Annotated in this window: 45 protein-coding genes (2 of these 45 cut by a window edge); 12 read left to right on the top strand and 33 right to left on the bottom strand. The window is 69.9% G+C overall.

Translation table 11 applies throughout. The annotated features are described in order from the left end of the window. From ACFYVR_RS12940 to ACFYVR_RS12875, 14 genes are all read right to left on the bottom strand, one after another. A protein-coding gene (locus ACFYVR_RS12940) for an acyl-CoA dehydrogenase family protein (protein WP_387473457.1) crosses the window boundary here: on the bottom strand, positions 1–1,052 show its 5' portion. It extends 181 nt beyond the left edge of the window; only the first 1,052 of its 1,233 coding nucleotides appear in the window; it begins with the start codon at positions 1,050–1,052; its stop codon lies beyond the left edge, outside the window. A gap of 24 nt (positions 1,053–1,076) precedes the next feature. Next, a complete protein-coding gene (locus ACFYVR_RS12935) occupies positions 1,077–2,048 on the bottom strand; it encodes an LLM class flavin-dependent oxidoreductase (protein WP_387473455.1) in 972 nt (323 codons plus the stop codon). Positions 2,049–2,176: 128 nt separating this feature from the next. After that, the gene (locus tag ACFYVR_RS12930) at positions 2,177–3,961 is read right to left on the bottom strand and encodes an ABC transporter ATP-binding protein (protein WP_387473453.1); all 1,785 of its coding nucleotides are present in this window, start codon (positions 3,959–3,961) and stop codon (positions 2,177–2,179) included. Then, on the bottom strand, positions 3,958–5,859 hold the full coding sequence (locus tag ACFYVR_RS12925) for an ABC transporter ATP-binding protein (protein ID WP_387473450.1): 1,902 nt from the start codon (positions 5,857–5,859) through the stop codon (positions 3,958–3,960). Before ACFYVR_RS12925 ends, ACFYVR_RS12930 begins: the two co-directional genes overlap by 4 nt. Positions 5,860–5,877: 18 nt before the next feature. Continuing rightward, positions 5,878–7,206: an NtaA/DmoA family FMN-dependent monooxygenase gene (locus ACFYVR_RS12920; protein WP_387473448.1), complete on the bottom strand. Its 1,329-nt coding sequence runs from the start codon at positions 7,204–7,206 to the stop codon at positions 5,878–5,880. Further along, positions 7,206–8,375: an NtaA/DmoA family FMN-dependent monooxygenase gene (locus ACFYVR_RS12915; RefSeq protein WP_387473446.1), complete on the bottom strand. Its 1,170-nt coding sequence runs from the start codon at positions 8,373–8,375 to the stop codon at positions 7,206–7,208. Before ACFYVR_RS12915 ends, ACFYVR_RS12920 begins: the two co-directional genes overlap by 1 nt. Further along, entirely contained in the window at positions 8,372–9,547 is a 1,176-nt protein-coding gene (locus ACFYVR_RS12910) for an acyl-CoA dehydrogenase family protein (RefSeq protein ID WP_387473443.1), read from the bottom strand. The genes ACFYVR_RS12915 and ACFYVR_RS12910 overlap by 4 nt, the downstream gene beginning before the upstream one ends. Before the next feature lie 27 nt (positions 9,548–9,574). Beyond that, the gene (locus ACFYVR_RS12905) at positions 9,575–10,921 is read right to left on the bottom strand and encodes an NtaA/DmoA family FMN-dependent monooxygenase (protein WP_387473691.1); all 1,347 of its coding nucleotides are present in this window, start codon (positions 10,919–10,921) and stop codon (positions 9,575–9,577) included. Positions 10,922–11,104: 183 nt separating this feature from the next. Further along, positions 11,105–12,010, bottom strand: coding sequence for a LysR family transcriptional regulator (locus ACFYVR_RS12900; RefSeq protein WP_387473441.1), 906 nt, complete (start codon positions 12,008–12,010; stop codon positions 11,105–11,107). A gap of 153 nt (positions 12,011–12,163) precedes the next feature. Beyond that, on the bottom strand, positions 12,164–13,834 hold the full coding sequence (locus tag ACFYVR_RS12895) for a dipeptide ABC transporter ATP-binding protein (RefSeq protein ID WP_387473439.1): 1,671 nt from the start codon (positions 13,832–13,834) through the stop codon (positions 12,164–12,166). A gap of 2 nt (positions 13,835–13,836) precedes the next feature. Continuing rightward, complete coding sequence (locus ACFYVR_RS12890; protein WP_387473437.1) at positions 13,837–14,706, bottom strand: ABC transporter permease; 870 nt, start codon at positions 14,704–14,706, stop codon at positions 13,837–13,839. An 11-nt stretch (positions 14,707–14,717) separates the two neighbouring features. After that, the gene (locus tag ACFYVR_RS12885; RefSeq protein ID WP_387473434.1) at positions 14,718–15,662 is read right to left on the bottom strand and encodes an ABC transporter permease; all 945 of its coding nucleotides are present in this window, start codon (positions 15,660–15,662) and stop codon (positions 14,718–14,720) included. A gap of 4 nt (positions 15,663–15,666) precedes the next feature. Further along, positions 15,667–17,319, bottom strand: coding sequence for an ABC transporter substrate-binding protein (locus ACFYVR_RS12880; RefSeq protein WP_387473432.1), 1,653 nt, complete (start codon positions 17,317–17,319; stop codon positions 15,667–15,669). A gap of 342 nt (positions 17,320–17,661) precedes the next feature. Beyond that, the gene (locus ACFYVR_RS12875; protein WP_387473430.1) at positions 17,662–19,293 is read right to left on the bottom strand and encodes a fatty acyl-AMP ligase; all 1,632 of its coding nucleotides are present in this window, start codon (positions 19,291–19,293) and stop codon (positions 17,662–17,664) included. A gap of 219 nt (positions 19,294–19,512) precedes the next feature. On the opposite strand from ACFYVR_RS12875, the gene ACFYVR_RS12870 reads away from it, so the two are divergent. Further along, a complete protein-coding gene (locus ACFYVR_RS12870) occupies positions 19,513–21,195 on the top strand; it encodes a peptide chain release factor 3 (RefSeq protein ID WP_387473428.1) in 1,683 nt (560 codons plus the stop codon). Between the two features lie 78 nt (positions 21,196–21,273). On the opposite strand, the gene ACFYVR_RS12865 is transcribed toward ACFYVR_RS12870, so the two are convergent. The 7 genes from ACFYVR_RS12865 to ACFYVR_RS12835 all read right to left on the bottom strand — a co-directional run bounded on the left by ACFYVR_RS12865 (position 21,274) and on the right by ACFYVR_RS12835 (position 27,411). After that, positions 21,274–22,116 carry an SDR family oxidoreductase gene (locus ACFYVR_RS12865; protein ID WP_387473425.1) on the bottom strand — a complete coding sequence of 281 codons (843 nt, stop codon included), beginning with the start codon at positions 22,114–22,116 and terminating at the stop codon, positions 21,274–21,276. A gap of 12 nt (positions 22,117–22,128) precedes the next feature. Continuing rightward, entirely contained in the window at positions 22,129–22,608 is a 480-nt protein-coding gene (locus ACFYVR_RS12860) for a nuclear transport factor 2 family protein (protein ID WP_387473423.1), read from the bottom strand. Positions 22,609–22,730: 122 nt separating this feature from the next. Continuing rightward, a complete protein-coding gene (locus ACFYVR_RS12855; protein WP_387473420.1) occupies positions 22,731–24,518 on the bottom strand; it encodes an ABC-F family ATP-binding cassette domain-containing protein in 1,788 nt (595 codons plus the stop codon). Further along, positions 24,518–25,462 carry a 4-(cytidine 5'-diphospho)-2-C-methyl-D-erythritol kinase gene (locus tag ACFYVR_RS12850; RefSeq protein WP_387473417.1) on the bottom strand — a complete coding sequence of 315 codons (945 nt, stop codon included), beginning with the start codon at positions 25,460–25,462 and terminating at the stop codon, positions 24,518–24,520. The genes ACFYVR_RS12855 and ACFYVR_RS12850 overlap by 1 nt, the downstream gene beginning before the upstream one ends. Before the next feature lie 56 nt (positions 25,463–25,518). Further along, a complete protein-coding gene (locus ACFYVR_RS12845; protein ID WP_387473414.1) occupies positions 25,519–25,689 on the bottom strand; it encodes a hypothetical protein in 171 nt (56 codons plus the stop codon). 32 nt (positions 25,690–25,721) lie between these two features. Further along, entirely contained in the window at positions 25,722–25,922 is a 201-nt protein-coding gene (locus ACFYVR_RS12840) for a hypothetical protein (protein WP_387473411.1), read from the bottom strand. An 85-nt stretch (positions 25,923–26,007) separates the two neighbouring features. Further along, positions 26,008–27,411 carry a wax ester/triacylglycerol synthase family O-acyltransferase gene (locus tag ACFYVR_RS12835; RefSeq protein ID WP_387473409.1) on the bottom strand — a complete coding sequence of 468 codons (1,404 nt, stop codon included), beginning with the start codon at positions 27,409–27,411 and terminating at the stop codon, positions 26,008–26,010. Positions 27,412–28,100: 689 nt separating this feature from the next. Here ACFYVR_RS12835 and ACFYVR_RS12830 point away from each other — a divergent pair. The 4 genes from ACFYVR_RS12830 to ACFYVR_RS12815 all read left to right on the top strand — a co-directional run bounded on the left by ACFYVR_RS12830 (position 28,101) and on the right by ACFYVR_RS12815 (position 36,291). Next, positions 28,101–33,566, top strand: coding sequence for a carboxyl transferase domain-containing protein (locus tag ACFYVR_RS12830; protein WP_387473407.1), 5,466 nt, complete (start codon positions 28,101–28,103; stop codon positions 33,564–33,566). A gap of 147 nt (positions 33,567–33,713) precedes the next feature. Further along, a complete protein-coding gene (locus ACFYVR_RS12825) occupies positions 33,714–33,920 on the top strand; it encodes a heavy-metal-associated domain-containing protein (RefSeq protein ID WP_387473405.1) in 207 nt (68 codons plus the stop codon). Further along, complete coding sequence (locus tag ACFYVR_RS12820) at positions 33,917–34,069, top strand: hypothetical protein (RefSeq protein ID WP_387473402.1); 153 nt, start codon at positions 33,917–33,919, stop codon at positions 34,067–34,069. Before ACFYVR_RS12825 ends, ACFYVR_RS12820 begins: the two co-directional genes overlap by 4 nt. Then, complete coding sequence (locus ACFYVR_RS12815; protein ID WP_387473400.1) at positions 34,066–36,291, top strand: heavy metal translocating P-type ATPase; 2,226 nt, start codon at positions 34,066–34,068, stop codon at positions 36,289–36,291. The genes ACFYVR_RS12820 and ACFYVR_RS12815 overlap by 4 nt, the downstream gene beginning before the upstream one ends. 58 nt (positions 36,292–36,349) lie before the next feature. Here the strand turns inward: ACFYVR_RS12815 and ACFYVR_RS12810 are convergent, their stop codons facing one another. The 3 genes from ACFYVR_RS12810 to ACFYVR_RS12800 are packed head-to-tail and all read right to left on the bottom strand — an operon-like array spanning position 36,350 to position 39,137. After that, the gene (locus tag ACFYVR_RS12810) at positions 36,350–37,036 is read right to left on the bottom strand and encodes an NUDIX hydrolase (protein ID WP_387473398.1); all 687 of its coding nucleotides are present in this window, start codon (positions 37,034–37,036) and stop codon (positions 36,350–36,352) included. A 40-nt stretch (positions 37,037–37,076) separates the two neighbouring features. Beyond that, positions 37,077–37,949 carry a 16S rRNA (adenine(1518)-N(6)/adenine(1519)-N(6))-dimethyltransferase RsmA gene (gene rsmA / locus ACFYVR_RS12805; protein ID WP_387473396.1) on the bottom strand — a complete coding sequence of 291 codons (873 nt, stop codon included), beginning with the start codon at positions 37,947–37,949 and terminating at the stop codon, positions 37,077–37,079. Positions 37,950–38,009: 60 nt separating this feature from the next. Beyond that, positions 38,010–39,137 carry a transglycosylase family protein gene (locus ACFYVR_RS12800; protein ID WP_387473393.1) on the bottom strand — a complete coding sequence of 376 codons (1,128 nt, stop codon included), beginning with the start codon at positions 39,135–39,137 and terminating at the stop codon, positions 38,010–38,012. Between the two features lie 181 nt (positions 39,138–39,318). On the opposite strand from ACFYVR_RS12800, the gene ACFYVR_RS12795 reads away from it, so the two are divergent. Further along, positions 39,319–40,809 (top strand): amino acid ABC transporter substrate-binding protein/permease, encoded by a 1,491-nt coding sequence (locus tag ACFYVR_RS12795; RefSeq protein ID WP_387473391.1) that lies wholly within the window; start codon positions 39,319–39,321, stop codon positions 40,807–40,809. Then, positions 40,806–41,570, top strand: coding sequence for an amino acid ABC transporter ATP-binding protein (locus tag ACFYVR_RS12790; protein WP_387473389.1), 765 nt, complete (start codon positions 40,806–40,808; stop codon positions 41,568–41,570). Before ACFYVR_RS12795 ends, ACFYVR_RS12790 begins: the two co-directional genes overlap by 4 nt. Before the next feature lie 76 nt (positions 41,571–41,646). Here the strand turns inward: ACFYVR_RS12790 and ACFYVR_RS12785 are convergent, their stop codons facing one another. Further along, positions 41,647–42,474: a TatD family hydrolase gene (locus ACFYVR_RS12785; RefSeq protein WP_387473386.1), complete on the bottom strand. Its 828-nt coding sequence runs from the start codon at positions 42,472–42,474 to the stop codon at positions 41,647–41,649. A gap of 20 nt (positions 42,475–42,494) precedes the next feature. Here ACFYVR_RS12785 and metG point away from each other — a divergent pair, with 20 nt between their 5' ends. The 3 genes from metG to ACFYVR_RS12770 all read left to right on the top strand — a co-directional run bounded on the left by metG (position 42,495) and on the right by ACFYVR_RS12770 (position 46,557). After that, positions 42,495–44,051, top strand: coding sequence for a methionine--tRNA ligase (gene metG, locus ACFYVR_RS12780; protein WP_387473383.1), 1,557 nt, complete (start codon positions 42,495–42,497; stop codon positions 44,049–44,051). A 65-nt stretch (positions 44,052–44,116) separates the two neighbouring features. Then, a complete protein-coding gene (locus ACFYVR_RS12775) occupies positions 44,117–45,226 on the top strand; it encodes a DUF2786 domain-containing protein (protein WP_387473381.1) in 1,110 nt (369 codons plus the stop codon). Between the two features lie 65 nt (positions 45,227–45,291). Further along, on the top strand, positions 45,292–46,557 hold the full coding sequence (locus tag ACFYVR_RS12770; RefSeq protein WP_387473379.1) for an aminodeoxychorismate synthase component I: 1,266 nt from the start codon (positions 45,292–45,294) through the stop codon (positions 46,555–46,557). On the opposite strand, the gene ACFYVR_RS12765 is transcribed toward ACFYVR_RS12770, so the two are convergent. Then, a complete protein-coding gene (locus tag ACFYVR_RS12765) occupies positions 46,554–50,636 on the bottom strand; it encodes a WD40 repeat domain-containing protein (RefSeq protein ID WP_387473376.1) in 4,083 nt (1,360 codons plus the stop codon). The genes ACFYVR_RS12770 and ACFYVR_RS12765 overlap by 4 nt on opposite strands. Before the next feature lie 420 nt (positions 50,637–51,056). After that, a complete protein-coding gene (rsmI, locus tag ACFYVR_RS12760) occupies positions 51,057–51,887 on the bottom strand; it encodes a 16S rRNA (cytidine(1402)-2'-O)-methyltransferase (protein WP_387473374.1) in 831 nt (276 codons plus the stop codon). 23 nt (positions 51,888–51,910) lie between these two features. On the opposite strand from rsmI, the gene ACFYVR_RS12755 reads away from it, so the two are divergent. Continuing rightward, positions 51,911–53,479: a dolichyl-phosphate-mannose--protein mannosyltransferase gene (locus tag ACFYVR_RS12755; RefSeq protein ID WP_387473372.1), complete on the top strand. Its 1,569-nt coding sequence runs from the start codon at positions 51,911–51,913 to the stop codon at positions 53,477–53,479. A gap of 3 nt (positions 53,480–53,482) precedes the next feature. Here ACFYVR_RS12755 and ACFYVR_RS12750 read toward each other — a convergent pair whose 3' ends face one another. From ACFYVR_RS12750 to ACFYVR_RS12730, 5 genes are all read right to left on the bottom strand, one after another. Continuing rightward, positions 53,483–55,057 carry a BCCT family transporter gene (locus ACFYVR_RS12750; RefSeq protein ID WP_387473688.1) on the bottom strand — a complete coding sequence of 525 codons (1,575 nt, stop codon included), beginning with the start codon at positions 55,055–55,057 and terminating at the stop codon, positions 53,483–53,485. 193 nt (positions 55,058–55,250) lie between these two features. Continuing rightward, entirely contained in the window at positions 55,251–55,679 is a 429-nt protein-coding gene (locus ACFYVR_RS12745; RefSeq protein WP_387473370.1) for a DoxX family protein, read from the bottom strand. An 83-nt stretch (positions 55,680–55,762) separates the two neighbouring features. Continuing rightward, complete coding sequence (locus ACFYVR_RS12740) at positions 55,763–56,143, bottom strand: DUF2784 domain-containing protein (protein WP_387473368.1); 381 nt, start codon at positions 56,141–56,143, stop codon at positions 55,763–55,765. Between the two features lie 56 nt (positions 56,144–56,199). Continuing rightward, complete coding sequence (locus ACFYVR_RS12735; RefSeq protein WP_387473366.1) at positions 56,200–56,559, bottom strand: GntR family transcriptional regulator; 360 nt, start codon at positions 56,557–56,559, stop codon at positions 56,200–56,202. Positions 56,560–56,599: 40 nt separating this feature from the next. Next, positions 56,600–57,043, bottom strand: coding sequence for a nuclear transport factor 2 family protein (locus ACFYVR_RS12730; RefSeq protein WP_387473685.1), 444 nt, complete (start codon positions 57,041–57,043; stop codon positions 56,600–56,602). A gap of 67 nt (positions 57,044–57,110) precedes the next feature. Here ACFYVR_RS12730 and arsC point away from each other — a divergent pair, with 67 nt between their 5' ends. Continuing rightward, positions 57,111–57,479 (top strand): arsenate reductase (glutaredoxin), encoded by a 369-nt coding sequence (arsC, locus tag ACFYVR_RS12725; RefSeq protein ID WP_387473364.1) that lies wholly within the window; start codon positions 57,111–57,113, stop codon positions 57,477–57,479. Between the two features lie 168 nt (positions 57,480–57,647). On the opposite strand, the gene ACFYVR_RS12720 is transcribed toward arsC, so the two are convergent. Beyond that, on the bottom strand, positions 57,648–57,671 hold the end of the coding sequence (locus ACFYVR_RS12720) for an arginine deiminase (RefSeq protein WP_387473362.1). 1,188 nt of this gene lie beyond the right edge of the window; only the last 24 of its 1,212 coding nucleotides appear in the window; the start codon falls outside the window, past its right edge; its stop codon occupies positions 57,648–57,650.

Below are 57,671 nucleotides of genomic sequence, written 5' to 3'. Positions count from 1 at the left end.
CGCAGCGCCACCTCCTCGATCGCGATCTTCACCTTGGCGGCCGCCACCGCGGCGTCCTGCTCGAGCGCGGCGTCCACACCGGTCGTGCGGGCCGCGTCGGTCGCGACGTCCTGGGCTGCGGACGCGACACGGACCAGCGCTTCCGCGGCGTAGGCTGCGGCGGACAGGGTTCCGACGACCTCGAGCAGCTGCGGATCGTGCCGCGGCTCCTCCGCGCTCGCGAACACGAAGCTCCGCTTGCGCGAGCGCACCAACTCGGACGCGTCGGTCGTCACCGAACGCAGGACACCCGCCGCGATCGCGTGCAGGAACAGCTGTGGGAGCGCCTGCCGGGCACGGGTCCCGACGTCGGCGCCCCGGAAGAACGGGAGCGTCTCCTGCGGCCCGACCCGCACGTTGTGGAACACGGTGGTGCCGCTGCCGGTGTGCCGCTGCCCGATTCCGTCCCAGTCGTCCTTGTGCTCGACGCCCGCCCGGTCCACCGGGACGACCGCACTGAGCTGCTTGCCGTCCGGAAGATCGGCCGTGACCCGGACGTAGTCGGAGTAGAGCGAACCCGTGCTGTAGAACTTGACGCCGTTCAGCCGGTACCCGTCCCCCTCGGGGACGAGTGTCGTCTCGTAGCTGTAGGTCCCCACGGCGCGAGTGCCCAACTCCGAGTTCGCGCCACCGAACAGCTTGCCCGCCAGGATCTCCGGTAGCCATGCGGACTTCTGATCGGTCCGCGGCAGCCGGAACACCTCCTCGACGAATCCGTAGTGGACGCGCACGATGTGCGGGACGTCCGGGTCGGCCTCGGCGAGATCGATCACGAGATCGAACAACTGCTGGAGGGTGTAGCCACCACCGCCCAGCTCCCGGGGCACCCGGACCGCGCCGAGCCGGTGTCGGCGCACCAACTCGACCGCACGGTGCGGCCCTTCGGTACCGCCGGCGGCGCGGCGTGCCACCGCATCGACACGAATCTCCTCGATGATCGCGGCCAGCTCCGCCGAACCGGGCTGCGGTACGGCGGTGTCGGTCGGACGGATCTCGGGGGCAACTGTTGTCATTGTTCACTCCTGTCTTCGAATGGGTCAGGAAACCGAAAAGGCAAACCGAACACCGGGACTCGCCAGGTCGGGACTGGGCAGGCCCACGAGGTCGCGCAGGGTCACCCCGGGGCCCTCGGCTGCCGGACGCGCGATCGACGCGAGGACGTCCGGCCAGGTGTCGGAGGTGGCGCCGTGGACGAGGACGCCGTCGGACGACGTCAGGGTGCGGCGGTCGCCGATCCCGGTCTCCCACTGCACGTCGACGAGCAGCGCCTGCTCGCGTACCGGATCCGGGGCCGCCGCCCGGTAACGGCCGGCAGCGTCCTCGTCTCGGACCACCACCACGTCCGCGACGCGACGCGCCGCCTGCAGTTCCCGTTCGCCGCGCGGCGCCCAGAACACCGGCAACTGCGACTGCGGCGGCTCGACCACGTTCAACGGACCCGACACCCGGTAGGCGCCGTCGTGGTCGATGTAGGCGATGCGGTCGGATCGCGCGAACACACCGCGCTGCCGGTCGTCGACGATGCTGTCCGCCGGCCAGCTCCGCCACAGCGACCGTGCCACCGCGACGGCGTCCACGGCGGCCTCGAGCGGGTCTGCGCCGGTCCACACCGCCGCCGAGTGTGGGACGGCATCGTCGGCCGTTCCGACCAGCCAGCCCACCCGACCCCTCGATCCGTGGTCCAGCGACGCCAGCCGGCGCGCAACGTTGTAGGGGTGGTCCCGACCCGGGGCCGCGGTCACGACGAGGCCCGTGCGTCGCGTGTGCCGGGCCAGCACGGTGGCCGCGACGGTGGGATCGAGCGTCGACTCATCGGAGCCTTCGGCCACCAGTCGATCGCGTCCGATCAGCAGGAAGTCGATCCCCGCCGCGTCGACGCCACGACCGAACTCGGTGGCCGTCCCGGGCGTCCGCGGGTCGAGCAGGTCGGCGGCGAAGGCAGAATCCATTGCCAGGCCGACGATCGGATGTGGTGCCCTCGGATCGTTGTGGGCCGCATGTGCGTTCATGTCTGCTCCGTCCAGATGTCGGGCGAGGAACGTCTTCACGCTAGGTCGGCCCACCTCCTTGGTGAAGCGTTCCACTCGACTTGATTCCAAGGTGACGCCGACACCCGCCGCCGGACCGCGCACCCGGATCACAGGCTGTTCATCGACTCCCAGGCTGCGTGCAGCGCCGCATACCGGCCGCCTCGGGCGACGAGGTCGGCGTGCGAACCGCGCTCGACGAGTCTGCCCTCGTGGAACAGGACGACGGTGTCCGCCGTCTCCGCGGTGATCATCCGGTGGGCGATCGTGACGGTGGTGCGTCCCTTGGTCAGGCGCGTGAGGGCCTGCTGCACCCGGACGTCGGTGGCCGGGTCCACCCCGCTGGTGGCTTCGTCCAGCACCAGCAGATCCGGGTCGACCAGCGCCGTCCGCGCCAGCGCGACCAGCTGCCGCTCCCCGGCGGAGAGCGCCTCACCGCGGCTTCCTGCGAGAGTGTCGAGACCGTCGGGGAGGCCGTCCACCCATCCGCGCAGACCGAGGTCCGTGAGGACGTCCTCCACGTCGCGTCGGGTCGCGCCCGGACGTCCGAGCGCGATGTTGTCGGCGACGCTGCGATCGAACAGGAACGCGTCCTGGGGCACGATCGCGATCCGGCGCGCGAGCGAGGTGTCGGTGACGATCCGGGAGTCGACACCCCCGATCTCGATCACCCCGCCCGTCGGCGTCAACTGGCGTGTGACGAGTTTGGCGAACGTGGACTTGCCCGAACCGGTTTCGCCGACCACGGCGACGTGCTCGTGCGGCGCGATGGTCAGATCGAGGGGATGCAGCGCGAGAGTGCCCTGTGTGTACCCGAACTCGACGCCGCGCAGCCGGACCGAGATTCCGCCCTCGGGCAGCGGGATCCCGGCATCGTCCGTCACCACCGCCGCCGGCTCGGCGAGCAGGCCGAGCACCCGCCGCAGACCGGCCACCGCACTCTGAGACTCCCCGAGGATCGACACGGTGAACTGCAAGGGACGCACGAAGAACGTGATGAGGAACAGGAAGGCGACGAGTTGCCCGGCCGTCAGGTCGAGCCAGCCGATGTGTCCGGCTCCGGCGGCCGCGCCGACGAGCACCACGGTGGCCGTGATCAGGCCGCTCGCCGTCTCTCCGAGGGACATGTTGACGCTCAGGGGCCGCTGCGCGCGCAGCAGGGCGCGCTCGGTGTCGGTGATCAACGCGTCCACCCGGGCGTGGACGCGGTCCGTCGCTCCGTATGCGCGCGTGACCTCCACACCGTGCAGCATCTCCGAGACGCCGTCGTAGAGGTCCCCGACCGCGACCCGCACCTCACCGAAGCGCCGCGCGATCACCCGCTGCGCCACCCTCATCACGACCGCGGCCAGCAGCGACACCCCGATGACGACGAGGGCGAGCGGCCAGCTGTAGACGAGCATCACCGTCGCAGCCATCAGCATCTGCGCGAGGTTCGTGACGATGGTGACGCCGCCCGACTGGGTGAACTGCGAGACGGTGTCGACGTCACTGGTCACCCGCGCCACCAGCGAACCCCGCTTCGAGTCGTCCAGCGAGCCCGGTTCCAGGGCGAACACGTGCGCGAACGCTCGTTCCCGCAGATTCGCCAGTGCGGTCTCGGTGGTGCGGATCAACCGGCGGCAGACGAGCCACGACGACACCCCCGCGACGGCGACGGCGGCGGCACCGACCGTCACCGCCGTCGGCAGCACGTGTCCGGAGTCCCCGGACCGGTCGGCCAGGCCCCGGTCGAGCGCGAACTGAACCGTCAACGGGACCACGATGCGGCCACCCGCGCCCGCGACGGCCAGCAGGGCTGTCAGCCAGATTCCCGCGAACAGTCCTGGCGTGTAGGCGAATCCCGCACGCAGGGAGGCCGCCGAGGCCCGGACCCTGCCGACGGCGCCGGTCATCGCCCGCTCCCGGCCACGGGGTCCGGCAGCACCTCGTCGAGTGCCTCGGCGTAGGCCTCGACGATCGCGCTGTACCCGGCATTCCGCTCGACGAGATCGGCGTGGGTGCCGGTGTCCGCCACGGTCCCTCCGTCCAGGAGGATCACCTGGTCGGCGAGTACCACCGACGACTTCCGTGCCGCGGTCATCACGACGGTGCAGCGGCGTGCGGGCCCGCGTTCGGTGACGACATGCGCCCGGATGTTGTCGAGGACGTCCCGTTCGACTGCGGGATCGAGCGCACTGGTCGCGTCGTCGAGCACCAGGAGCAGGGGGTCCCCGGCGAGAGCGCGGGCGAGCGCGATCCGCTGCCGTTGCCCACCGCTGAGTGAGGCACCCAGCTTTCCGGCCCGGGCGTCCAGTCCGGCCGGGTCGCGGCGGACGAACCCGTCCGCCTCCGCGAGGCGGAGGGCGCGCCACACCGATTCGTCGTCGATGTCGCGTCCGACGGTGACGTTCTCGCGGATGGTGTCGTCAAACAGGAAGGCCTGCTGCGGCACCACGGCGACTCGCGACTCGACCTGCCCGGGAGCCAGTGTCCGCACATCCGTGCCGTCGTAACTCACGGTTCCGCTGTCCGGGTCGACGGTTCGCGCGAGGAGCCGTACGAGGGTCGACTTGCCCGACCCCGTCGCGCCCACGATCGCGACGACGGCGCCGGCGTCGACGGTCAGATCGACGGGACCGATCACCGACACCGACTCGGACGTGTCACCGTGGCGATAGGTCACGTCGTCCAGCCGCACCGCGATCGGTCTCCGTCCCGTGAGTTCGGCGGTGCCGGACCGCGCGTACTGCGTCGCCTCGATCACCCGCCCGGTGCGATGGTCGCCGACCACCGCGAGTGGAACGACGCCGAGGAATCGGCCGATGATGCTCAGCGGCATCGCCATCGTCAGGAACAGGTAGACCGTCTCGACCAGGGTGCCGACCGACAGTGCTCCCGACGACACCCGGCCCACACCCACCACGAGGACCACGAGAACCGTCGCGGTCGGCGCCAGCTCCACGAGTGGATCGAAAACGGCTCGGGCATCACCCATCCGCGTATTGCTGTCGCGGGATCGCCGAGACGCCCGCCGGAAACGTGCCGACTCGTCCGCGGCGACACCGAGTGTCCGGACCACCTGCTCGCCCTCGATCGCTTCGAACGCCACCGAGCTGACGTCGGCCCTCGCCCGCTGCGCCGCCCGGGCCCGAGGCGACATCACCCGCTGGAAACCCAGGTTCGCGGCGAGGATCACCACGACCAGCAGCGCCGCCACCAGCGCGAGGTACCGGTCGATCCGGACGATGTTCACCAGTGCCACGGCCAGCATGAAGACGCTGCCCGCCGCGAATGCGAAGAACTGCATCGGGAACCACTGCGCCTCGACGTCGGACACCGCATTGGACAGCAACTGTCCCGACGAGTGCCGGCGGTGCCAGCGGACGTCCAGTCGCGCGAACTGGCGCACCAGGGCACGGCGGGTGTTCGACTGCGCACCGAACTGCACCACGGCGGCCGCCAGCGAACGGGTGACGATCGTTGCGACCCGGAGCAGCGACACGCCGAGGATCAGGGCTGCGGCGGTCACCCAGACACCGACCGGGACGTCCTGTCCGTCGAACACCGGGAGGACGAGATGGTCTGTCGCCCAGCCGATCGCGACGGCGCTGAGCACCATCGTGGCCCCGTTCACCATCCCGGCCGCGAACGACAGCGGCGTCGCGACCGGGTGGGCCCGGCTGCCGCGCGCCATCACCCGGAGGCCGTCGCGCAGCACCGAGCGCGACCCCGCCGAATCGAGGTTGTCGCGGTCGTCAGGATCGTCGGGGTCGTCACGGTCGGGGGGACGGGGAACTGTGCGGAAAGTCATCGGCAACTCGTCGCGAGATCAGGTGCGGGCGAACGAGTTGACGGGCTCGCGGAGCCCGAGATGCCCCCGCAGGGTCTCGGTCTCGTAGGCGCACCGGAACAGTCCGCGTGCCTGGAGGACCGGGACGACATGGTCGACGAAGTCCTCGAGGTGACTCGGCAGCACGGCCGGAATGATGGTGAATCCGTCCACCACCCCGGCCCGCCACCACGACTCGATGTGGTCGGCCACCTGCTCCGGTGTCCCGACGAGAACACGGTGCCCGCCGAGGAACTCGGACAGCAGGGCCCGCACCGTGTGACCGGTGTCGGCGGCGTACCGGCTGAGGGAGGCGAAGAAGCCCTCCGGCCCGATCCGATCCGCGGGAAGGACCCGCAGTTGATCGGGCAGCGGCGCGTCGAGGTCGAGGACGGCGTCGGGATACCCGAGCCACCGGGCGAGCGTCCGGACCGGCGCGCTGTCGGGATGCAGGCGCCCCTGCAGCGCGTCGAACCGCGCCTGTGCCTCCGCGGTCGTGCTGCCCACCACGGGAACCAGCCCCGGCAGGATCCGGATCGCCCGGGGATCGCGGCCGAGCCGGACAGCAGTACCGCGCACGTCGCGGGCGAAGTCCCGTGCCGCGTCGAGCCCGAACTGCGTCGCGTACACCACCTCCGCATGAGCGGCGGCGAACGCACGGCCCTGCGCAGACGCACCGGCCTGCACGAGGACCGGCCGCCCCTGCGGCGAACGGGTGACGTTCAGCGGTCCGTCGACGGCGTAGAACTCCCCGCGGTGGCGGACGGCGTGCACCTTGTCGGGGTCGGCGAATCGCGCCGACTCCTGGTCGCCGATGACCGCGCCCTCCTCCCAGCTGTCCCACAGTCGCTTCGTGAGTTCGACGAATTCACCGGCACGCCGGTAACGCTCGTCCCGTGCGGGAAGGTACTCGACACCGAAGTTGCGGGCGGCGTTCGGTTCGAACGTGGTCACCACGTTCCAGCCGGAGCGGCCCCCACTGACGTGATCGAGGGACAGGATCCGCCGGGCCAGGTTGTAGGGCAGGTTCAGCGACGAACTCGCGGTGGGAATCAGTCCGACGCGTTCGGTGGACACGGCGAGTGCGCTGGTCACCAGAACCGGATCGAGGGTGGCCGCGGGCGCTCGCGCGATGCCCGGCTGCTGAACGGGTATGTCGGGGAACAGCAATCCGTCGAGCAGACCGCGTTCGGCAACCGCGGCGACCGCCTGGTAGTGGTCGAGACGGATGAACGCGTCCGGTGTCAGCGCGGGATCGAGCCAGGCGGCGGGGTGATAGCCGGCGCTGCCGACGTTGACGAGGAAGTGCAGTGTCCGATCGCGACGCATCACGCCACCACCCGCTGCCCCGCATCGCGGCCGGCGGGCACGCTGTGCGAGGGAACGGCGAGACCGAGGTGGCCCCGCAAGGTCGTGCTCCGGTACTCGGTGCGGAATCGGCCGCGCCGCTGCAGGATCGGGACCACGTGCTCGGTGAAGTCGTCGAAGCCCCCGGGCAGTACGTCCGGCATCAGGTTGAATCCGTCGGCGACACCCTTGTCGACCCAGTCGACGATCGCGTCGGCGATCTGCTCGGGTGTGCCCGTCACGATCCGGTGTCCGGCACCGCTGTCGAGCTCCGGGGGGACCAGTTCGGCGAGCAGGTCGCGGCGGCGGCGGGCCTCCGCCTCGGTGCTGCCGATCACTGTCGAGAGCCCGGGAAGGATGACGACGCCGTCGGCACTGCGTCCGAGTCCGTCGGCCCGCGCCTTCACGTCCCGGTAGTACTCCCCCGCTTCCTCCTCCGTCCGTGCGGCCGTGAAGACGACCTCCCCGACGTGCGCGGCCAGCGCTCGCCCGTCCGTCGACGCACCCGCCTGGACGATCACCGGCTCACCCTGCGGTGATCGCGGCACGTTCAGCGGCCCCGCGACGTCCAGGTGGGGCCCGTGGTGATCGGTGCGGTGGATCTTGCCGGTGTCGGCGAACCGCCGGCTGCCCTTGTCGCCCACCAGCGCGTCCGGTTCCCAGCTGTTCCAGAGCTTGCGCACCACCTCGACGAACTCGGCGGCCCGCGCGTAGCGCACCGCGTGGTCGGGGGCGTCGTCGAATCCGAAGTTGCGCGCCGCACTTCGACCCGCGGTGGTCACCACGTTCCACCCCGAGCGACCCCCGCTCAGGTGGTCGAGCGTGGCGAATCTGCGCGCGACGTCGTACGGATCGTTGTAACTCGACGACAGCGTGCCGATCAGTCCGATGGCGGTGGTCGCGGCGGCGACCGCGGCGAGCACCACCGACGGTTCGAGACTGTTGAACGGCCGGTACCTCACGTCGTCGGCGACCGCCGGGCCGTCGGCCAGGAAGATCGCGTCGAACTTCGCCGCCTCCGCCTTCCGGGCGATGTCGAGGTAGTGATCGAGCCGGAAACTCGCCTCCGGATCGGTGCCGGGGAACCGCCACGATCCGCCGAACACGCCGGCGCCCAGAATGTTGACCGCCAGGTGCACCTGCCTGCTCAAGCGGGCACCCCCTCGGGGGCGCCCTCGGCCAGTGCAGCCTTCCCGAGGTTCGCGAGCAGGAGGTCGCTCTGCGGGGTGTGGATCCGGCCGACCATCGCGTTGCGGTGGTGACGTTCGAGCGGGCGGCTGCGGGACAACCCGGGATTGCCGGTCAGGTCCAGGGCCGACTCGGTGATCCTGATCGCCGTGGTGGTCGCGACGTGCTTGGCGAGTCCCGGCAGCGGTCCCCCCGATTCGACCGTTGCGACGGCCTGGCGGAGCACTGCCCGGCTGGTCTGCAGCTGCGCCTCGATCTCGCCGACCCGATCGTGGAATCGGGGCACCGTCGCCAGGGACGCTCCGAGCGCCGTGGGCACCCGCGTGTGCAGGTATCGGACGAGCCAGTCGCGGGTCGCGACCGCGACCCCGTTGTAGTTGGCGGCCAACAGCAGCGGCAGCGCCACCCTGCCCGCACCCCGCGGCTTCCCGCCCGGATCCCGGACGTCGACCAGCCGCGCGTGCGGGATGCGAGCGTTCTCGAACACCACTGTCTGGGTGTCGGACGCCCGCAGGCCGAGGTGGTCCCAGGTCCGTTCCACCCGCCATCCCGGAGTGTCGCGCTCGAACAGGAACGTCGCGACCCGGGGCGACGGCTCCGCGGTGGTCGCGGTGACGGTGAACCAGCGCAGGCCGGAAATGCCGGTGGCGTAGGCCTTCTCACCGTCGATCCGCCAGCTGCCGTCCGCGAGCCGGGTCGCCGTGGTCGCGGGAACCCCGCCCCGCGACAGGCTGCCCAGCTCCCGCTCGACGGCCAGCCCGTTGATCAGTGCCCCTTCGGTGACCGCGGTCCGGAAGACCTCGGCCTTCAACTCGTCCGGCCACGGGCTGTCCGGGTGTTGCAGCGCCAGGTGATTGGTGTAGTTCCACTGCAGGATCAGGCCGACCGACGGGTCGGCGGCTCCGATCCGCTCGATCACCTCGACGGCCTCGGCGATCCCGGCGCCACCGCCGCCGTACTCGACCGGCACGGTCAGCGCGGGCGCACCGATCCGGCGCAGGGCGTCGAACGAGTCGAACGGGAATTCTCCGGTGAGGTCGTGGTACTCGGCGCGGGACGCGACGAAGGCCAACGTTTCCTCGAACCGCGCCTCGTCCAGAACGGGGCGTGCGGGCGCGCTCAGTCCGGCAGTCATGTCAGGTGTCCTTTCGCGGCAGTCCGGTCAGCCGACGGTGATGTCGAGATCCGCGTGGTCCTCGGTCCCGGCCAGCTCGAGACCCAGGTTGCCGCGCAGGGTGCGGTGGGTGTACTCGTCGCGGAAGAGCCCGCGGGCGACCAGGTGGGGCACGACCTGCTCGACGAAGGCCTCGAGACCCGAACCGACCTCACCCGGCATGATCGTGAATCCGTCGGTGGCACCGCTGCGGAACCAGGCTTCGATGCGGTCCGCGATCTGCTCACCCGTTCCCACCGCGAGCTGGTGGCCGGCGCCACCGGCGAACCGGTGGATGAGCTCGCGTGCGGTATGCGGCTTCTCGGCCAGCAGTGCGTGTGTGCTGGCCGAGAAGCCGGCCGACCGCGGTGCCCCCGAGGCCGGTTGTGGGAGGTCTCCGGCGCGCAGGACGGTGTCGAGCTCGAGTGCGTTCTCGTCGAACCCGAGTTGCGCGGCCAGCTGCCGAAGCGCGGGTTCGAGCGGAATGGTCTCGCGTAGTTCCACTTCGCGACGCCGCGCCTCCTCCTCGGTGCCTCCGACGACGGTGATCAGGCCGGTCGAGATCTTCACCCGGTCGGGATCGCGCCCGTGCGCTGCCGCGCGAGCTCGGATGTCCTCACGCAGTGTCCGGGCGACGTCGACGGTCTGCGCCGCCGAGAACACGAGATCGGCGTACTTGCCCGCCAGGGCCAGCCCGCCCTCGGACGCCCCGGCCTGCACCAGCAACGGCCTGCCCTGTGGTGAACGCGGCAGCGGCAGCGGTCCCTCGACGGAGAACCACTCGCCGTGGTGGCGGGGGCCGCGGATCCGGCCCGGATCGGCGAACCGCCCCGAGGCCGCGTCGCCGACCACGGCGTCGGTGTCCCACCCGTTCCACAGTGCGGTGACGACCTCGACGAACTCGTCCGCACGCCGGTACCGCTCCGTCTTCTCCGGGGGCTCCGCGTACCCGAAGTTGGCGGAGGCGGAGGGAAGCTGTGTGGTCACCACGTTCCAGCCGGCCCGACCCCGGGTGAGGTGGTCGAGCGAGAGGTAGCGCCGGGCGAGGTTGTACGGATCGTTGTAGGTCGACGAGCCGGTCGCGATCACCCCGATGTGCTCGGTGCCCGCCGCGGCGTCGGCGAGCATGACGACGGGGTCCAGTCCCAGCTGGGGCGCGTGCGCGATGTCCCCGGACAGTGCCGGGCTGTCACCGACGAACACCGCGTCGAGGTGCCCGCGTTCGGCGATCCGGATCAGGCGCCGAAAGTGCGCGGGGTCGACGAAGTCGCCGGGGCTGTTGCCTGCCACCCTCCACGAGCCGCGGAAGTGACCCGGCGTGAGTAGGGAAATGTTCAGGTGCAGGGAGGAACTCATGGCCACCAATCCGACGGTAACGGTCGGCCTGCTGCAGCGGGCCGCACTCGAGGACGGACGTCACGCGTGTTCGCCTGAGTCCGAGAACAATTCACACTTCATCTCAGTCTCGAACATCCGGAGGTGGCGAACAAGGCACTGCGGCTACGAGAATCGTTAAGCATATGTTCGAGATCGGCCCCTTCACGAGACCAGACGCAGGGGCGCGGCGACCATGCGCAGTGCCCGGATCGCCGAAGCGACAGCAGGCCGCTCGAGCGACGCCTGCCGGTATGTGACACCGATCTGCCTGGCGCCGTTGGCAACCGGGCCGGTGACGAGGTGCCGATGCGCGTCGGACACGACCATCTCGGGAACCACGGCGACACCGAACCCGGCGTCGACCATCTCGGCCATACCGGTGAACGTGCCACAACGGTGCTCGATGCGCGGCGTGAAACCTGCTTGGCGGCAAGCGAACATGACGGACGCCACCGAGGGCGCACCGTCGGCCGCGGCAATCCAGTCGACGTCCGATGCGGCCGACAGTCCGTGCTGCCGGATCTCCTCCCGCAGCGGGGCCGGAGCCAACAGCACGAGCGGATCGTCGAAGAGGTACTCCGACGACAAGCCCGTCGGCAGGTCGCGGGCACGGAACGAGTAGTTGTAGGTGATCGCGAGATCGACCTCCTGCTGGCGCACGGCCGGCACCGAGTTCACCGGCATCGCGTCGACCACCCGCACCCGCAGGTCCTGGTGTTCCCGCCGCAGGCGCGCCACGACGGGCAATGCGACTCGGGTGAGCGCGGTCTGGAAGGTCGCGAGCGTGAGCACCCCGGTCACGGACTCCCCGGTCGCGGCCACCGCGGATTCCGCTTCCTCCAGCGCCGCAACGACCCTCGCGGTGTGATCGACAAGGACCCTCCCGGCGTGGGTGAGGCGCAGAACCCGACCCTCCCGGCGGGTCAGGACGGCACCCACCTCTTCCTCGAGAATCCGAAGTTGCTGCGAGACCGCCGATGTCGTGATTCCGTGCAACTCGGACACAGCCGTCATCGTCGTGTGCTCGGCGAGGTCACGGAGCAACACCAACCGTCGTATGTCGTACACAGGCAGACCTCGATGCTCGGTGGCGAACCGGCCGGACGGGGCCGTTCGGGTGGCCACCCGGACGACCCCGGGTGGCCACCACCGATTCTTCCCGCCACCCTCCACCGCGCCCACCATTGCGATCACCGCGATTCTGGCGAGGCGGCGGGAGCTTCACACCGTCGCGAGGCTGCGGTTCTCCCCGGGAACCGCGTCGAGCAGATTGCGGGTGTACTCGTCGCGGGGCGCGGCGAAGATGTCCGCGACCGGTCCGGTTTCGATCACCCGCCCCGCCCGCATGACGGTGACGTCGTCGGCGACCAGACGGACCACACCGAGATCGTGGGTGACGAACAGGTAGGTCAGGCCCAGTTCCGCCTGCAGGTCGACGAGCAGCTGCAGAATCTGTGCCTGCACCGAGACGTCGAGGGCCGACACCGCCTCGTCGAGGACGACCAGGGCCGGGTCCGCCGCCAGGGCACGGGCGATCGCGACACGTTGGCGCTGGCCCCCGGACAGTTCGGCCGGCCTGCGGTGCAGGTGACCGGCGTCGAGGGCCACGGCGTCGAGCAGCTCGACGACCCGGGCACGGCGACGGGCACGACCGTCCACGATTCCGAATGCGGCGAGCGGTTCGGACACGATCTGTTCGACCGTGAACTTCGGGTCGAGTGAGGCGTACGGATTCTGCCGGACCAGCTGCACCTTCCGTCGCACCGGCCGCAGGCCACGCGAGGACAGACCGCCGATCTCGGTCCCGTCGAACCAGACCTCACCCGCGTCGGGGCGGGTCAGGCCCACGGCGATCCGGGCGAGTGTGGACTTGCCCGCACCGGACTCCCCCACCACGGCGTGGGTGGTCCCTGCGGTCACCGTGAGCGAGACCGCGTCGACCGCGGTGAACACCGTGGCCTTGGCGCCCGAACCGGCCACCCGGAAATGCCTTTCGACGTCCTTGATCTCCAGGATCGGGTGGTCCGCGGGACGTGGTCGGCCCGCCCCGGCCTCGACCGCGAGCGGAGAGGGGCCGAGCCGAAGGTCCCGGAACGACGGCGCCGCCGCGACGAGCGAACGGGTGTACTCCCGGGCGGGGTTCTCGATCACCTGCCGGGTCGGGCCCTGCTCCACGATCCGACCGTGCTGCATCACCACCACCCGGTCGGCCCGGTCGAACGCCACCCCGAGGTCGTGCGTCACGAGCAGCACGCCCAGGCCCAGAGTGTCACGCAGGTGCGCCAGGTGGTCGAGGATCACCTTCTGCACCGTCACGTCGAGAGCGGACGTCGGCTCGTCCGCCACCAGCAGTGCGGGATCGCTGGCCAGGGCGATGGCGATCAGGACCCGCTGCTTCATTCCGCCCGACAACTCGTGGGGGAACTGGTCGAAGATGCGCTCCACGTCGCCCAGCCCGGCGAGGCGCAACTTCTCGAGCGCAAGGTCACGCGCCGGGCCCGTCTCGATCTTGCGGTGCAGCCGGATCGCCTCGAGCACCTGCTTGCCGATCCGTTTGACGGGGTTGAGCGACGTTCCCGGATCCTGCGGGACGAACCCGACGAACGGCCCGCGCAGGCTCACCAGCCGGCGGTCCTTCCACCGGGTGACGTCGTGCCCGCCGAGGTGCACCGAACCGGTTTCGATCGAGGCGGAGGACGGCAGCAGCCGCAGCGCCGCATGGATCGTCGTGCTCTTGCCCGACCCCGACTCGCCGACGACGGCGACGAACTCGCCGGGCCCCACCGCGAGGTTCACACCGTCGACCGCGACGGTGCCGGGACTGTGCGCGGAGCGGTAGCGCACGCGAAGGTCGTCGATCCGCAGGAGCGGGCTGCCTGACTGCTGGTCCATGACTAGTCTCCCAGTGACTTGCTGATGCGGTTGGTGGCGAGCACGACCACGGCGATGACGACGCCGGGGAGGATCGAGATGTACGGGTAGGTCGCGAGGTAGTCGCGGCCCTCCGACACGGCCAGACCCCATTCGGGTTCCGGCGGTGGTGCGCCGTAGCCGAGGAACCCGAGCGCCGCGACCGCGAGGATCGCGGCACCGCACTCGAGTGCTGCCAGTGACAGCACCGCCGCGACCGAGTTCGGCAGGACGTGCCGGACGACGACACGCCGGAAGCCCGCCCCGGATCCGTACGCCGCTTCGACGTACTCGCTCTGGGCGACCTTGAGCACCTCCGAGCGCATCACCCGCGCGAAGGCGGCGACCGCGGAGATGCCCACGGCAAGAGCGACGTTGAGGGTTCCGTAGCCGAGCGCGGTGACCACCGTCATGGCGAGCAGGAGCGCGGGAATCGCAAGCAGCACATCGACGAACCGCATGATGATCGCGTCGGCGCGACCGCCGACGAATCCGCTCAGCAGTCCGACCAGGGACCCGACGACGAATCCGACGAGCACCGCGAGCAGCGTCGCGGTCAACGTGGTCGACGCCCCGTATATCGTGCGGGCGAGCAGGTCCCGGCCGAGCCGGTCGGTACCGAACAGGTGCTCGAGGCTCGGCGGACTGAAACTGGCGTCCACGTCACCCTCGTACGGGCTGTACGAGGTGAACCACTCCGGTACCAGCGCCCACAGGACGACAGTCACGATCACCAGCCAGGACAGCACCAACCCGGGACTGGCGACCGCACGGCGGGCGGCGCGGGCGACGGACCCGGCGAACCGGTCCGGGAGGGGCGGTGTCACGACGGGCGCGTCGAGAGTTGCGGTCACGAGATTCCCCCTTACCCGGCCAGCACCCGCGAACGCAGCCGCGGATCGAGGAGCGGATAGATGATGTCGACGATGAGATTGACCACCACGAAGACGATCGCGGCGAACACGACCACGGCCTGCACGAGCATGATGTCCTGGGTGCGGACGGCCGTCTCGGTCAGCCGTCCGAGCCCCGACCGCGAGTAGATCGTCTCGACGATGACCGCGCCCGCGAGCAGGTTGCCGAGGGTCAGGCCGGCGATCGTCAGGGCAGGAAGACTGCCGTTCTTCAGGACGTCGCGCACCAGCACCCACAATCGGGTGGCACCCTTGGCCACCGACACCGTGACGTACGGTGCACCCAAACCGATCTCGAAGTTCTTCAGCAGCAACTGCGCGATCGGGGCGGACACCGGTATCGCGAGGGTGACCGCGGGCAGGACCAGTGACGCGAACCCGTCGTTGCCGATCGGCGGGAACCACCGCAACTGGAACGAGAAGACCTGCAGAACGGCCAGTCCCACGAGGAACACGGGGACCGACACGGCGGCCGCGGGCAGCGCCGCGATCGTCTGCGAGAGCCACCGGTTCCGGGTGTAGGCCGCGGTGAGTGCGATCACGAAGGCGAACACCACGGCCAGCAGCAGCGCGAACGCGGCGAGGATCGCGGTCTGCGGCAGCACCGCGAGGATCATCGACCACACGTTCTCACCGGTCCGCGCCGAGTGCCCGAAGTCACCGTGCAGTGCGGACAACAGCCGGCTGAGGTACTGCAGCACCAGTGGCTGGTCGAGCCCGAAATGCACCCGCGCCGCAGCCTTGTCCGCCTCGCTGACCAGTTCCGCTTCGGCGGGGTCGAACATCAGGTCCACGGTGTCGTAGGGCAGCACGTAGAGGAGCACGAAGGTGATCGTGTACGCGGCCCACACCACGAACAGCGCCTGCCCGAACTTCGCGAGAATGTACCGTCCCACGAGACTACCCCTGCTCGATCCAGGTGTCGTAGAACACATTTCGCGACTGAGCTTCGTAGTCCACGTTGTGGACCTTGGGGTTCGCCGCGGTCACCTGGGCGGGGTTGTAGACGGGCACCGTGAGGATCTCCTGATTGAGCACGAAGTCCTGGGCGGTGGCCGCCGCGGCCGCACGCGCAGCCGGATCGAGCGTCTCGTTCACGGCACGGAAGGTGTCGATCGCCTGCTGCCGGATCGGGCTGTCGGGGGCGATGTTCGCACCGTTGGTGAACAGCGGCGAGTAGGTCTGTTCCAGCACCGCGACATCGGAGCGGCTGGTGTTGAAGACCTGAATGTTCCACTTGCCCTGGATCTTCGACGCCGCAGTGTAGTCCGGGATGGGCAGCACCTGCAGCTGGAGGTCGACGCCGATGTCACGGAGATCCTGCTGGATCAGCTCGAACGCCGGCTTGTTGATCACCAGATTGTTGATTCCGAGCAGGTTCAGCGTGAGCTTCTTGCCCTCCGCGTTCTGCCGGATTCCGTCGGAACCTTCCTTCCAGCCCGCGGCCTCGAGGATCTGCTTCGCCTTGGCCTGGTCCTCCACCAGGTCCGCACTGAAGTCCTTGTAGCCGGGGACCCGCTCGGACACCACCGACGACGACGGCTTGTAGCTGTCGGTGAGCACCGTCTTCGCGAGCGCGTCGCGACTCCACCCGAGCTTGACCGCCTCACGGACCGCTCGGTCGTTCGTCGGGAACACGTCCGTCTTGAAGTCGAAGGCGATGTCGCGACCGGGAATCAGCTGCGGCACGATCTGGTAGCCCTCCGCACGCAACGGCGCCTCGTCGGTGGTGCCGACGTCGAGGACGGCGTCGACCTCACCGGACCGCAGCGCACCGGTCCGGACACTGGCCTCGGGGATGACCACGATCTCGACGGTGTCGAGGTACGCCTCACCGTCGTGGCCGCGCCCCTCGGGCGCCCAGTTGTAGCCCTGCCGCTTCGTCAGCACCGTCTTCTCCTGGTAGACATGCTCGGTCACGACGAACGGGCCGGTGGCCACGATGTTCTGGGGAAGCGCCCGCTGCTCCTTGTTCAGCTGCAGGGTCGAGTGGCCCAGGATTCCCGCGAAGTACATCGAAAGCCCTTGCAGGAAACCGGCACTGGACTTGTCGAGCGTCACGCGCAGTGTCGCCGGGTCGAGCACCTCGGTGCCGACGTACCCGTTCCAGTACGCCGACACGGGCACGATGCCGAGTTCCTTGTTGCCGAAGCCGAGGAGGTCGAAGTTCTCCTTCACCACGTCAGCGGTGAGCGGGGTGCCGTCGGTGAACGTCACGCCGTCGCGGAGGTGGAAGGTGAACTGGGTGAGGTCCTCGTTGACATCCCAGGACGTCGCGAGCCACGGCTCGAGCGCTCCGGAGTCGGGGTCCTGGTAGACGAGCTTGTCGGTGATGTTGCTGGTGATCAACGACTCCGGGTAGGACCCGCCCGAATGCGGATCCAGATTGGCGGGCGCGTCGAGAACGGCGAAGCGCAGGGTGCCGCCCGCCACCGGATCGCCTCCCGTCCCGGCCGCCACCGACTGACTGGCAGCGCATCCGGTGAGCAGCATGGCGGCGGCCGCGACGGCCGCGACGAAGGCGCTCGCTCTACCGGCGAAACTTCGGGTCATCTGACAGAACTCCTTGTGAACGTGAGCGGAGGGAAACAGCGGATCGGGCAGGCAGACGCGCGTGGCCCGCCCGAGCGGGCCACGGGAACAGCGACTTCTCGTCGGAGAATCGGAACTCCGCCAGCGGAGGGCGCCCAGCGCCCGTCGAGTCGCGTCAGCGACAACAGGAGAGAGCCGCGCAGGAGAGGGCGGTGTCACACACGTCGCTCTCCTCCCTGTGCGCGTCGGCTCGGGCCACACTCGTGACCACATCCGAGTCTGCACAGCGGGACGGGACGGAACAACGCAACTCGACTACGGGATTCGTTCAGTTTTCCTCAACGATGACGGCCCGACCGGGCGTCAGCGCAGCAGCGACGCCGAGTGCGTCCGGCGCAGTTTGCCGGAGGAGGTCTTCGGGATGCTGCCACGGCCGAGGACGGCGACCGTCCGCGGACGCACCCCCACCTCGGCGAACACCGCGTGCGCGACCTCGTGTTCGATCCGCCGGACCTCGTCGGGGTCGTCGATCGCGTTGGTCTCGACGACCACCGCGAACGATTCACGTTTGCGCCCCGCGTCCAGGCGCACGGCGACCGCGTTGCCCGGCCGCACCCCACGGACCGTCCCGGCGGCGCGTTCGATGTCGGTCGGGAAGATGTTGCGTCCGCCCATGATGATGACGTCCTTGACGCGTCCGCACACCACCACCAGGCCGTCCTCGGTGAAGTAGCCGACGTCGCCGGTGCTGAGCCAGCCGTCCTCGTCCTGGGCCGCCCGGGGCCCGTCGACGGTCAGGTAGCCGGGCGTGACGGACTTCCCGCGCACCTCGATGATCCCGACACCCCGGGCGGGCAACTCGCAACGCTCCTCGTCGACGACCCGCCCCTCGAGGGCCGGGACGAGGGTGCCGAGCGTGACCATCCGGCGCGCGTCGGCCCTGGTCGACGGCACCGCGTGCTGCATCGCCTCGAGCAGGTCGGGATCCACCGGGTCGAGCACCAGGCCCTGTCCGGGCGACGGCAGCGACACCGCGAGCGTGACCTCCGCCATCCCGTAGGTGGGAGCGAGGGCGGCCGGGTCGAGCCCGAATCGTGCGCCCGCGGCGGCGAGCGCGAGCATCGTGTCGGCGTCGACGGGTTCGGCGCCGTTGAGCAGGCACCGCATCGACGACAGGTCGACGGCGCCGTCGGGCGCCTGCTCGAGCCTCCGCGCGAGCAGAGAGTAGGCGAAATTCGGTGCGGCACTGACTGTTCCGTGGTACTTGCCGATCAATTCAGCCCACAACAGGGGGGTGCGCAGGAAGTCGAGCGGGGTGATGCAGACGACCTCGGCGCCCATCTGCATCGGCACGGTCAGGAAGCCGACCATCCCCATGTCGTGGAACAGCGGCAGCCAGCTGATCATCACGTCGTCGGCGACCCGGAACTTGAGCCGATCCAGCATCGCGTTGGCGTTGACGTAGAAATTCGCGTGGGTGATCTGCACGGCCTTCGGCGACCCGGTGGAACCCGACGTGAGCTGCTGCAGCGCGACGTCGGACTCGAGCGCGTCCAGCGGCGGGACGGGCTCGCCGAGGCGCAGGCCCTCGATGGTGACGACGTGGACGCCGCGGTCGGCCAGCACGGGCGCCGCCGCGTCGAACGGGGCACCGACGATCACCGCCTTCGCGCCGATCATCGACGCGACGACCTCGGTGTCGTGCGCCCACACCGACAGATCCGTCCGCGGTGTCGGCTGGTGCAGCATCGTCACGGAGCCACGACGCATCCAGACCGCCTGACACGTCGGCGCGATCTCGGCAGGCAACCCTGCCAGCACACCCACCGAATCCCCCGGACCGACCCCCGCAGCGGCGAGCGCCCCCGCCATGCGCCCGGCGATCTCGTGGATCTCGCCCCACGTCTGTCGCACCGGGCGATCCGGCTCACCGGTGACCAGCCCATGCGTGCTGGTCGCGGAGGTGTCGTACATCTCGTCGGTGAATCTGCTCATCCCGTTCTCCTCACCGGGCCGCTACACGTATTACCTTCGATCCACTCCGTCGTGTTACAGATCACACCCTTTGGTTGACACGAAAAGCATGCGCCTCCGGTTCGGCGAGCGTGGCGGTTCGGCGCGGTCGAACGCCGGGTAACCTGGATGACCGGCGCATCGCCACTGCTCTCACACCCCGGAGCAGGACTTCACGACTGCCAGTAAAGGAACGCCCCGGTGACCACCGAGCCCTCGTCGACGACCGATGCCCCCGCAACCGAGGCCGGTACCGTCGACAAATCGGCCAGGGCGCTCGCGGCGGAGGCGGGCCGCCGGCGCACGTTCGCCGTCATCTCCCACCCCGACGCCGGCAAGTCGACGCTCACCGAGGCGCTCGCCCTGCACGCGAAGATGATCGCCGAGGCAGGCGCCGTCCACGGCAAGGCCGGCCGCAAGTCGACGGTGTCGGACTGGATGGAGATGGAGAAGGCGCGCGGCATCTCCGTCAGCTCGACCGCGCTGCAGTTCAACTACAAGTCCCCCGAGACGGACCCCGACGAGGAACCGAACGTCGTCAACCTCGTCGACACCCCCGGTCACTCCGACTTCTCCGAGGACACCTACCGCGTGCTCACCGCCGTCGACGCCGCGGTGATGCTCATCGACGCCGCGAAAGGCCTCGAGCCGCAGACCCTGAAGCTGTTCCAGGTCTGCAAGCATCGCGGCATCCCCGTCGTCACCGTGATCAACAAGTGGGACCGGCCGGGCCAGTCGCCGCTCGAACTGCTGGACGAGATCCAGGAACGGATCGGCCTCACCCCGACGCCGCTGTACTGGCCGGTCGGCATCGCCGGCGACTTCCGCGGCCTGCTGCGCCGCGGCGAGGACGGTGCCCCGCGGGAGTACATCCGGTTCACCCGCACCGCGGGCGGCGCGAAGATCGCGCCGGAGGAGGTCCTCGACGCCGACGGCGCCGCGGCGCGCGACGGCGCCGCGTGGGAGACCGCGGTCGAGGAGAGCGAACTGCTGTCGGCGTCCGGGCAGGACCACGACCAGGAACTGTTCATCGCCGGGCAGACGTCGCCGGTGATCTTCGCGTCCGCGATGCTCAACTTCGGTGTCCGGCAGATCCTCGACACCCTCGTCGCGCTGGCACCCTCCCCCGACGCCCGACCGGACGTCGCCGGCGCCGATCGTGCGGTCACCGACCCCTTCAGCGCGGTCGTGTTCAAGGTGCAGGCCGGCATGGACACCGCGCACCGGGACCGGCTCGCGTTCATGCGGGTGGTCTCCGGCGTCTTCGAGCGCGGCATGGTCGTCACCCACGCCCAGACGGGCAAGCCGTTCGCGACGAAGTACGCGCAGACCGTGTTCGGCCGCGAACGCTCGACCGTCGACAGCGCCTACCCGGGTGACGTCGTCGGCCTGGTCAACGCGACCGCCCTCGCACCCGGACACACCCTGTTCTCGGAGAAGAAGGTCGAGTTCCCGCCCATCCCGTCGTTCGCGCCCGAGCACTTCTCGACGTTGCGCGCCGAGAGCGCCGGCAAGTACAAGCAGTTCCGCCGCGCCGTCGACCAGCTCGACTCCGAGGGCGTCGTGCAGATCCTGCGCAACGACATCCGCGGCGACGCGTCCCCGGTGATGGCGGCGGTCGGCCCGATGCAGTTCGAGGTCGTGGCCGCCCGCATGAAGGCCGAGTTCAACGTCGAGGCCCGGATGGAAGGGCTGCCGTACCAGCTGGCACGGCGCACCGACGCCGCATCGGCCGCCGAGCTGGGCCGCCAGCGCGGCGTCGAGGTGTTCACCCGCTCCGACGGGGTGCTGCTCGCGCTGGTCTCCGACAAGTGGCGCCTGCAGTACATCGAGAAGGAGCACCCCGAGCTCACCCTCGAACCGCTCGTCGCGACCGCCGACTGATTCTTCCGGCGCGCGAGTGTCCCGTTCCCTGCGCCGGCACTCGTACGATGCGTCGGCAGGTGCACACTCGGAGGTGGCTCAGATGCCGGCGCGGCGGACCACCGCGTCGACCAGGGTCGGCGACAGCGCGCCGAGCCAGCGCAGCAGTTCCGCGTAACTGGGCATCATCTCGACCGGTCGGGTCCGGACGGCCTCGACCAGCCAGGACGCGGCCTGCGCGGGACTGAGCGCGGGCATGGAGTCGTAGTCCGCGGTCGGCGCGATCATCGGCGTCCGGATCAGCGGAAAGTGGACGGTCGTGACCGCAACCCCACGGGGCCCCACCTCGGCACCGAGGTCACGCCCGAACGCCCCGATCGCCGCCTTGGACGCGTGGTACGCGGCGAACTTCGGCATCACCCCGCCCGGCACGCCCCACGTCGCCACGTTGACCACGTGGCCCTCACCCCGCTCGAGCATGGCGGGCAGCAGTGCCAGCGTCAGCCGCACCGGGCCGAAGTAGTTGAGCGCCATCGTCCGCTCGTAGTCGTGGAACCGGTCGACCGACTCCGCCACCGTCCGGCGGATGGATCGGCCCGCATTGTTGATCAGGACGTCGATCGGGCCGTGCTCGGCCTGCACGCGTTCCGACAGGGCGTCGACCGCGGCCACGTCCGTCAGATCGCAGGACACGGTGGACGCGACACCGCCGTCCCGAACGATCCGCGCTCGCACGGCATCGAGATCGTCCGTGCCCCGGGCCACCATCACCACATCCGCTTCGAGGGCGGCGAACGCGATCGACGCCGCCTCACCGACCCCCGACGAGGCCCCCGTGATCACCACGGTCCGGCCCGCGATTCGTTCGGGCCGCGACCGCCGCCGGACGGGCAGCGACGGAAGCGGATTGAGGGCCGCGCGAACCAACCGGTCGCCGATCATGCGGTGGTGCCGCTATTCCACCGGTTGCGGGTTGATCGCCATCGCCCAGCGGTTGGACGTCAGTTGCAGGCTCGGCAGGTCGGCGAGCGCAACGACCATCTCGTAGGTCCGCTCGTACCCGGTGTGCGCGATCCGCCACTGGCCGGCCTCGTTGCGGGCGTACCGGTCGTGGTAGAAAGCCGAGCCGCGCAACAGCATTCCGTCCTCGGGAATGATGACGGTGTCCGCCAGCACCCACGTCCCGGTCGCCACGTCACCGTCGACGTCGATCTCCGGCTGACCGCAGAAGTGTTCGGTCAGAACGTGCGGGCCGAGCGTGATCTCCATGAACGAGCACAATGCGTCCCGGTCCTCGAACCTGAGGTGCTCACCGTAGGTCGCGGTCGCGTCGGGCAACAGCGTGTCCCGGAACAGGGCCCAGTCCTTGGTGTCCAGGGCTCGCGAGTATCGATGCTTGAGCCGAGTGATCTCGGCAAGCGCCTCCAGATCCATGACGCACGCCTTTCACGACGGACCATGAACGACAAGAACGACCTGACGCGAAGCCTAGTCGCCTTCCGTCGTACTCGGGAGGTGAACGTGCGTCGGCATCTCGGCGACACCGCCGGCACCGATCATTCGAGCTCGGCCGCGAGCTCCATCCACCGTTCCTCGGCCGACTCCTTGTCCGCGACCACCGATCGCAGTTCCGCGTCGAGCCGTTGCAGTTCCTGGGGATCGGTGGCCGCCGCCGCGAGCAACTGGTGCAGGGTGTCCTCACGATCCGACAGCTTGGCGACCTGGCGTTCGATCCGGGCGAGTTCCTTCTGCGCCGCGCGGTCCGCGGCGCCGTCACGCACCACGACCGGACCCGTGTTCGCCAGGGCAGCGGCAGCCGGCGGCGGTGGTGTCGCCACCGCCGCCACCTCCGCCCGCCGGCGCAGGTACTCCTCGATCCCGCCCGGCAGGTTGGTCAGTCTGCCGTCGCCGAACAGCGCCCAGGTGCTGTCACAGATCCGTTCGATCAGATACCGGTCGTGACTGATGACGACCAGGGTTCCCGCCCATCCGTCCAGGATGTCCTCGAGCTGCTGCAGTGTGTCGATGTCGAGATCGTTGGTCGGCTCGTCGAGCAGCAGTACGTTCGGCTCGCTCATCAGCACCCGCGTCAGCTGCAGTCGGCGCCGCTCGCCACCGGAGAGGTCGCCGACCGGGGTGCGCTGCCGGGCCGGGGTGAACCCGAGCCGCTCCGCCAACTGGCCGGCCGAGATCTCCTTGTCGCCCAACATGATCCGCTCGGCGACATCCTTGACCGCGTCGAGCACGCGCATGTCGGTCGGCAGGTCGTCGAGTTCCTGTCGGAGCCAACCGATCTGGACCGTCTGCCCCTGGATCCTCCGACCGGTCGCGGGCTCGAGCTCCCCCGCGAGGGTGCGCAACAGCGTGGTCTTGCCCGAACCGTTGACCCCGACCAGACCGACCCGCTCGCCGGGCGCGAGGCGCCACGTCAGGTCCCGGACGAGTTCGCGGCCGTCCGGTGTCGCCAGGCGCACGTCCTCGAGTTCGATGACGACGCGACCGAGCCGCCGCTTGGCGAACGACGCCAACGCGACGGCGTCACGCGGCGGTGGGACGTTCGCGATCAGCGCCTCCGCGGCCTCGACCCGGTAGCGCGGCTTCGACGTGCGCGCCTGCGGACCGCGTCGCAGCCAGGCGAGTTCCTTGCGCGCGAGGTTCTGCCTGCGTTCCTCGGCGGCGTCGGCCTGCCGGGCGCGTTCGGCGCGCGCGAAGATCCAGTCGTTGTACCCGCCCTCGTAGCTCTCGACCTTGCCGCCGACGACCTCCCAGGTGCGGGTGGCGACGGTGTCGAGGAACCAGCGGTCGTGGGTGACGACGACGAGGGCGCTGCGGCGGGACAGCAGGTGCTCGGCCAACCACTGCACGCCCTCGACGTCGAGGTGGTTCGTCGGCTCGTCGAGGACCAGCAGGTCGAGGTCCTGCACGAGTGCCGCGGCCAGCGCCACCCGTCGGCGCTCGCCGCCGGAGAGCCCCTCGACGCCCCGGTCCAGCCCGACGGCGTCGATGCCGATGCCCGCGAGGATCGACCGGATCCGGGCGTCGCCCGCCCACTCGTGCTCGGCCAGACCGAGCGGCGCCACAACGACGTCGGCGACGGTGGCGCCGACGGGGAGGGCGCCGCGCTGCGTGACGACGGCCATCCGCAGACCGCCGACGCGGCTGACCCGCCCGGCGTCGGGTTCCTCGAGTCCGGCGAGCACCTCGAGCATCGTGGTCTTGCCGCCGCCGTTGAGGCCGACCACACCGATCCGCTCGCCCTCCTGGACGCCGAGCGACACCGAATCGAGCAGCGGCTTGATGCCGAAGGACTTCGAGACCTGCTCGAGGTTGATCAGATTGGCCATCAGTGTTCCGTTCGCTGGTGTTCGGTCTCGTCGCCCACGACCCTCGCCCCCGGCACCGGTCCGTGCGCGACCCGGACGGTGCGGCACACGCCCGCCCCGGCCAGCTCGGCCCCGACCGCGACTGCCGTGTCGGCGTCGGCACACAGGAACGCGCAGGTCGGCCCGGATCCGGAGACGATCCCGGCGAGCGCACCGGCGGCCGTACCCGCACGCAGGGTGCGCCGCAGTTCCGGCGCGAGGGACAGCGCCGCGGGTTGCAGATCGTTGCCGAGGAGCGGGGCGAGCTTCGTCGCGTCACCCGAGGCGAGCGCCTGGATCAGGTCGTCGGCGTCGCCGATCCTCGGCGGGTCGCCCGCCGTGCGCAGCCGGTCGAGTTCCCGGAACACCGCCGGCGTGCTCAGACCACCCTTCGCGAGGGCGAGGACCCAGTGGAAACTGTTGCGGGACAACACCGGAAGCAGCTTCTCGCCGCGGCCCGTACCGAGCGCGGTCAGACCGTGCAGGATGAACGGGACATCGCTACCGAGCTCGGCACCCAACGTGAACAGCTCGGCTCGATCGAGTCCCAGACCCCACAGTTCGTCGAGCCCGACGAGAGCGGCCGCCGCATCGGCGCTGCCCCCGGCCATGCCACCGGCGACCGGGATGCCCTTGTCGATCGTGATCGCGACGTTCGGAGCCCGCCCCGCGCGTCGCGCGAGCAGTTCCGCAGCCCGCCAGACGAGGTTGTTCCGGTCCGTGGGCACCGCGGCGGCATCCGTGCCGCGCACCCGCACCGTGAGCTCGTCGGCGCCCGCGATCGTGACGTCGTCGCTGAGCGACAGCGCCTGGAACACGGAGGTCAGCTCGTGGTAGCCGTCTTCGCGCAGATCACCGACGCCCAGGTGGAGGTTCACCTTCGACGGAGCCCGGACGGTCACCGGGCGCGGAACAACGGACAGCACAAGGCACCAGACTAGTGGAGGCGCGCAGGTCCACCGGCCGTCGGTCCCGGAGGCCGTCAGCGACGGGGGCGGTCCGCGAACATCGCTTCGATGCGCGCCTTGATCTCGTCGGTGGAGAATCCCGCACCCCGGACGGGCGGACGCGGCTGTCGCCCCGCATCGACGTGGGCGGCGTTCCCGGACATGACGGCGACATCCGCCGGAGACGCTGCGTCGATCGTATTCATGTGTACTGCAATCCCTTTCGTGCTGAATCGAGCTAGATGACGAGTCCCGCGAGTCCCACCCCGACCACGGTTCCCACGGCGATCAGAGCGGACACCGCGAACGATCCGGTGACCACGGCAGCCGGCGCGGCCGCCGGCACCGCCGAGGCCAACGCGATCGTCGACGCCGATCGCAGTCGGAAACGCTCCGCGTCCTCGACGCGGCGATGCCTACCGGATGTGGTGTGGTTCATGATCGAGAACCTCCCTGGTCGAGTTGCGCGGACTCTTCGGCTTCTTCGTGGCGCTTCGGCCTGTGCGCGGTACGGCACCGACCGGTCAGAGACCCACTGCCTCCTCGAGTCGGCCGAGTTCGTCGTCGAGGTGCCCGACGAGAGGCGCCAGGTCCGGGACGCTGCGGCGGCATCCGGTCAATCCGAACGCGATCTCGTCGTCGGTGCTCGTGCAGGTGATGTTCAGCGCCTGCCCGTCGACCGGGATCGACAGCGGATACAGCGCGGCCATCCGGGCACCGTTCCAGTACAGGGGGCCACGGGGACCGGGGACATTCGAGATCATCACGTTCGCGGGCCGGACGGGGCTGTGCCTGCCCAGGACCATTCCCATCGCCAGCGGGGCCACCCCGAGCGCGCTCATGGCGCGGATCTGGGTCGCACTGCGGGCGACCATGGTCTCTTTCCCCTCCGCCATCGACGCGCTGACCGCGCTCAACCGCCGTCCGGCGTCGTCCAGGTCGGTCCCGAGGTTGCAGGTCAGGACGCCGATCCGGTTTCCCCCACGCGACTCCTCCCCCGACGAGCCGTCCGAGGGCTGCCGCAGTGAGACCGGGACCAGCGCGTGCAGCGGCTGCGCGGGGAGCGCATCGCCTTCCGCGAGGAATTCGCGCAGAGCACCCGAACACATGGCCAGGACCACATCGTTGATCGACGCGTCGGCATGCTTGGCCACCAGCCGCAACCGCTCGAGCTGCCACGACCCCGCGGCAAACCGGCGGGCGCCCCCGATGGGGACGTTGAACAGCGAAGACGGCGACGCCAGCGACAGCGAACCACCTCGGCCGTGGATCGCACGATCAACCGTGTCGGCGAGCGCGGGGAGGATCCCCACGACGTCGCCGGCGACCTCACGGGCGGCGCGGATCGCCGCACCTGCGAGATCGACGGCTCCGACGGTCGAGCCGACCGCGGCCAGGCCGAGCTTGGGGGCTCTCGGCTCCCAGGGCGCGGCCATGCCACGTGCCGACTCGTCCCCGCTCAACGCGCTGCGCAGCAACCGCATGGCGGAGACCCCGTCGGTCAGCGAGTGATGGATCTTCATGTACACGGCGAACCGTCCGTCCGCGAGCCCTTCGATCAGGTGCATCTCCCACAACGGCCTGCTGCGGTCGAGCAGTCCGGCGTGCAGGCGGGAGACGAGGTCCATCAATTCGGCGATGCCGCCGGGCTGGGGCAACGCGTCGTGCTGCACATGGTGGGCGAGGTCGATCTCGGCGTCCTCCTCCCAGGCCCACTGCCCCAACGTCGTCAGGGACCGGCGCGGACGGCGGCGGAGATGGGGAGCGACCCAGTTGCGCGCGAGCGCGTCGTCGAGCATCTCCCGGACGTCCGTGGCGTCGCCGCCCTCCGGCGGGTCGAAGAGGACGAGTCCGCCGACGTGCATCGGATGTTCCCGGGACTCCCCGAGCAGGAACATCGAGTCGGTAGGGGACATCGGTCGCAGCATTTTCCGCCAATCACGCAATTCGGGTCATTCCCACATGCGGCAGTGAAAGTGATATCCGCCACTACCGGTAACAATAAGATGTGAAAATGGTCACTTTTCGTTGTCGTCGACGGTTTTCTACCCCATCAGGTCCCGAGACACCACTAGTCGGTCGTCCAAACCAGAGGTTACAGCTACCCGGGGCGGAGCTCCTGCCACTCGCGGGCCGAGGACTTACTCCCCGGTCACCGCAACTCACCTGGGCCAACCCCATCGCCCCGCAGACACCTGCAACCCCGGGTCGCAGACACCGACCGAACGTGTTCCACAGGGCGCCCGAAATAGCTACTCGCGGGTACGCGCAAAGCTACTCGAAAGTAGCCAGGAAACAGGATAGAAAGGCCAGTACTCGGGGGCGAATCACGTTGTGTTCGAAGGATGTTGGTTGATGTCGTAACGACATGACATCGCCGCCGAAATAATGCATGCTGGCTTATCGGTAGCGCCGATCGGACATCAGAGGGAGCGTCGGAGATACTCCGGCCGACCGGTCGCACGACGACCGATTCCTCCGACCGCGGTGCGCCGGGATTCTGCGTCGGGAAGCGCTTCGACGCGACTGTCAGCCTGCAGCGCATGTGCCCGACGACGTGCACATGCGCCGACAACTGTGGACGTACACGATGCAAGAGGGAACGGTGGCCAACCAAATGTTCAGACGAATTGCAGTCGTCAACCGGGGCGAGGCAGCCGTACGCCTGATTCGCGCCGTCCGCGAGCTCAACGCTGGGAACGATCACCAGATCACCGTCATCGCACTGCACACCGACGCCGAGCGTCGCGCGATGTTCGTCCGCCAGGCCGACGAGGGCGTGACCCTCCGGCCCTCCGCCACGGCCGCGACGCCGTACCTGGACCACGCCGAACTCGAGCGTGCGCTGATCGAGGCCCGCGCCGACGCCGTCTGGGTCGGCTGGGGCTTCGTCGCCGAGGACCCCGGCTTCGCCGACGTGTGCGCACGGCTCGGCATCACGTTCATCGGCCCGTCGGCCGACGCGATGCGCCTGCTCGGCGACAAGGTCGAGGCCAAGCTCCTCGCGGAGAAGGTCGGCGTGCCCGTCGCACCGTGGTCCGGCGGCCCCGTCGAGACCCGCGCCGACGCGCGCAGGCATGCCCAGGCCATCGGGTACCCGCTGATCATCAAGGCCCGCTCCGGCGGCGGTGGACGCGGCATCCGCAAGGTGTACTCCGAGGACGAGCTCGAGCTGGCTCTCGAGCGCACCCAGGGCGAGGCCGAGCGCTCCTTCGGCGACCCGGTCGTCTTCATCGAGCGCCTGGTCACCGATGCCCGCCACGTCGAGGTGCAGGTCATCGCCGACGCACACGGCAACGTGTGGGCGCCCGGCGTCCGCGACTGCTCGATCCAGCGCAAGAACCAGAAGGTCATCGAGGAGTCCGCCTCCCCGCTGCTGACCGCCGAGCAGTCCGCTCAGCTGCGGAAGGTGTCCGCCGAACTGGTCAAGGCCGCCGGCTACTGCGGCGCCGCCACCGTCGAGTACCTCTACCAGCCGTCCCAGCAGGTGTTCACCTTCCTCGAGGTCAACACCCGCCTGCAGGTCGAGCACCCCATCACCGAGTTCACCACCGGCCTGGACCTGGTCAAGCTGCAGATCCACGTCGCGAGCGGGCAGCCGCTCGTCGGGGACTGCCCCGCCGAGTTCGGTCACGCCGTCGAAGCGCGTCTGAACGCGGAGGACGCCGACAACGGTTTCGCCCCCGCGCCCGGCACCGTCCAGCTGCTCAAGTTCCCGCTCGGCTCCGGCCTGCGCGTCGACACCGGCATCGCCCAGGGCGACGTGATCCCGCCCGACTACGACTCGATGGTCGCCAAGATCATCGCGTGGGGCAAGGACCGCGACGAGGCGCTCGCCCGCCTGCGCACGGCGCTGCGCGAGACCACGGTCGTCCTGGACGGCGGCACCACCACCAAGTCGTTCCTGCTCGACCTGCTCGATCGTGAGGAGGTCATCTCCGCGTCCGCCGACACCGGGTGGCTCGACCGCACCGGCACGGGCACCGCGAACGGTCCCACGCCCGCCGCGGCCGTCGCGCTGCTCGCCACCGCGATCGGCGTGTACGAGACCGAGGAGGCACGCGAGCGCAGCGCCTTCCTGACGTCGGCGCGCGGTGGCCGTCCCCGCACCAAGAGCGCCTTGCGCCGGTCCGTGGAGCTGAGCTACCAGGGCCAGGCGTACACCTTCGAGGTCGGCCAGGTCGGCCCGCACCGCTACCGGATCGACGGCGACAGCGGTGAGGTCGAGGTCGACGTCGATCGCCTCGGCGAGTACGAACGCCGGCTCGTCGTCGGCGGTCGCCGCCACCACGTGGTGTCGGTCAGCGGCCCCGCCCACCACCTCGTCGAGGTCGACGGCATCAGCCACCAGATCAGCCAGGACGAAGCCGGCGTCGTACGCGCACCCTCTCCCGCGGTCGTCGTGGCCCTGCCCGTCGCGATCGGCGACGAGGTCGAGGCGGGCGACACCCTGGTCGTGCTCGAGGCGATGAAGATGGAGACCGCGATCCGGGCGACCTCCGCGGGCACCGTCCGAGAGGTGCTCGCCACGGTGAACGCCCAGGTCGACGCCGGTGCGGCGCTGCTCCGGGTGGATCCGGTCGCCGAGGAGACCGTCACCACGCAGGCTCCCCGGGTCGAGTTCGCCACGCCGGAGACACTCGAGAGCGACGACCTCACCGAAGCGCTCGCACATCTCGAGACGCTGACCGCCATGATCACCGGCTTCGACGTCGACGAGGCCCGCGCGGCGGCGCTGCGCGCCGAGTACGACGAGCTGCGCCAGCGACTCCCCGAGTCGGACCCGACGCTGGCGCGAGCCGAGTTGGCGCTGCTCACCACGTTCGCCGACCTGTGCGAGCTGTCCCGGAACCGGCCCACCGGCGACGACACCGACGAGCGCGTGCACAGCCCGCGTGAGCACTTCCACTCCTTCCTGAGCTCCCTGGACGTCGAGCTGGAGGGACTGCCGGAGTCGTTCCGCGCCAAGCTGTCCCGCGCGCTGCGGCACTACGACGTGGTCGAACTCGACCGGACCCCGGAGCTCGAGGAGGCGGTGCACCGGCTCTTCGTCGCCCTGCAGCGACTCGAGGCCCAGGTTCCCGTCGTGACCGGACTGCTCTCCCGGTGGCTGAGCGAGTGCCGCATCACGGACGAGCTGTCCGCCGAGGTCGAAGAGGTCCTGGACCGCCTGATCGTCGCCACCCAGCTCCGCGCGCCGGTGATCGGCGACATGGCCCGGAGCCTGCAGTTCCGGATCTTCGACGAGCCCGTCGTGCGCCGCGCCCGCGAGCAGATCTACGACGGCGTGCGGGGCAGCCTGCAGTACCTGTCCGAGCTGCCCGGCGCCACCGACCGTGCCGCACGGATCGACGCGATGGTCGACACCCCGGAGCCGCTCGTCGGCCTGCTCGCCGAACCGTGGTCCGCTCCGGCCGACCTCCTCGAGGTGGTCACCCGGCAGTACTACAAGATCCGCGGACTCGCGGACGTCAAGGCGGTCGATGGCCACGGACTCCCCTGCGTCACAGGGACTTTCGAGCTCTCGGGCGAGCAGATGCACCTGGTGTCGGTGGCCGCCGAGCACACGCGGCTGGCCGAGTCGCTGGACGTCGTCGACGCGGTCGCGGGACCGAACCCGGTCAACCTGGTCGCCGACCTGTACCTGACCTGGCCGGACGCACCGTCCGACGACGACGCCCTCGCGGAGTCGCTGCGCTCGAACCTGTTGGCGCGCAACGGTTCCTCCCCGTGGCGTCGGGTCACCGTCACGGTCACCGTGCCCGGGGCGATGACCACCCAGCGCCAGGTGACGTTCCGCCCGGACGACGCCGAGGGACTGGTCGAGGACCGCATCATCCGCGGCATGCACCCCCTGACCGCGCAGCGCCTGGACATGTGGCGGCTGAAGAACTTCGACGGCACCCGACTGCCCGCACCCGCAGACACGTACCTGTACCACCTTGCGGCCAAGGACAATCCGTCCGACGAGCGCCTGATCGCGATGGCACAGGTCCGGGACCTGACGCTGCAGTTCGACGAGGCAGGCGAGATCGAGGCCGTGCCGGCGATCGAACGCGCCGTCGCATCCTGCCTCGCCGGCATCCGCAGCGCGCAGGCCGGCCGCGGGCGCAAGCGCCTCGACAACAACCGAGTCGTGCTCTACGTGTGGCCGCGCCTCGACATCGCCGCCGACCGGCTGGCGCCGATCGCCCAGCACGTCGCCCCGCTGACCGTCGGTGCGGGCATCGAGCAGATCACCATGATCTGCCGGTTGCAGGAGTCGCCGACCGCGCAGCCGCGTCAGGTCGCGGTCCGGTTCTCCTACCGGTCCGGCGCCGGCCTGCAGGTCGCGATCACCGAGCCGCCGACGCAGCCGCTCAAGCCGCTCGACGAGTACACCCAGAAGGTGCAGCGCTCGAAGGCCCGCGGCACCGTCTACCCGTACGAGCTGATCCCCGCGCTGAGCGCGGGCGGCAGCTTCGTCGAGTACGACCTCGACGACACCGGCGCGCTGGTGCCCGTCGATCGCCCCTACGGCCGCAACAAGGCCGGCGTCATCGTCGGCGTGGTCACCACCGCCACCGAGCGCTACCCCGAGGGCATGACCCGCGTCGCACTGTTCGGTGATCCCACCAAGGCGCTCGGCACCGTCGCCGAGGCCGAGTGCTCGCGGATCGTCAAGGCGATCGACCTCGCCGAATCGCTCGGCGCTCCGGTCGAGTGGTTCGCGCTGTCCTCCGGTGCCACCATCTCGATGGAGTCCGGCACCGAGAACATGGACTGGGTCTCGCGGGGCCTGCGCCGGATCATCACGTTCACCCAGAACGGCGGCGAGATCAACGTCATCGTCGCGGGCATCAACGTCGGCGCCCAGCCGTACTGGAACGCCGAGGCCACCATGCTCATGCACACGAAGGGCATCCTGGTGATGACCCCGGAGAGCGCGATGGTGCTGACCGGCAAGCAGTCGCTGGACTACTCCGGTGGTGTGTCCGCCGAGGACAACTTCGGCATCGGCGGCTACGACCGCGTGATGGGCCCGAACGGGCAGGCGCAGTACTGGGCCCCGGACCTGACCGCCGCGATCGGCGTCCTGTTCGCCCACTACGAGCACGCGTACCTCGCGGCCGGGGAACGCTTCCCGCGCAAGGCCGAGTCGACCGACCCGATCGACCGGGACGTCCGCAGCTTCCCGCACGTGCACCCGTCGAGCGAGTTCACCACGGTCGGGGAGATCTTCTCCGCCGAGACGAACCCGGACCGCAAGAAGCCGTTCGACATCCGCACCGTGATGCGTGCGGTCGTCGACCAGGACCACGCCGTGCTCGAGCGGTGGGCCGACATGGCCGACGCCGACACCTCGGTGGTGTTCGACGCGCACCTCGGCGGCAACGCGGTCACCGTGATCGGCATCGAGTCGCGGGCGATCGCCCGCAAGGGCTGGTTCCCGACCGACGGCCCGGACCAGTGGACGTCGGGCACGTTGTTCCCGCGCTCGTCGAAGAAGACGGCGCGCGCGATCAACGCGGCGTCGGGCAACCGTCCGGTGGTCGTGCTGGCGAACCTGTCGGGCTTCGACGGCTCCCCGGAGTCGCTGCGGAACCTGCAGCTCGAGTACGGCGCCGAGATCGGCCGGGCGATCGTCAACTTCGACGGTCCGATCGTGTTCGTGGTCGTCTCGCGGTACCACGGCGGCGCGTTCGTCGTGTTCTCCGGCGCGCTGAACGAGAACATGGAGGTCCTCGCGGTCGAGGGCTCGTTCGCCTCGGTGCTCGGTGGCGCGCCCGCCGCGGCGGTGGTGTTCACCCGTGAGGTCAACGCCCGGACCGCCGCCGACCCGGCGATCAAGGACCTCGAGACGCGGCTCGCCGCGACCGACGACGCCGCGCAGCGCGCCCAGCTGCGGGTGGACCTGGCCGCCGAGCGCACCGCCGTCCGCAACGCCAAGCTCGGCGAGGTGGCCGCGGAGTTCGAGGCCATCCACAACATCGAGCGGGCCCGCGAGGTCGGTTCCGTGCACGCGATCGTGCCCGCCGCGGACCTGCGTCCGCGCCTGGTCGCCGCCGTCGAGCGGGGCATGGGCAAGGCGCTGAACGCGTAACCTGCTCCACGGCTGAAGGGCGCCTTCACTCGGTCTGACCGGGTGAAGGCGCCCTTCAGCCGTTTCAGGGGGTTGCGGCGGTTACCCCCCAGGGGTATCTTCGGCTGCGTCAGATACCCCTACCCCATATATGTACGAGGAGCCGACATGAGTGTCGCGACCTACACCGTCACCGGGATGACCTGCGGACACTGCGTGACCTCGGTCCGCGAGGAGGTCGGCGTCCTGACCGGCGTCACCGATGTCACGGTCGACCTCCCCACCGGGCAGCTGACCGTCACCTCCACGACCCCGGTCGACGCCGCCTCGGTCCGGGCCGCCGTGTCCGAGGCCGGCTACACCGCGCTGTCATGACCACCGCAACGAAGGTGGCCGCGTTCGTGGGAGCGCTCGCCGTCGTCTTCGCGGCAGCGCTCGGGACCGGGGCGGTCGTGGGGAGTCCGATCGACACGCCACCCGCCGTCACGGGCACCGACCACCACACCGGAGAGGAGCCACGATGAACCCCGTCGCGCACGCACCGACCGAGGGACAGGTCGAACTGCTGATCGGTGGCATGACCTGTGCGTCCTGCGCCAACCGCATCGAGCGCAAGCTGGGCAAACTCGACGGCGTCAGCGCCACCGTCAACTACGCCACCGAGAAGGCACACGTCAGCCACCGCGGCGATGTCAGCACCGACGACCTGATCGCGGCCGTCGAGGAGGCCGGTTACCACGCCCGGCTGCCGGAGGCGGCATCGCCGGAACACGCTGCCGCCGAGGACGATCCGGCGGACACCCTACGTCGGCGCCTGCTGATCTCCCTGGCGCTGACCGTCCCGGTGATCGCGATGGCGATGATCCCGGCGCTGCAGTTCACCAACTGGCAGTGGCTCTCGCTGACCCTGGCCGCGCCGGTCGTGGTCTGGGGTGCCTGGCCGTTCCACCGCGCCGCCTGGACCAACCTGAAGCACGGCACCGCGACCATGGACACCCTGGTGTCGATCGGCACCCTCGCCGCCCTCGGCTGGTCGCTGTACGCGCTGTTCTGGGGCACTGCGGGCGTCGCCGGCATGACCCACCCCTTCGAGTTGACCATCGCGCGCACCGACGGCACCGGCAACATCTACCTCGAGGCCGCCGCCGGGGTGACCACCTTCATCCTCGCCGGACGCTGGTTCGAGGCCCGGTCCAAGCGCCGCGCCGGCGCCGCGCTGCGCGCGCTGCTCGAGATGGGCGCCAAGGAGGTCTCCGTGTTGCGCGACGGAGTCGAACAGCGGATCGCTGTCGACCGGCTCGCCGTCGGCGACCTGTTCGTGGTGCGACCGGGCGAGAAGATCGCCACGGACGGAACGGTGACCGAGGGAGCGTCGGCCGTCGACGCGTCGATGCTGACCGGCGAATCGGTGCCCGTCGAGGTCGCGCCGGGCGACGCCGTCGTCGGCGCGACCGTCAACGTCGGCGGCCGGATCGTGGTGCGCGCCCGCCGAATCGGGTCCGACACCCAGCTCGCGCAGATGGCTGAACTGGTCGAACAGGCCCAGACCGGCAAGGCGCAGGCCCAACGACTGGCGGACCGGATCTCCGGGATCTTCGTTCCCGTCGTCATCGCTCTGGCCGTGGCCACCCTCGGATTCTGGCTGGGCACCGGCGGTTCCGTCGCGGCGGCCTTCACCGCGGCGGTCGCTGTCCTGATCATCGCCTGCCCCTGCGCCCTCGGCCTGGCCACCCCGACCGCACTGATGGTCGGCACCGGCCGCGGAGCACAGCTCGGCATCCTGATCAAGGGACCGGAGGTCCTCGAATCGACCCGGCTCGTCGACACCGTCGTGCTCGACAAGACCGGCACCGTCACCACCGGAACCATGACGCTGCTCGACGTCCACGTGGCGCAGGGCGAGTCCGCCGACGACGTGCTGCGGCTCGCCGGCGCACTCGAGGCCGCGTCCGAGCACCCGATCGCGAAGGCTGTCGCCTCCGCAGCGGCCGCCGCCGGGACGCTGCCCACGGTCGCGGAGTTCACGAACGTCGAAGGACTCGGCGTCCAGGGCGTCGTGGACGGGCACGCCGTCGTCGTCGGCCGACCCCGACTGCTCGCGGACTGGGCGCTCACACTCGCGGCGGAGCTCGAATCCGCGGTGCGCGCAGCGGAATCCGCCGGTCGAACCGCTGTCGCGGTGGGCTGGGACGGCAGCGCGCGCGGCGTGCTCGTCGTGGCGGACGCCGTCAAACCGACATCGGCAGAAGCGGTCTCGCAGTTGACGGGGCTCGGCCTGACCCCGATCATGCTCACCGGGGACAACACCGCCGCGGCCCGCGCCGTCGCCGACCAGGTCGGGATCGACGAGGTCGTGGCCGAGGTGTTGCCGCAGGACAAGGTCGACGTGGTTCGGCGGCTGCAGGCGCAGGGCCGGGTCGTCGCCATGGTGGGCGACGGCGTCAACGACGCGGCCGCACTCGCGCAGGCCGATCTGGGCCTGTCGATGGGCACCGGCACCGACGTCGCGATCGAGGCGAGCGACCTCACCCTGGTGCGCGGCGACCTGCGGTCCGCGGCCGACGCGATTCGCCTGTCCCGCAGGACGTTGCGGACGATCAAGGGCAACCTGTTCTGGGCGTTCGCGTACAACGTCGCAGCCCTGCCGCTGGCCGCGGCGGGCCTGCTCAACCCGATGCTCGCCGGCGCCGCGATGGCGTTCTCCAGCTTTTTCGTGGTGAGCAACAGTCTGCGGCTGCGCCGGTAGGCGGCTGCGCGGCCTGTGCGCGAGTCCGGTAGCTCCAGCTACCGAGCCCGCGCACAGGTCATTTCGCGAACAATGCGGCCGCCTTCGGCGAGAGACGCGCGTCGCCGCCGCGCCGGAACAGCTCGGCCGGCCGGCCGGCCCCCGTCGCCACCAGTTCGTCGGTCGGTTCGAGTGCGGCGATGACGTGTCTGCGGAACGAGTCCTTCTGCAACCGCTCGAGCCCGAACACGGCACGGTAGAACTCGTTGAGCTCGAGCATCGTGAACTTCTCCCCCAGCAGACCGTCGGGGTCGACGCGCTGCGTGCACCGCTCGCGCAGGTCGCCCACGGCCAGCCGCACCATGTCGGCGTGGTCGAACAGCAGTTCCTCGGCGACCACCCCGTCGCCGACCTCCACGAGGATCGAGCCGGCGGGCAGCGTCGCCGCGGGCAGGGCGGCCGTGTGGGCCATCGAGATCACCCAGCCGCGGTCGTCGCGATCGGGATCGTCGAACATCGCCAGTTGCCGGAACGACGTGCCGCTCAGACCGGCCTTGTCCTGCAGCGCTCGCTCCGCGGCATCGGCCAGCCTCTCGCCGGAATGCAGGAAGGTGCCGGGCAGCGCACGACCCCCCAACTTCTCGTGCTCGACCACCAGCGCCGCGATCGCGCCGGCGCGGTACGTCAGCACCGCGACGTCGACGGCCACGGACGGACGGTCGTAGTCCGCGAACGACTTTGCGTGCGAGTCCCGGTATTCGGCCACGCCCACATTTTAACTCGATACTGCTCTATTCCCAGCCGGGTCAGACGTTCGCGAGGCGGACGAACGCGGCCGCGTCGAGGACCTCCCCGCGTGCGGTCGGGTCGATGCCGGCCGCCACCAGCCGTCGCTCCGCCTCGACGGGCGATCCCGCCCAGGTCGCCAGCGCGGCCCGAAGGGTCTTGCGACGCTGGGCGAATGCGGCGTCCACGACCGCGAACACCCGCTTGCGGTGCTCGGTGTCGATCGGCCACGGCGCCTGCTCGTAGCGGTCGACGCGGACCAGACCGGACTCCACCTGCGGCACCGGCCAGAACACCTGCCTGCCGACGGCCCCCGCGCGGCGCACCTCGCCGAAGAAGTTCGCCTTCACGCTCGGCACGCCGTAGATCTTGCTGCCCGGCACCGCGGCGAGGCGGTCCGCGACCTCCGACTGCACCATCACCAGCGCGGTGCGCAGGCTCTCGAACTCGGCGAACAGGTGCAGCAGCACCGGCACCGCGACGTTGTAGGGCAAATTCGCCACCAGAGCCGTCGGCTCGGCGGGCAGATCGTCCGGCAGCACCTTCATCGCGTCGGCTCCGACGACGGACAAACGGTCGGCCAACTGCGGCGCCCGCTCCCGCGCGGTGGCGGGCAGTCGCGCCGCGAGCTTCGGGTCGATCTCGACGGCGACCACCCGGTCCACGACATCGAGGAGGGCCAGCGTCAACGACCCCAGCCCCGGGCCGACCTCGAGCACCACGTCGTCACGTCCGACGCCGGCGGTGGTGACGATGCGTCGCACCGTGTTGGCGTCGTGCACGAAGTTCTGGCCGAGTTGCTTGGTCGGGCGGACGTCGAACTCCGCCGCGAGTGCACGCACCTCGGCGGGGCCGAGCAGGGCGGCCTGGCCGCGGGGTTGTGAATCCGACACGCGTCGAACTTAGCGGTCACGCGTCACGGCCGCGAAATTCACGCCGCCGGGACGGACGAGTCAGCCCAGGCCGAGCCTGGAACTGCACGAGGGCCACGCGCCCCAGCCCTGGGTCTGCTGCGTCTTCGTCGCGATCGCGATCTGCTCCTCGCGGGTGGCGAGATCGGCTCGGGGCGCGTACGCGAGTCCGCCCTGACGCTCCCAGGTGTTCTGGTCGAACTGCACGCCGCCGTAGAAGCCGTTGCCGCTGTTGATGTGCCAGTTGCCGGTCGCCTCGCACTGGGCGAGCGCGTCCCAGATCGAGCCGTTGGTCACCGGCGGCACCGCGGTGCCCGGTTTCGTGCCGACGCGCACCACCTTCGGCTGCGCCGCGGTGATCACGTTCTCGGACAGCTCCTGGCGACCGGTCTCGACGCCGTTGACAGTGGTGACGGCGATCGTGACGTCCCGAAGGCCGGGGGCGCCGGGCTGCTCCTCGACCGTCTGGCTCATCTTCATGGCCGGATCCTCGATGCGCTGTTCGGGCGGTGCCATGGGCTGCGTCTCGGTGCGGTTCTCGGTCCGGATCCGGGTGACCTTCACCTCGAGGCCGTCGGTGACCGGGGTCTCGGCGGACGGCTCGACGGTGTCCTGCTGCTGCAACGGGGCACCCTGGGCCGTCAGCAGCTCGGCGACGGTGGGCACCGCGAGCCGCAGGTCGACGGGAGCGGTGGCGCCGTCGATCAGGCGCACCGCCTTCGGGCTGATGACCTCGAGATCTGATCCCTCGAGCGGCAGCCGCTGCGAGCGCGACGCCGAGACGTGGACGTCACCGGACAGGCGCTCCTGGGACAGTGCCTCGTCGACGGTGAGCGCGGTGGTCCACAGGGTGCGCGGCTGACCGTCGACGGTGAGCGTCAGCTCCCGCGCGCGGCGGAGCACGACGGTGTCGCCGTCCGAGACCGGCGATCCCAGCGCCGGCGCGACGACGTCCTTGTCCCCGACCGCGTATCCGGCGTCGGCGAGCACGGAATCCACATCGGTGGACATCGTGCTCAGCGAGATCGTCTCGCCGTCGACGTCGACGAGCACGGTCTTGTGGCGGCTCACGGCCAGCGCACCTCCCGCGATCAGGGTCAGCAGCAGCGCCCCGACGATGAGCCGGAGAAGCGGCGATGTGGCCTTGTTGATCCGAGTGAGAGGTGACACGTCAAAGTCCTGAACTGTCGGTTACCGAGATGTGATCCCAGCCTTCATCGATCACAGTACGGTAACGAACAGGCGGAGCTCCGGCAACCTTACGGCGTGTGACCAGCGAAAAGCAGGTACTCGTGGCTACCTTTTCGAGATCTGTCTGGGTCGCGAACGATCAACCGGGAAGCTGGCGCGGATGAGCATTCGGCATCGTGGACGACAGTCCGCACGATCCGTCGTGGCGGCTGTCCTGATCGGGTTCCTCGCACTGATCGGAATCGCCGTCGGACCGGATGCAGCGGCAGCGGGCACCGGCGGCCCGGCCGCCACCCAGTCCGGCACGGACAAGACGTACGTGATCGCCACCGACGTGACCTTCGCTCCGTTCGAATTCCAGAACGGGCAGGGCGACTTCGTCGGCATCGACATGGACCTGCTCGGCGCGATCGCCGCCGACCAGGGGTTCAGCTACCAGGTCAAGCCGCTCGGCTTCAACGCCGCGGTGCAGGCGCTGCAGTCACGTCAGGTCGACGGCGTCATCGCCGGGATGTCGATCACCGACGAACGCAAACTCGTGTTCGACTTCTCCGACCCGTACTTCGACTCGGGCGTCCAGATGGCCGTCGCGAAGAACAATGACACCGTCACGTCCTACGAGGACCTGCGGGGCAAGCGGGTCGCGATCAAGACCGGCACCGAGGGCGCGACGTTCGCGGAGTCCATCAAGGACCAGTACGGCTTCACCACCGTCACCTTCGACGACTCCGCCAGCATGTACGACGACGTCAAGACCGGTAACTCCGTCGCGGTGTTCGACGACTACCCGGTCCTGCTGTACGGCATCGCGCAGGGCAACGGCCTCGAGACCGTCACCGGCAAGGAGGCGGGCAACTCCTACGGCTTCGCAGTGTCCAAGGGCCAGAACGCCGAACTGCTCACCAAGTTCAACGCCGGCCTGGCGAACCTGCGGGCCAGCGGCGAGTACGACGAGATCCTCGACCGCTACCTCGGGGAGCAACCGCAAGCGCAGGGCGGCAACACCTTCTTCTCGCTCCTGAAGGACAGCTTCCCGCTCCTGATGAAGGGCCTGTGGCTCACGCTGGTGCTCACCGTCGTCTCGCTCGCGATCGCCCTCGTGCTCGGCCTGATCTTCGGCTTCTTCCGGGTCTCCACCAGCCGGGTCCTGCGCGGAATCGGCGTCACCTACGTCGACATCTTCCGCGGCACCCCACTGCTGGTGCAGGCGTTCTTCATCTACTTCGGCATCCCCGCCGCCCTCGACTTCCAGATGCCGGCGATGACCGCGGGCATCATCACCCTGAGTCTGAACGCGGGCGCGTACATCACCGAGATCATCCGCGGCGGCATCCAGGCCGTCGACAAGGGGCAGATGGAGGCCGCCCGCAGCCTCGGCATCGGCTACCTGCCCGCGATGCGCAAGGTCGTGCTGCCCCAAGCGGTGCGGACGATGATGCCGTCGTTCGTGAACCAGGCCGTGATCACCCTGAAGGACACGTCGATCCTGTCGGTGATCGGCATCGCCGAGCTGACCCAGACCGGCAAGATCATCATCGCCAGGACCTTCGAGTCGTTCAACATGTGGCTGATCGTCGGCATCTTCTACTTCGTCGTCATCATGGCCCTGACCAAGCTCTCCGACCGGCTCGAGAAGAGGATCAACACGTGAGCGAGCGCGCCACCGGTGAGACCGTCGGCACCGAGCCGAAGATCCGCGTCACGGGATTGACGAAGTCGTACGGCGACAACGAGGTGCTCAAGGGCATCGACGTCGAGATCGCCGCCGGCGAGGTGGTGTGCGTGATCGGGCCGTCCGGATCCGGCAAGAGCACGTTCCTGCGCTGCCTCAACCGCCTCGAGGAGGTCACCGGCGGCGAGGTCGTCGTCGACGGCGTCGACCTGACGGCCGACAAGGTCGACATCGACAAGGTGCGCCAGCACATCGGCATGGTGTTCCAGCACTTCAACCTCTTCCCCCACATGACCGCGCTCGAGAACGTCATGCTCGCCCCGGTGCAGACCAGGAAGGCCACCAGAGACGAGGCCCGCGAGATCGGCATCCGGCTGCTCGGCCAGGTCGGGCTCGCCGAGAAGAAGGACGCCAAACCCGCCAGCCTGTCCGGTGGACAGAAGCAGCGCGTCGCGATCGCCCGCGCACTCGCGATGAACCCCGACGTCATGCTGTTCGACGAAGCCACCAGCGCCCTGGATCCCGAGATGGTCGGCGAGGTGCTCCAGGTGCTGCGCGACCTCGCCGCGGGCGGCATGACGATGGTCGTCGTCACCCACGAGATGGGCTTCGCCCGCGAGGTCTCCGACCGGGTGATCTTCATGGCCGACGGCAACATCGTCGAGGAGGGCACCCCCGAAGCCGTGTTCGGCAACCCACAACAGCCCCGCACCCAGGACTTCCTACGGAAGGTGCTGTAGCGCCTGCCGCCGAATGCGCACCTGCCGTCGCGCCCACTCGGGCGATGCGACGGTGAGTGCACACTCGGCCGGGGGCTCAGAGGCGGTAGACGCGCTCGGCGTTGGCCGTCGCCGCGGCGGCCAGGGCGAACGGGTCCTGGCCGCGGGTCGCAGCGAGTGACCGGACCGTGTAGGGCAGGCAGTACGGCTCGTTCGGGGCGCCGCGGAACGGGTGCGGCGTCAGGTACGGCGCGTCGGTCTCGACCAACAGCTGGTCATCCGGGACCAGCTTCGCCGCCTCGTGCAGCTCGCGCGCGTTGCGGAAGCTGACGGTCCCGGAGAAGCTGAGCAGATACCCGGCCTCGATGCACGCCAGCGCCATCGTCGCGTCCGACGAGAAGCAGTGGAAGATCACCGTCTCGGGCGCACCCTCGTCCAGCAGCACGGTCAGCAGGTCGTGATCGGCCTCGCGGTTGTGGATCATCAGCGGCTTGCGCAGCCGCTTCGCCAGGTCGATGTGCCAGCGGAACCCCTCGACCTGGTCCTCGATGCCGGCGCAGCCCTCGAGTTTCCCGGGCCAGTAGTAGTCCAGACCGGTCTCGCCCACCGCCACGGTGCGCGGGTCGGAGGCGAGCCGTTCGATCTCGACCTTGGTCGCGGCGTCGAGGACGTCGGCGCGGGTGGGGTGGATCGCGACCGCGGCGTACACCCGCGGATCCCAGTGCGCGGCGTCCACGGCGAACCGCGCCGCGGCAAGGTCGTCGGCGACGGTGACCACCCGTCCGACACCCACCTTCTCGGCCCGGTCGACGATCTCCGCGACCGACGTCGCGTCGTGCGCGCCGCACGAATCGAGGTGGGTGTGGGCGTCGATCAGCGGCGCGAGGGGCTCGGGCAGGTCCGGGGCCGGACGATCCTTGGGCACGCAGATAGAGTAGGCGCACCATGACTGCAGCGACCCGGCCCCCGTTCTACATCACCACTGCGATCGCGTACCCCAACGGCGCCCCGCACATCGGGCACGCCTACGAGTACATCGCCTCGGACGCCCTCGCACGCTTCAAGCGTCTCGACGGGTTCGACGTGTTCTTCATGACCGGCACGGACGAGCACGGCCTGAAGATGCAGCAGACCGCAGCCAAGGAAGGCATCGACGTCCGCGAGCTCGCGGCCCGGAACTCCGACGTGTTCCAGGCGATGGACAAGGTGCTGAACATCTCCTACGACCGGTTCATCCGGACCACCGACGCCGACCACGAGGTGGCGAGCAAGGCGATCTGGGAGCGGATGGTCGCGGCCGGGGACATCTACATCGACACCTACTCCGGCTGGTACTCGGTGCGGGACGAGGCGTACTACACCGAGGCCGAGACGACGCTGCAGGAGGACGGCAGCCGCATCTCGACCGACACGGGCACCCCCGTCGAGTGGACCGAGGAGTCGACGTACTTCTTCAAGCTGTCCGCCTACCAGGACAGGCTGCTCGCGCTGTACGAGGCGCATCCCGAGTTCATCGCGCCCGCGACGCGGCGCAACGAGATCGTCAGCTTCGTCTCCGGCGGCCTCAAGGACCTGTCGGTGTCGCGGACCACCTTCGACTGGGGTGTGCCCATACCCGGCGATCCCGCGCACGTCATGTACGTCTGGGTCGACGCCCTCACCAACTACCTGACCGGTGTCGGGTTCCCCGACACCGACGCCGAGGCGTACGGGAAGTACTGGCCGGCGGACCTGCACATCATCGGCAAGGACATCAGCCGGTTCCACACCGTGTACTGGCCGGCGTTCCTGATGTCGGCCGGACTCGACCTGCCGAAGCGCGTGTTCGTGCACGGCTTCCTCTACAACAAGGGCGAGAAGATGTCGAAGTCGGTCGGCAACGTCGTCGACCCACTCGAGATGGTCGACGAGTACGGCCTCGACGCCGTCCGCTACTTCCTGCTCCGGGAGATCTCGTTCGGCCAGGACGGCAGCTACAGCCACGAGGCCATCGTCACCCGGATGAACGCGGATCTCTCGAACGAATTGGGCAACCTCGCCCAGCGGTCCCTGTCGATGGTCGCCAAGAACTGCGACGGGAAGGTCCCCACGCCCGGCGAGTTCACCGACGCCGACACCGCACTGCTCGCGCAGGCCGACGCCCTGCTGGAGAAGGTCCGCGCGGAGTTCGACGCGCAGGCCATCCACCTGGGCCTCGAGACCGTCTGGCACGTCCTCGCCGAGACCAACCGGTACTTCAGTGCGCAGGAGCCGTGGGTGCTGCGCAAGACCGACCCGGCGCGGATGGCGACCGTGCTGTACGTGACGCTCGAGGTGGTGCGGATCGTCGGCATTCTCGTCCAGCCGGTGATGCCGGACGCCGCCGACAAGATCCTCTCCGTGCTCGGGCAGGCAGCCGAGAACCGCCAGTTCTCCGACCTCGGCACCCGGATCGTGGCAGGCACCCCCCTGCCGGCGCCGGCGCCGGTGTTCCCGCGCTACGTCGAGCCCGCCGACGACTGAAGCGGGAAAACCCGCACTGACCTGCGGCGGGAGAACTTGTCGTACCCCCGGGGCACACTGCCCCCATGGGGATTGATCGAACAGACATTCGAGACAGGACCGGAGCGGGGTCGGGCGACCTCGACGCGGCGGCGGCGCTGCAGCGCGCCTACGAACACGGCTGGCAACCGGGCGACGTCCTGCACGTCGCCCGGCGCGGCCTCGCCGCTGTCGACGTCACACCGATCGGCGTGCTGATCCTGCGCGAGGCCAACCGCAGCGGCGCGTGGGCGCGCGCACCGCTGCACTGGGTCGACCAGCTCGGAGCGATCGCGGAGACCCACCCGCGCAGCGCGGACGAACCGGCACTGTCCCTGTCCGCGTTGCACCTGCTGAGGCAGCTGCTGCCGCTGCGGCGGCTGTGCCCGCCTCCGTCCAGCTGGCCCGAGGCCGGCGAGGCGCCACGCCCGACCGACACGGCGACCGAGTCCGGATCGCGGACGGACGCGAAGGTGCTGAACCGGATTCGCGGACTCCTCGCCAAGGCGGAGAGCACCGAGTTCACCGAGGAAGCCGAGACGCTGACGGCGAAGGCGCAGGAACTCATGACCCGGCACTCGGTCACCACCACCCTGCTCGACGCGACCGCGGCCGACCGTGACGTCGACGTGCACGCCCGGCGCATCCACCTGGATCGGCCGTACAGCAAGCAGAAGGGTCTGCTGCTGACCACGGTCGGCGAGGCGAACCACGTTCGCACCCTCTACAACGCGGTCGACGCCATCGCGACGGTGATCGGCACCCCGACGGACCTCGAACAGGTCGACCTGCTGTTCACCTCCCTGCTCGTCCAGGCGACCAGGGCGATGCGCGCCGAGGGTGCTCGCGGCGCGACGTCACCCGCGTTTCGCCGGGCCTTCCTCTACGGGTTCGCAGTGCGCATCGGGCAGCGCCTGACCGAGGCGGAGAAGGCTGCGACCGCGCAGGCGGTCGTGGACGCGGGAGCGCGATTCGGCGACCTGCTGCCGATACTCGCGCGGCGGTCCGATGCGGTGCAGGCCGAGGTCGACCGCCTGTTCGGACCGAAGCTGCGGTCCTGGGGGTTCACGGTCAGCGATCTGGGTGGCGTCGAGGCGGGCCGGGCCGCGGCCGACGCCGCCCATCTGACCCCGAACCGTCGCGCGGTCGCCGGATGAGCAGTGGGTCGCGTCACCCTGCGCCGATTTGTGTCGCGGGACCCCTGCCGTGAAACCCTTGCCGAATGCGAATCGAGCGGTTGGGCGCGGGTGGAACTCCGGCAGCGGTGCTGCGTGCACTCGCACGCGTCGCCGCCGACCGGGACTCCTCCGCCCCGGCCGCACTGATCGGGGACTGGTTCGGAGCGGGTGCGGTGATCGCGCCGTCGGTGACGACGACATCTGTCCGGCCGGACGCCGCATTCACCGTGCCGGCCCGGCAGGCGGCGGTCACACCGCGACAAGCCGAACCCCGGCCGTTGATCGGCGGAGGGTGGATCGGCTACCGCGGCTACCCGGACCTACCCGAGAGCGGGCGGCGGCCTGCGCTGCCGGAGGCGGCGGGCGGCTGGACCGACAGCGTGCTGCGACTCGACGCGCAGGGATGCTGGTGGTACGAGTCCCTCACCGACAACGATTGTCCCGCAACGTGGTCCGCGGCGGTGACGGATCCCGGTGTCGCACCGCGGCCGTGGCGGATCGACTGGACGGCACCGGACCGCGAGGCACACCGGTGCGGAGTGCGGCAGTGCCTGGACGCGATCGCCGCCGGCGAGGTGTACCAGGCGTGCGTGTGCGCCCGGTTCGACGGTCGGGTGTCGGGCCGGCCGCTGGACTTCTTCGCCGACGCCGCCGAGGCGACACGCCCGGCGCGGGCCGCATACCTGCAGGGTCCGTGGGGCGCGGTGGCCTCCCTCTCCCCCGAACTGTTTCTCTCCCGGCGCGGCGACCACGTGACGTCGAGCCCCATCAAGGGCACGTTGCCGATCGACGCGGACCCCGGCCGGCTCCGCGCCTCGGTCAAGGACGTCGCCGAGAACGTGATGATCGTGGACCTGGTGCGAAACGACCTGGGGCACCTCGCGATTCCGGGCACGGTGACCGTGACGGACCTGCTCGGCGTGCATCCGGCGCCCGGCGTGTGGCATCTGGTGTCCACGGTCACGGCGACCATGCCCGCAGGCACCGCGACCACCGAACTCCTCGACGCGGCCTTCCCGCCGGCCTCGGTCACCGGATGCCCGAAACACCGTGCCCGGCAACTGCTCTCCTCCTGGGAGCCGTACCCGCGCGGGGTCTACTGCGGGACCGTGGGCTTCGCGTCCCCCCTGGCCGGGACCGAACTGAACGTGGCGATCCGGACGGTCGAGTTCGATCCGCAGGGCGGTGCGGCCCTCGGGGTGGGGGGCGGCATCACCATCGACTCCGACGTCGACGCCGAGTGGCAGGAGTGCCTGGACAAGGCGTCGACCATCGTGACGCTGCGCGCCCGTGCCGGGGACGAACGCTAGGGACCTCGCTGGTCGGTGCACCCGCCGCGGGCGGATCCGGACAGTTCGAAGTCCTTTTCCTGCTGTGCGGTCAGGCCGGACGACGCCGAGCAGATCCGGTCGATGATCGCGTCCACGTCCAACCGCCAGGCGCGCAGCACCCCGTCACCGTCCGCCGCCACGACCGTCCGGGAGTGTGGCAGGAACGCCACCTGCCACCGACCCGAACCGTTGGTGGCGATCGGGCCGCCGACCTCCCGCATCGCACCGGGGTCAGATGCGTCCCACAACCTCACCGTGCCGTCGTCGCTGCCCGAGACCACGTACCGCCCCTCGGAGTCGAAGGACACCGAGTAGACGGTGCCGCTGTGGCCGCGCAACTCCTGCGGCCGCATCGTCATCGGTCCGTCGTCGGCGCGATCCCACACGACCACGGTCTGGTCGTCGGTGCCGGTCGCGAGCGCACCCCCGTCGGATCGGAACGCGATGCCGTTGATCCCGCCACCACCGGATTCGGTGGCCTCCGCGTCCGCGGGACGTGCCGGGTCGGTGACATCCCACGCGTACAGCCCGCCGTCGGCGTCGACGGCGACGAGCGACGCCCCGTCGGGGCTGAACGCCACGGTCCGCACCAGATTGCTCGGGCCGTCGAGTGGCCCGCCCCACGGCACCGGACGCTCCGGGTCGGTGACGTTCCACAGCCGCACGCTCGTGTCGTCGTCGCCCACAGCCAGCGTGCGCCCGTCGGGGCTGAACGCCAGTTCCCAGGTGAATCGGGTGCGGGTCGCGATCGGGTCACCGAGTGCCCGCGGCCGCTCGGGATCGCGGACGTCCCACACCTGAACCTGACCTCCGGTGGTCGGAGCGGTCGCCATCATCGACCCGTCCGGCGACACGGCCACCATGTGGGCGCCACCGAACGGGCGGGGCAGTGCGGTCTCGGAGGCCAGCGCGGGGCGGCCGTCGCCGTCGATTCGCCACAGGCGGATCACCGAGTCGTACCCGCCGGTGGCCATCAGCGCGCCGTCCAGACTGATCGACGGGAGGGTCAGGGCCGCATCGGACACCGGGATCGCGGTCCGCGGCAGCGTCCAGACCCGCACCTTCGAATCCTGGCCACCCGTGACGACGGTCGACCCGTCCGGGGTCAACGCGAGCGCGGGCACCCCACCGCCGTTGCCGTTGAGCGCCGGGCTCAGTTCACGCATACCGCCGTTGTCCGGGTGGACCGCCCATCGTTTGACACTGCCGTCCCAGGAGGCGCTCGCCAGCGTCGCGCCGTCCGCCGAGAACGCGATCGTCCAGATCGCCCCGGTGTGGGCCGGCGTCGGGGCGCCGATCTCGGTGACCGCACGGACGTCGGTGGTGTCGAAGAGTCGGATGACACCGTCGTCGGAACTCGCGGCGAGGGTCCGGCCGTCGGGGGCGAACGCCACCGAATGCACCACGTCCCCGAACTGGGCGGGCACCGGCGGCAGCAGCACCGGCGCAGCCCGGTCCGTCATGTCCCACAGCCGGACGCTGCGGTCGTCGCTCGACGTCGCCATCACCGCCGAATCCGCGCGGAACGAGACGGTCCGCACACCCGCAGGATGCGCGGCCAGGGTCGTCGCCGGGTACGGTCCCGGCGCGGGGGCCGGTGACAGCGCCGCCGACGTGTCGAAGAGGGTGACCGTTCCGTCGTCGTTCGGGACGGCGAGGGTCCGTCCGTCCGGGCTGAAACGGAGGTTGTGCACGGACTTGGTTCCGGCCCGGACGCCGTCCAGCAGCAACCGCGGTGCCGACGGGTCGCTCACGTCCCACATGAAGACGGTCCCGTCGCCCGATCCGGCCGCCAGGACGGTGCCGGTGGGCGCGAACGACACCGACGCCATGTACTTCTCCGACCCGGTGAGCGGGGTCCCGATCGGGTGCGGCGCCGACGGATCGCGCAGGTCCCAGAGCCGGACGGAGCGATCGTCGCTGGCCGACGCCATCAACGCGCCGTCCGCGCTCACCGCCACCCCGTAGACCGGACCCGTGTGCCCCTCGAGTGTCCGGCCGATCGGTGTGGGCTCGGTCGCGATCAACCGTGAGTAGGCGGTCTCGTCACCCGGACGCATCTGCCAGGCGGCGAGCGACAGCCTGGCCGCCGTGGTCGGGTCCGTCGCTCGCAGCGAATCGGCGAGCGCCACGACCTGCCGGAACTGGGCTGCACTGCGCTCGGCCTCGGCGCGATTCTTCGCCGACCACGCCATTGACACCGCGACCAGGGCGACGACCGTGGAGAGCACCAGCGCCGCCATCACCGTCCGCTCGATCCAGGTGTGCCGCCGCACGTGACGGGACGACGCCGCGAGGAACTCGGCGGCGGACGGCGTCAGCGGCGCCGCCACACGGGCGCCGTAACCCGCCGCGGCGGTGCCGCCGTAGTTTGCCGCAGCGGTGCCGCCGTAGTTTGCCGCGGCGGCCCTGGGGGCGTCGTACTCGGCGATGATGTCGAGACGACCACGCTGGTAGAGGAGGTTGTTGTCGCGGCCGGCCTGTTCCCACCGCGCTGCGTCCTCCTCGATCTGCTGGCGCAGTGCCGAGTAGGACCGGTCCTCCTGGATCCACGTCTTGAGCCGCGGCCACGCCTCGATCACGGCATCGTGGATCAGCTCGACGCTGTCGGCATCGGCGACGAGCACGCGTGCCGCGATGAAGTGGTCCACGACCTGCTGAGCGGCGGCCGGGTCGTCACCCGCGAACGCGAGCAGCTGCGGAAGGGTGCGTCGGATCTTGACGTCGGCGCCGGTCTGCGTCACGTACACCAGGTGCACGAGAATCGACCGGGCCAGCACCTTGCCCCGCTCGTCGAGGCCCTCCCAGGTGCGTTCCGCGGTCGCTGCCACCGATCCGCGGACTCCGCCCGTGGCCCGGTAACTGGCCACCGTCAGCTGACCACCACGGCGGCGTTCCCACATGGTGTCGAGGAGGTGCGAGAGCAGCGGCAGCACGGTGCTGCTGCCGTCGTCGGCGGTCAGGACCCCGAGGTCGTGAAGGATGAGGTCGACGAGCCCGGACTCGAGTTTCAGGCCGATGAGCTGCGCCGGCTTGGTGATGACCTCGATAATGTCGGCCCTGGTCAGCGGTGACACGGCCCGGCTGCGCTGCTCGAGGGCGTCGGCGAGCACCGGATGCGCGAGGGCCTGCGCGTAGAAGTCCGACCGCATCGTGGCGATCACCGACGGCGCCGCCTCGGGCATCTCGTCGGTACCGAGCGACGACGCCACCTGATCGAGAATCGTCAGGAAGCGGTCGCGGTCGCGCGGGTTATCGCACTGGGTGAACAGTTCCTCGATCTGGTCGACGATGATCACCAGTTGCGACGCGTCGAGCCGATGAGCGGTGGCTCGTACCGCGCGGCGGACCGTCTCGCGATCAGTGCTCGGGGGAAGGGCACCCAGTTCGGGGACGGCCTCGCCGAGGGAGCGAAGCGGGTCCGGGCCGGGGGTCAACACGATCGCCCGGCCGGCCGGTGCACCGGGCTCCTCGGCGCGGAACAATTCCGCGACCAGTCCCGCCTGGACGAGAGACGACTTACCCACACCCGATGCGCCCGTCACGATCGCGATGCCGTGTCCCTGTGCGTCGGTCACCACACCGACCAGTCGGCGCAGGCCGTCGGTGCGGCCGAAGAACAGGCGCGCGTCCTCCGCGCGGTACGGCTCGAGTCCGCGGTAGGGCCGCACCCCGCTCAGGGACGCGGCGACGACGGGCTTGTCCGCGTCGGTCCGGCCGCGTGGGCTTCCTCCGCCGTCACGAGCGCCCTGCCACCACGTCTCCCACCGCTTGAGCGAGTAGAGGCCGGGTGCCGGGGGCTGGTTGCCGTGCAGGGCCTGGGCGGAGCGGACGAGGACCACCAGGACCGGACGGATCGCGTCGAAGCTGGCCGGTACGCGTTTGCCGGACCGCCAGTCGCTGAGGCGCTGCACCGACACGGACCGGTCCGCACCGATGGCGCGGCTCAGCGCCGTGGCCTCCGAGACGACCGTCTTCAGCGGCGGACCACCGGCCGTGGCGAACAGCAACCGCAACTGGTCAGCAAAATGCAACCGCGGATCAGGCTCGTCGCTCATCGCCTCGCATCTCCTCGTTCCCACCGGCGGAAAATCCGCTGCGGAATAGTTCCTCACCGGCTTTGAACTGGGAGAATACCGGAATTGTCAAGCACACCGATTGGTCGGGTACGGGGAAGGAGGCACAGTTGTGGTCGGCGCAGGTGGGGTCTTGCGTCACGGGGCGGCACCGGCGGGAACTGACAGTGATCGAGGGGTAGTTCCCGCCGGGCGCGCACCACAGCAGGCGTAGCCACCCGGGACGGGAGTTCCACCCGCCCGGCACCGAGGGGAGCCGACCATCAGCCGCATCGCCGTCAAGATCGCGAACCTGTTTCCGCCCACACTCGCCGCCGCGCTCGTCATCGCGGCGTCGGTGGCACTGATCGTGGTGATGGCGGGTACGTCGGCCTGAATCCATCGGACGGGCCGGCGGCACGCTCACTGCCTGCGTGCCGCGAGTACCGCCTCGTACACCTCACGCTTGGACACGCCGTCCACGGCCACCGTCGCGCACGCGTCCTTCAGCCGCGCGCCCGCCGCGACGAGGCGCTCCACATCCCCGACCAGGTCCTCGGGCCGTGCCGCCACGGGACGCGCGCCTTCGAGCACGACGGTGATCTCGCCACGAGCGCCGTCCACCGCCCACGCCGCCAGTTCGGCGAGCGTCCCGCGACGGACTTCCTCGTACGTCTTGGTCAGCTCCCGGCACACGGCCCCGCGACGGTCGCCACCGAGAACGTCGACCGCGTCGGCGAGACAGTCCGCCAGTCGGTGCGGCGCCTCGAAGAACACGCACGCCCGCTGCTCCGTTCGCAGCGTCTCGAGCCACGCCCGGCGCGGACCCTGCTTTCGTGGGGGGAACCCGTCGAAACAGAACCGCTCGACGGGCAGTCCCGACAGGGCCAGCGCCGTCGTCACCGCGGACGGTCCGGGAAGGCACGTGACCGGCAGATCCCGCTCGACACACGCCGCGACCAGGCGGTACCCGGGATCGCTCACCGACGGCATGCCCGCGTCGGTGACCAGCAGCACGGTCCGCCCCTCCGCGACCTCCTCGACGAGAGCCGGCAGCCGAGTCGTCTCGACCTGGTCGTAGAAGCTGACGACCCGACCCCCGATCGTCACCCCGAGTGCGGCCGCGAGATGCCGGGTCCTGCGGGTGTCCTCCGCCGCGACGACATCCGCGGTCGTGAGGGCTTCACGGAGCCGATCCGACGCGTCGCGGACCTCCCCCATCGGCGTCGCGGCCAGGACCAGGCAACCGTTCATGTCCGACAGCCTACGATCGTCCGGTGACCCAGTTGACCGACGAGCGTGCGCACGCCGACGACCGGGTCCTGCTCAGCCCCGGCCCGGCCGCGCCGATCCCCGACCCGGGACCGACGGATCGACTGCGCGGCTGGGTGGTGACACTGACGCTGACCGCGATCGCCGCGATCACCCGATTCACGATGCTCGGCTATCCGACCGACGCGGGCACCCCGGTGTTCGACGAGAAGCACTACGCGCCGCAGGGCTGGCAGGTTCTCACCGGCGGCGGTCTGGAGGACAACCCCGGCTACGGACTGGTGGTACACCCCCCGGTCGGCAAGCAGATGATCGCGCTCGGCGAGGCGATCTTCGGTTACAACGGGTGGGGGTGGCGGTTCGCGTCCGCGGTCGCGGGCACGCTGATGGTCCTGCTGGTGACCCGGATCGTCCGCCGGATGGCGCGGTCGACGCTGATCGGGGCGATCGCCGGCGTCCTGCTGATCACCGACGGGGTGACGTTCGTCTCGTCGCGGATCGGGATGCTCGACATCTTCATGGCACTCTTCGTGGTCGCCGCGTTCGGCTGCCTGATCGTCGACCGCGACCAGGTGCGGGCCCGGATGGCGACGGTGTTCGAGCAGGGCCGCATCGCGGAGTCGGTGTACGGTCCGCGGCTCGGGGTGCGGTGGTGGCGGTTCGGTGCCGGCATCATGCTCGGACTGGCGTGCGGAACCAAGTGGTCCGGCATGTACTTCATCGTCTTCTTCGGGCTGATGTGCGTCGCGTTCGACGTCGCGGCCCGGCGGTATCACGGGGTGCGGCGGCCCTGGGCGGGTACCGCGGCACGGGACCTCGGGCCGGCGTTGTACGCGCTGGTGGTGGTCCCGATCGGCGTGTACCTGGCGACGTACTGGGCGTGGTTCGCGTCGGAGACCGGCGTCGACCGGCACGCGGTCGGCGACCAGGTCGGGTTCGGCGGCAGCTTCTCGTTCGTGCCCGACGCCCTGCGCTCGCTCTGGTACTACAGCGCCAACGTGCTCGAATTCCACGCCGGGCTGACGAACTCCGCCGGCAACCACCACCCGTGGGAGTCGAAGCCGTGGACGTGGCCGATGGGGCTGCGGCCGATGCTCTACTACTTCGCCGAGGGCGACCAGGTCACCGGCTGCGGCGCCGCGAGCTGCGTCAAGGCCGTGATGTTGATCGGTACCCCCGCGATGTGGTGGCTGGCGCTGCCGATGCTCGCGTGGGCGCTGTGGCGGTCGGTGGCGGGCCGGGACTGGCGTTATGCGGCCGTCCTCGTCGGCTATGCGGCCGGCCTGCTGCCGTGGTTCGTGACGATGGACCGGCAGATGTACTACTTCTACGCCGTCGCGCTCGCGCCATTTCTGGTGATGGGCCTGGCCCTGGTGTGCGGCGAGGTGATCGGCACGGCGCGAGGGCGGATCGGTGCGGCCGCAGCCGAGCGGCGAGGGACGGGCCTGCTCGCCGTGGCGCTGTACCTGGGTCTCGTCATCGCCAACTTCGTGTGGCTGTGGCCGATCCTGACTGCCCTGCCGATCACCCTGGAGGTGTGGCAGCAGCAGCTGTGGCTGCCGAGCTGGCGCTGAGCGTCAGGACCGCGCGGGCTTCGCCCGCCGACGCGGCAGCACGACTGTCCGGTTGCGCTGGGGCCGCAGGATCATCGGGTCGTGGCACAGGTCGCGATACAGCGATACGCACAGACCGATCATCACCAGCACGAACGGGGCGGCGGCGATGATCGTCATCGTCTGCAGGCCGTCCAGCGCGTCCTCGCCGCCCGTCCACAGCATCAACGCCGCGACGCCACCGGTGAGCAGGCCCCAGAAGACGACCACCCAGCGGCTCGGAGCGAGTGTGCCGCGCTGGGACAGCGTCCCCATCACCATCGACGCCGCGTCGGCGCCGGAGACGAAGAAGATCGCCACCAGGATCATCACCAGGATCGTGGAGACACCGAACAGCGGGAGGTGTTCGAGCATCCCGAACAGCTGTGACTCCGATGTCCCGCGGGCGGCGAGGTCGACGCCGTCGCGCTGTTCGCCGATTCCGGCCCCGCCGAACACCGCGAACCACACCAGGCTGACCGTGCTGGGCACGAGGATGACGCCGATGACGAACTCGCGGATGGTTCGACCCCGACTGATCCGCGCAAGGAACATCCCGACGAACGGGGTCCAGGAGACCCACCACGCCCAGTAGAAGATCGTCCACGAGGAGAGCCACTCTGCCGTCTCGGGGTTGCTGGACGCCGCGGTCCGCGCCGACATCTCGGCGATCTGGCTCGCGTAGGCGCCGAGGGTGGTGGGAATCAGGTTGAGGATGAACACCGTCGGGCCGAGGACGAAGACGAATATCGCGAGCAGCAGGGCGAGCACCATGTTGGTGTTCGACAACCACTGGATGCCCTTCGCGACGCCGGAGACGGCGGACGCGACGAACACGAGCGTCAGCACCGCGACGATGGCGACGAGGAGCATCACTCCCGCCTCGTCCATCCAGCCGACGACCTCGAATCCGGAGCCGATCTGGAGTGCGCCGAGTCCGAGGGACGCGGCGGTGCCGAACATCGTCGCGAAGATCGCGAGGATGTCGATGACCTTGCCGATCGGCCCCTCGGCGCGGCGTCCGAGCAGAGCGATGAACGCCGAGCTGAACAGCTGCTTGCGGCCGCGTCGATAGGTTCCGTACGCAATGGCGAGACCGACGACGGCGTACGTCGACCACGGATGCAGGCTCCAGTGGAACATCGTCGTGGCCATCGCCGTGCCGACACCGCCGTCGGTGCCGGGCGGCGGGGTCACGAAGTGCGCGAGCGGTTCTGCCACGCCGAAGAACATCAGCCCGATGCCCATGCCCGCGCTGAACATCATCGCGATCCAGCTGACCGTCTTGAACTCGGGCTTCTCGCCGTCCTTGCCGAGCGGGATCCGGCCGTAGCGGCTGAACGCGAGCCACAGCGAGAAGACGACGAAACCCGTCGCCGCGAGAATGAACAGCCATCCGATGTTGACGACGATCCAGTCCAGGACCCGATGCGAGACGGAGTCGAGGTTGTCCGGCGCGATCAGCCCCCACACCAGAATCACACCGACGATTGCGGCCGCGACGCCGAACACGGCACGGTCGGTCCGGACGCCGAGACCGGGTGCCGAGGTCTCGCCCATCTGCGCGCCGGGACCGGCACTTGCACCGGGCCCGATGTCGTCGGGGTCGCTGTGGCCGGAATCCATCTCTGGAGAATCGGTTTTCGCCACCATGACGACTTACGTTGCTCGGCCCGCGAGGCAATTGCAAACTGCCGCGCGGACCGCGCGTACGTCGAAACGAGGGGCCAGACCCCCGCTGTCCTGCGGTTTTCTAGCTCGCGGCGGTCACCGCGGACTTGCCTCCGATGACGGCGTCGACACCGAACCGGCCCGCGCCGGTCGCGGCGAGCAGCAGCGAGGCGACACCGAGCGCGAGGACGAGCTCGTAGCCACCCTCGGCGACGAAGAGACCCATGTCGACGTGAACGATGAAGAAGGCGCCCACCATGTCGAGGAACAGCAGGATTCCGACGATCGGGGTGGCGACGCCGGCGATCAGCGCGAAGCCGCCGACCAACTCGATCGTCGCGGCGGCGATCGCGGACACCTCGGGCAGCGGAACGCCCATGCCCTCGAACGCCTTCTGGGTCCCGCTGACGCCGTAGGTGAAGAACTTCTGCCAGCCGTGCGCGACGAAGACGACGCCGATGCCGATGCGGGCGATGAGCAGTGCGAGGTCTCGGAAGGCGCTGGATTTCATGTCGTGGTCCTTTGCGATGTGCGGCGCGGGTTCCCACGCAGGGAACGGAACGTCCTCACTGTGACACGACGAAGGTTGAAGCGTCAACTAAGACGAAGCGCTCTCGTCTCCCGGCGGCCACGGGCACGCCGCGCACAACCGATCCACGACGCCGCAACCACCGCGACGACCAGCAGACGAACCAGATTCTCGGCACCGACCGGATACACCACCCCGGTGATGTAATGAGCGATGAAGCCCGTCGACGGCAGTGGCGACCGACCGTCCGACGTCCGGGCCCAGTTCTCGACCGCGGTCAACGGGCAGTCGTAGCCGATCAGCACCGAACCGAAACCCCAGAGCACCGCGACGACGTGCAGCACGATGGTTCGCGGCCACCGCCAGGCCAGGAATCCCCCGACCACCAGGTACCCGATGAACGCGAAGTGCACGACAACGGTGAGCACCTCGATCGCGCGGTACATGACACCGCCTTCCGTGGCCTGCTCCCCCGCACTCGAGCCTAGTGAGTGAACCGCGCCTACGCCCCGCGGATCGCGGCCTCGACCAGATCGCGAGCGACGTCGTCGGACAAGCCGAGCCCGCGGACCGTCGCGACGTACTCGGTGGCGGCCCGCTCGGCGGCCGCCGTGGTCGCGTCACCGATCGAGGCAACGTACGACCCGAGCCGGCCCCGGGTCTCGATGGCACCGAGCGACTCGAGTTCCCGGTACGACTTGGCGACCGTGTTGGCCGCGAGGCCGAGCTCCTCCGCCAATGCACGCACCGTCGGCAGTTTGGTGCCCGCGATGAGCCTGCCGTCGCGCACCTGCTCGAGGATCTGCAGCTTCAGCTGTTCGAACGGGGCCGTCGACGAGTCGGAATCGATGACGATGCGCATGCGGCGAGGCTAACCCGACCGGCACGCCGCGGCATGCGGATCAGGAGAACGCCTCGGCGAGTCCGTCGAACCACGCCGACTCCTCGATCAGGCGGCGGCTTCGCCAGCCGTCGGTGGTGCGGACCAGCTCGTGGTTGTACCAGCCGCCGCAGAAGAACTGCTTGGCCGCGGCGCCGTCGTGCGCATCCGCGACCACCATCGGGTTGAAGAACATTGCCCGCACCCGCGCGCCGTCGCCGTCCAGGTCCACGGCGATGTTGGAGACGAAATGCTGTGTCCGCGTGAACAGGTCGAGCATGGGCGTGAGCTTGTCGACAACCTCCTCGAGGGGGCCCGACGGTCCGCCGGTGGCCGAGTAGTCGATCTGCGCGTCCGGGGTGAACACCGTCCGGTACAGCGCCCAGTCCTTGGTGTCGACGGCGTGCGCGTACCGCGTCAGCAGGTCCGAGATCTCGATGCGGTCACCGATCGTCTTCAGGTCCATTCCGGACATGTAACCGCACCCGACCCGCAGCCGTACCGCTTTCGACGCGGCGAGGCAGAATGTGCCCATGTCGACCACTTCTCCAACCCAGGCAACCCAGGCAACGATCTATCACAACCAGCGCTGCAGCACGTCCCGCAAGGTGCTCGCGCTGATCGAGGAGGCGGGCATCGTTCCGACCGTCGTGAAGTACCTCGAGACCCCGCCGTCACGGGACGGCCTGCGCAAACTGCTCGACGACGCCGGCCTGCAGCCCAGCGAGGCGATCCGCAAGAAGGAGGCCCTGTACAAGGAACTCGGTCTCGCCGAGGCGAGCGAGGACGAACTCCTCGACGCGATGGTCGAGAATCCGATCCTGATCGAGCGCCCCCTGGTCGTCACCGACCGCGGCACGGTGCTCGCCCGTCCGATCGAGAAGGTCACCACGGTCCTGTAGGCGCCCGCGACACCGCGCCCAGGGCACGTCTCCCACTTCCTCTCGGATGCTCCCGGCAGAACAATCGTCGTCCGGCAAGGCGGCGGAGGTTGTATCGGCGCCGACGACAACGCAGCGGGGCGGCGATCGGGCGCCGGCAGCGCCGACGAGGGAATCGGGGTACGTGCCCTAGTCCCGGGCGATCGGGCAGGA

It is taken from the genome of Rhodococcus sp. NPDC003318, from assembly GCF_042879035.1.
Lineage (GTDB): Bacteria > Actinomycetota > Actinomycetes > Mycobacteriales > Mycobacteriaceae > Rhodococcus_G.
The sequence above is the reverse complement of the archived record's forward strand: the minus strand, read 5'-3'. Positions and strand labels throughout refer to the sequence as shown.

What these genes read in the sequence shown, in the direction of transcription:
- ACFYVR_RS12875 (WP_387473430.1), bottom strand. Translation starts at nt 19,293, where the DNA reads ATGAGCAGATTCACCGACGAGATGTACGACACCTCCGCGACCAGCACG.
- ACFYVR_RS12905 (WP_387473691.1), bottom strand. Translation starts at nt 10,921, where the DNA reads ATGAGTTCCTCCCTGCACCTGAACATTTCCCTACTCACGCCGGGTCAC.
- ACFYVR_RS12910 (WP_387473443.1), bottom strand. Translation starts at nt 9,547, where the DNA reads ATGACTGCCGGACTGAGCGCGCCCGCACGCCCCGTTCTGGACGAGGCG.
- ACFYVR_RS12745 (WP_387473370.1), bottom strand. Translation starts at nt 55,679, where the DNA reads ATGAAATCCAGCGCCTTCCGAGACCTCGCACTGCTCATCGCCCGCATC.
- ACFYVR_RS12935 (WP_387473455.1), bottom strand. Translation starts at nt 2,048, where the DNA reads ATGAACGCACATGCGGCCCACAACGATCCGAGGGCACCACATCCGATC.
- ACFYVR_RS12815 (WP_387473400.1), top strand. Translation starts at nt 34,066, where the DNA reads ATGAACCCCGTCGCGCACGCACCGACCGAGGGACAGGTCGAACTGCTG.
- ACFYVR_RS12835 (WP_387473409.1), bottom strand. Translation starts at nt 27,411, where the DNA reads ATGCTGCGACCGATGTCCCCTACCGACTCGATGTTCCTGCTCGGGGAG.
- ACFYVR_RS12820 (WP_387473402.1), top strand. Translation starts at nt 33,917, where the DNA reads ATGACCACCGCAACGAAGGTGGCCGCGTTCGTGGGAGCGCTCGCCGTC.
- ACFYVR_RS12880 (WP_387473432.1), bottom strand. Translation starts at nt 17,319, where the DNA reads ATGACCCGAAGTTTCGCCGGTAGAGCGAGCGCCTTCGTCGCGGCCGTC.
- ACFYVR_RS12895 (WP_387473439.1), bottom strand. Translation starts at nt 13,834, where the DNA reads ATGGACCAGCAGTCAGGCAGCCCGCTCCTGCGGATCGACGACCTTCGC.
- ACFYVR_RS12925 (WP_387473450.1), bottom strand. Translation starts at nt 5,859, where the DNA reads ATGACTTTCCGCACAGTTCCCCGTCCCCCCGACCGTGACGACCCCGAC.
- metG (WP_387473383.1), top strand. Translation starts at nt 42,495, where the DNA reads ATGACTGCAGCGACCCGGCCCCCGTTCTACATCACCACTGCGATCGCG.
- ACFYVR_RS12795 (WP_387473391.1), top strand. Translation starts at nt 39,319, where the DNA reads ATGAGCATTCGGCATCGTGGACGACAGTCCGCACGATCCGTCGTGGCG.
- ACFYVR_RS12770 (WP_387473379.1), top strand. Translation starts at nt 45,292, where the DNA reads ATGCGAATCGAGCGGTTGGGCGCGGGTGGAACTCCGGCAGCGGTGCTG.
- ACFYVR_RS12750 (WP_387473688.1), bottom strand. Translation starts at nt 55,057, where the DNA reads ATGGGCGAGACCTCGGCACCCGGTCTCGGCGTCCGGACCGACCGTGCC.
- rsmI (WP_387473374.1), bottom strand. Translation starts at nt 51,887, where the DNA reads ATGAACGGTTGCCTGGTCCTGGCCGCGACGCCGATGGGGGAGGTCCGC.
- ACFYVR_RS12765 (WP_387473376.1), bottom strand. Translation starts at nt 50,636, where the DNA reads ATGAGCGACGAGCCTGATCCGCGGTTGCATTTTGCTGACCAGTTGCGG.
- ACFYVR_RS12920 (WP_387473448.1), bottom strand. Translation starts at nt 7,206, where the DNA reads ATGCGTCGCGATCGGACACTGCACTTCCTCGTCAACGTCGGCAGCGCC.
- ACFYVR_RS12830 (WP_387473407.1), top strand. Translation starts at nt 28,101, where the DNA reads ATGTTCAGACGAATTGCAGTCGTCAACCGGGGCGAGGCAGCCGTACGC.
- ACFYVR_RS12930 (WP_387473453.1), bottom strand. Translation starts at nt 3,961, where the DNA reads ATGACCGGCGCCGTCGGCAGGGTCCGGGCCTCGGCGGCCTCCCTGCGT.
- ACFYVR_RS12860 (WP_387473423.1), bottom strand. Translation starts at nt 22,608, where the DNA reads ATGGATCTGGAGGCGCTTGCCGAGATCACTCGGCTCAAGCATCGATAC.
- ACFYVR_RS12865 (WP_387473425.1), bottom strand. Translation starts at nt 22,116, where the DNA reads ATGATCGGCGACCGGTTGGTTCGCGCGGCCCTCAATCCGCTTCCGTCG.
- arsC (WP_387473364.1), top strand. Translation starts at nt 57,111, where the DNA reads ATGTCGACCACTTCTCCAACCCAGGCAACCCAGGCAACGATCTATCAC.
- ACFYVR_RS12735 (WP_387473366.1), bottom strand. Translation starts at nt 56,559, where the DNA reads ATGCGCATCGTCATCGATTCCGACTCGTCGACGGCCCCGTTCGAACAG.
- ACFYVR_RS12775 (WP_387473381.1), top strand. Translation starts at nt 44,117, where the DNA reads ATGGGGATTGATCGAACAGACATTCGAGACAGGACCGGAGCGGGGTCG.
- ACFYVR_RS12740 (WP_387473368.1), bottom strand. Translation starts at nt 56,143, where the DNA reads ATGTACCGCGCGATCGAGGTGCTCACCGTTGTCGTGCACTTCGCGTTC.
- ACFYVR_RS12845 (WP_387473414.1), bottom strand. Translation starts at nt 25,689, where the DNA reads ATGAATACGATCGACGCAGCGTCTCCGGCGGATGTCGCCGTCATGTCC.
- ACFYVR_RS12855 (WP_387473420.1), bottom strand. Translation starts at nt 24,518, where the DNA reads ATGGCCAATCTGATCAACCTCGAGCAGGTCTCGAAGTCCTTCGGCATC.
- ACFYVR_RS12825 (WP_387473405.1), top strand. Translation starts at nt 33,714, where the DNA reads ATGAGTGTCGCGACCTACACCGTCACCGGGATGACCTGCGGACACTGC.
- ACFYVR_RS12840 (WP_387473411.1), bottom strand. Translation starts at nt 25,922, where the DNA reads ATGAACCACACCACATCCGGTAGGCATCGCCGCGTCGAGGACGCGGAG.
- ACFYVR_RS12730 (WP_387473685.1), bottom strand. Translation starts at nt 57,043, where the DNA reads ATGGACCTGAAGACGATCGGTGACCGCATCGAGATCTCGGACCTGCTG.